The organism is Pseudomonadota bacterium, from assembly GCA_041395565.1.
Lineage (GTDB): Bacteria > Pseudomonadota > Gammaproteobacteria > UBA9214 > UBA9214 > UBA9214.
Map to the genome: position 1 here is coordinate 173,015 of JAWLAI010000006.1, position 55,993 is coordinate 229,007.

59 protein-coding genes and 1 pseudogene (2 of these 60 cut by a window edge) are annotated in these 55,993 nt (G+C 64.9%); 13 read left to right on the plus strand and 47 right to left on the minus strand.

Annotation, left to right across the window (positions count from 1 at the left end; genetic code table 11):
- On the minus strand, positions 1 to 701 hold the 5' portion of the coding sequence (locus tag R3F42_10555) for a polysaccharide biosynthesis C-terminal domain-containing protein (protein MEZ5542474.1). The gene continues 688 nt to the left of window position 1, outside the view; the window shows 701 of its 1,389 coding nt (coding positions 1–701); its start codon is at positions 699 to 701; its stop codon lies off the left edge, out of view.
- A gap of 156 nt (positions 702 to 857) precedes the next feature.
- A complete protein-coding gene (locus R3F42_10560; protein MEZ5542475.1) occupies positions 858 to 1,943 on the minus strand; it encodes a glycosyltransferase family 4 protein in 1,086 nt (361 codons plus the stop codon).
- Between the two features lie 209 nt (positions 1,944 to 2,152).
- Here R3F42_10560 and R3F42_10565 point away from each other — a divergent pair, with 209 nt between their 5' ends.
- From R3F42_10565 to R3F42_10600, 8 genes are all read left to right on the plus strand, one after another.
- Positions 2,153 to 2,866, plus strand: coding sequence for a class I SAM-dependent methyltransferase (locus R3F42_10565; protein MEZ5542476.1), 714 nt, complete (start codon positions 2,153 to 2,155; stop codon positions 2,864 to 2,866).
- Positions 2,867 to 2,959: 93 nt separating this feature from the next.
- Positions 2,960 to 4,159 (plus strand): glycosyltransferase, encoded by a 1,200-nt coding sequence (locus R3F42_10570; protein MEZ5542477.1) that lies wholly within the window; start codon positions 2,960 to 2,962, stop codon positions 4,157 to 4,159.
- Between the two features lie 331 nt (positions 4,160 to 4,490).
- On the plus strand, positions 4,491 to 6,206 hold the full coding sequence (pilB, locus tag R3F42_10575) for a type IV-A pilus assembly ATPase PilB (protein MEZ5542478.1): 1,716 nt from the start codon (positions 4,491 to 4,493) through the stop codon (positions 6,204 to 6,206).
- A 3-nt stretch (positions 6,207 to 6,209) separates the two neighbouring features.
- Positions 6,210 to 7,433, plus strand: coding sequence for a type II secretion system F family protein (locus R3F42_10580; GenBank protein ID MEZ5542479.1), 1,224 nt, complete (start codon positions 6,210 to 6,212; stop codon positions 7,431 to 7,433).
- Positions 7,434 to 7,481: 48 nt separating this feature from the next.
- A complete protein-coding gene (locus tag R3F42_10585; GenBank protein MEZ5542480.1) occupies positions 7,482 to 8,345 on the plus strand; it encodes an A24 family peptidase in 864 nt (287 codons plus the stop codon).
- A gap of 64 nt (positions 8,346 to 8,409) precedes the next feature.
- Positions 8,410 to 9,003, plus strand: coding sequence for a dephospho-CoA kinase (coaE, locus tag R3F42_10590; protein ID MEZ5542481.1), 594 nt, complete (start codon positions 8,410 to 8,412; stop codon positions 9,001 to 9,003).
- Entirely contained in the window at positions 8,993 to 9,859 is an 867-nt protein-coding gene (gene zapD / locus R3F42_10595) for a cell division protein ZapD (GenBank protein MEZ5542482.1), read from the plus strand. Before coaE ends, zapD begins: the two co-directional genes overlap by 11 nt.
- 8 nt (positions 9,860 to 9,867) lie before the next feature.
- Entirely contained in the window at positions 9,868 to 10,065 is a 198-nt protein-coding gene (locus R3F42_10600; GenBank protein MEZ5542483.1) for a DNA gyrase inhibitor YacG, read from the plus strand.
- Position 10,066: 1 nt separating this feature from the next.
- Here R3F42_10600 and argJ read toward each other — a convergent pair whose 3' ends face one another.
- From argJ to R3F42_10615, 3 genes are all read right to left on the minus strand, one after another.
- Positions 10,067 to 11,278, minus strand: coding sequence for a bifunctional glutamate N-acetyltransferase/amino-acid acetyltransferase ArgJ (argJ, locus tag R3F42_10605; protein MEZ5542484.1), 1,212 nt, complete (start codon positions 11,276 to 11,278; stop codon positions 10,067 to 10,069).
- 51 nt (positions 11,279 to 11,329) lie between these two features.
- Positions 11,330 to 14,041 carry a preprotein translocase subunit SecA gene (gene secA, locus R3F42_10610; GenBank protein MEZ5542485.1) on the minus strand — a complete coding sequence of 904 codons (2,712 nt, stop codon included), beginning with the start codon at positions 14,039 to 14,041 and terminating at the stop codon, positions 11,330 to 11,332.
- A 134-nt stretch (positions 14,042 to 14,175) separates the two neighbouring features.
- The gene (locus tag R3F42_10615; GenBank protein MEZ5542486.1) at positions 14,176 to 15,084 is read right to left on the minus strand and encodes a M23 family metallopeptidase; all 909 of its coding nucleotides are present in this window, start codon (positions 15,082 to 15,084) and stop codon (positions 14,176 to 14,178) included.
- A gap of 24 nt (positions 15,085 to 15,108) precedes the next feature.
- On the opposite strand from R3F42_10615, the gene R3F42_10620 reads away from it, so the two are divergent.
- Positions 15,109 to 15,432, plus strand: a complete 324-nt coding sequence (locus R3F42_10620; protein ID MEZ5542487.1) for a DUF721 domain-containing protein — start codon at positions 15,109 to 15,111, stop codon at positions 15,430 to 15,432.
- A gap of 131 nt (positions 15,433 to 15,563) precedes the next feature.
- Here R3F42_10620 and lpxC read toward each other — a convergent pair whose 3' ends face one another.
- The 19 genes from lpxC to R3F42_10715 form a co-directional block, all read right to left on the minus strand.
- On the minus strand, positions 15,564 to 16,475 hold the full coding sequence (gene lpxC, locus R3F42_10625) for a UDP-3-O-acyl-N-acetylglucosamine deacetylase (GenBank protein MEZ5542488.1): 912 nt from the start codon (positions 16,473 to 16,475) through the stop codon (positions 15,564 to 15,566).
- A gap of 225 nt (positions 16,476 to 16,700) precedes the next feature.
- Positions 16,701 to 17,870, minus strand: a complete 1,170-nt coding sequence (gene ftsZ / locus R3F42_10630; GenBank protein ID MEZ5542489.1) for a cell division protein FtsZ — start codon at positions 17,868 to 17,870, stop codon at positions 16,701 to 16,703.
- 92 nt (positions 17,871 to 17,962) lie between these two features.
- On the minus strand, positions 17,963 to 19,198 hold the full coding sequence (ftsA, locus tag R3F42_10635; GenBank protein ID MEZ5542490.1) for a cell division protein FtsA: 1,236 nt from the start codon (positions 19,196 to 19,198) through the stop codon (positions 17,963 to 17,965).
- A 16-nt stretch (positions 19,199 to 19,214) separates the two neighbouring features.
- Positions 19,215 to 19,988: a cell division protein FtsQ/DivIB gene (locus tag R3F42_10640; protein ID MEZ5542491.1), complete on the minus strand. Its 774-nt coding sequence runs from the start codon at positions 19,986 to 19,988 to the stop codon at positions 19,215 to 19,217.
- The gene (locus R3F42_10645; GenBank protein MEZ5542492.1) at positions 19,975 to 20,946 is read right to left on the minus strand and encodes a D-alanine--D-alanine ligase; all 972 of its coding nucleotides are present in this window, start codon (positions 20,944 to 20,946) and stop codon (positions 19,975 to 19,977) included. The genes R3F42_10640 and R3F42_10645 overlap by 14 nt, the downstream gene beginning before the upstream one ends.
- Positions 20,943 to 21,839, minus strand: coding sequence for a UDP-N-acetylmuramate dehydrogenase (gene murB / locus R3F42_10650; protein ID MEZ5542493.1), 897 nt, complete (start codon positions 21,837 to 21,839; stop codon positions 20,943 to 20,945). Before murB ends, R3F42_10645 begins: the two co-directional genes overlap by 4 nt.
- A 10-nt stretch (positions 21,840 to 21,849) precedes the next feature.
- On the minus strand, positions 21,850 to 23,289 hold the full coding sequence (gene murC, locus R3F42_10655; protein ID MEZ5542494.1) for a UDP-N-acetylmuramate--L-alanine ligase: 1,440 nt from the start codon (positions 23,287 to 23,289) through the stop codon (positions 21,850 to 21,852).
- Positions 23,286 to 24,407, minus strand: coding sequence for an undecaprenyldiphospho-muramoylpentapeptide beta-N-acetylglucosaminyltransferase (murG, locus tag R3F42_10660; GenBank protein MEZ5542495.1), 1,122 nt, complete (start codon positions 24,405 to 24,407; stop codon positions 23,286 to 23,288). The genes murC and murG overlap by 4 nt, the downstream gene beginning before the upstream one ends.
- Positions 24,404 to 25,615 carry a putative lipid II flippase FtsW gene (ftsW, locus tag R3F42_10665; protein MEZ5542496.1) on the minus strand — a complete coding sequence of 404 codons (1,212 nt, stop codon included), beginning with the start codon at positions 25,613 to 25,615 and terminating at the stop codon, positions 24,404 to 24,406. Before ftsW ends, murG begins: the two co-directional genes overlap by 4 nt.
- Positions 25,615 to 26,961 carry a UDP-N-acetylmuramoyl-L-alanine--D-glutamate ligase gene (gene murD / locus R3F42_10670; protein ID MEZ5542497.1) on the minus strand — a complete coding sequence of 449 codons (1,347 nt, stop codon included), beginning with the start codon at positions 26,959 to 26,961 and terminating at the stop codon, positions 25,615 to 25,617. The genes ftsW and murD overlap by 1 nt, the downstream gene beginning before the upstream one ends.
- A gap of 95 nt (positions 26,962 to 27,056) precedes the next feature.
- On the minus strand, positions 27,057 to 28,139 hold the full coding sequence (gene mraY, locus R3F42_10675; GenBank protein MEZ5542498.1) for a phospho-N-acetylmuramoyl-pentapeptide-transferase: 1,083 nt from the start codon (positions 28,137 to 28,139) through the stop codon (positions 27,057 to 27,059).
- Positions 28,139 to 29,515: a UDP-N-acetylmuramoyl-tripeptide--D-alanyl-D-alanine ligase gene (murF, locus tag R3F42_10680; protein MEZ5542499.1), complete on the minus strand. Its 1,377-nt coding sequence runs from the start codon at positions 29,513 to 29,515 to the stop codon at positions 28,139 to 28,141. The genes mraY and murF overlap by 1 nt, the downstream gene beginning before the upstream one ends.
- Entirely contained in the window at positions 29,512 to 31,047 is a 1,536-nt protein-coding gene (locus R3F42_10685; GenBank protein ID MEZ5542500.1) for a UDP-N-acetylmuramoyl-L-alanyl-D-glutamate--2,6-diaminopimelate ligase, read from the minus strand. The genes murF and R3F42_10685 overlap by 4 nt, the downstream gene beginning before the upstream one ends.
- Entirely contained in the window at positions 31,044 to 32,756 is a 1,713-nt protein-coding gene (locus R3F42_10690) for a penicillin-binding protein 2 (protein MEZ5542501.1), read from the minus strand. Before R3F42_10690 ends, R3F42_10685 begins: the two co-directional genes overlap by 4 nt.
- The gene (ftsL, locus tag R3F42_10695) at positions 32,753 to 33,022 is read right to left on the minus strand and encodes a cell division protein FtsL (protein MEZ5542502.1); all 270 of its coding nucleotides are present in this window, start codon (positions 33,020 to 33,022) and stop codon (positions 32,753 to 32,755) included. Before ftsL ends, R3F42_10690 begins: the two co-directional genes overlap by 4 nt.
- Entirely contained in the window at positions 33,019 to 33,954 is a 936-nt protein-coding gene (gene rsmH / locus R3F42_10700; protein MEZ5542503.1) for a 16S rRNA (cytosine(1402)-N(4))-methyltransferase RsmH, read from the minus strand. Before rsmH ends, ftsL begins: the two co-directional genes overlap by 4 nt.
- Before the next feature lie 6 nt (positions 33,955 to 33,960).
- Positions 33,961 to 34,413 (minus strand): division/cell wall cluster transcriptional repressor MraZ, encoded by a 453-nt coding sequence (gene mraZ / locus R3F42_10705; GenBank protein MEZ5542504.1) that lies wholly within the window; start codon positions 34,411 to 34,413, stop codon positions 33,961 to 33,963.
- Positions 34,414 to 34,853: 440 nt separating this feature from the next.
- Positions 34,854 to 35,294 (minus strand): single-stranded DNA-binding protein, encoded by a 441-nt coding sequence (gene ssb / locus R3F42_10710; GenBank protein ID MEZ5542505.1) that lies wholly within the window; start codon positions 35,292 to 35,294, stop codon positions 34,854 to 34,856.
- Between the two features lie 168 nt (positions 35,295 to 35,462).
- Positions 35,463 to 36,806, minus strand: coding sequence for an MFS transporter (locus tag R3F42_10715; protein MEZ5542506.1), 1,344 nt, complete (start codon positions 36,804 to 36,806; stop codon positions 35,463 to 35,465).
- Between the two features lie 348 nt (positions 36,807 to 37,154).
- Here R3F42_10715 and uvrA point away from each other — a divergent pair.
- Positions 37,155 to 40,088: pseudogene (gene uvrA, locus R3F42_10720) on the plus strand (excinuclease ABC subunit UvrA).
- On the opposite strand, the gene R3F42_10725 reads toward uvrA, so the two are convergent.
- The 4 genes from R3F42_10725 to R3F42_10740 form a co-directional block, all read right to left on the minus strand.
- Positions 40,078 to 40,797, minus strand: coding sequence for an SAM-dependent chlorinase/fluorinase (locus R3F42_10725; GenBank protein MEZ5542507.1), 720 nt, complete (start codon positions 40,795 to 40,797; stop codon positions 40,078 to 40,080). The pseudogene uvrA and the gene R3F42_10725 sit on opposite strands and share 11 nt — an antisense overlap.
- Before the next feature lie 123 nt (positions 40,798 to 40,920).
- On the minus strand, positions 40,921 to 41,130 hold the full coding sequence (locus tag R3F42_10730; GenBank protein MEZ5542508.1) for a hypothetical protein: 210 nt from the start codon (positions 41,128 to 41,130) through the stop codon (positions 40,921 to 40,923).
- A 76-nt stretch (positions 41,131 to 41,206) separates the two neighbouring features.
- On the minus strand, positions 41,207 to 42,052 hold the full coding sequence (locus R3F42_10735) for a hypothetical protein (GenBank protein ID MEZ5542509.1): 846 nt from the start codon (positions 42,050 to 42,052) through the stop codon (positions 41,207 to 41,209).
- 117 nt (positions 42,053 to 42,169) lie between these two features.
- The gene (locus R3F42_10740; protein ID MEZ5542510.1) at positions 42,170 to 42,952 is read right to left on the minus strand and encodes a DUF1223 domain-containing protein; all 783 of its coding nucleotides are present in this window, start codon (positions 42,950 to 42,952) and stop codon (positions 42,170 to 42,172) included.
- A gap of 57 nt (positions 42,953 to 43,009) precedes the next feature.
- Here R3F42_10740 and R3F42_10745 point away from each other — a divergent pair, with 57 nt between their 5' ends.
- Together R3F42_10745 and R3F42_10750 are read left to right on the plus strand one after the other, a co-directional pair.
- Positions 43,010 to 43,288: an MTH1187 family thiamine-binding protein gene (locus R3F42_10745; protein MEZ5542511.1), complete on the plus strand. Its 279-nt coding sequence runs from the start codon at positions 43,010 to 43,012 to the stop codon at positions 43,286 to 43,288.
- 210 nt (positions 43,289 to 43,498) lie between these two features.
- Entirely contained in the window at positions 43,499 to 45,196 is a 1,698-nt protein-coding gene (locus tag R3F42_10750) for a L,D-transpeptidase family protein (GenBank protein MEZ5542512.1), read from the plus strand.
- An 82-nt stretch (positions 45,197 to 45,278) separates the two neighbouring features.
- Here the strand turns inward: R3F42_10750 and R3F42_10755 are convergent, their stop codons facing one another.
- On the minus strand, positions 45,279 to 45,932 hold the full coding sequence (locus R3F42_10755; GenBank protein ID MEZ5542513.1) for a cytochrome b/b6 domain-containing protein: 654 nt from the start codon (positions 45,930 to 45,932) through the stop codon (positions 45,279 to 45,281).
- Between the two features lie 149 nt (positions 45,933 to 46,081).
- On the opposite strand from R3F42_10755, the gene R3F42_10760 reads away from it, so the two are divergent.
- Positions 46,082 to 46,573, plus strand: coding sequence for a LuxR C-terminal-related transcriptional regulator (locus R3F42_10760; protein ID MEZ5542514.1), 492 nt, complete (start codon positions 46,082 to 46,084; stop codon positions 46,571 to 46,573).
- A 30-nt stretch (positions 46,574 to 46,603) separates the two neighbouring features.
- Here the strand turns inward: R3F42_10760 and R3F42_10765 are convergent, their stop codons facing one another.
- From R3F42_10765 to rplN, 18 genes are all read right to left on the minus strand, one after another.
- Positions 46,604 to 47,323: a hypothetical protein gene (locus tag R3F42_10765; GenBank protein ID MEZ5542515.1), complete on the minus strand. Its 720-nt coding sequence runs from the start codon at positions 47,321 to 47,323 to the stop codon at positions 46,604 to 46,606.
- 125 nt (positions 47,324 to 47,448) lie between these two features.
- Positions 47,449 to 47,829, minus strand: a complete 381-nt coding sequence (gene rplQ, locus R3F42_10770; protein MEZ5542516.1) for a 50S ribosomal protein L17 — start codon at positions 47,827 to 47,829, stop codon at positions 47,449 to 47,451.
- Between the two features lie 20 nt (positions 47,830 to 47,849).
- Positions 47,850 to 48,857 (minus strand): DNA-directed RNA polymerase subunit alpha, encoded by a 1,008-nt coding sequence (gene rpoA / locus R3F42_10775; protein MEZ5542517.1) that lies wholly within the window; start codon positions 48,855 to 48,857, stop codon positions 47,850 to 47,852.
- 18 nt (positions 48,858 to 48,875) lie between these two features.
- Positions 48,876 to 49,502: a 30S ribosomal protein S4 gene (gene rpsD / locus R3F42_10780; GenBank protein MEZ5542518.1), complete on the minus strand. Its 627-nt coding sequence runs from the start codon at positions 49,500 to 49,502 to the stop codon at positions 48,876 to 48,878.
- Between the two features lie 17 nt (positions 49,503 to 49,519).
- Entirely contained in the window at positions 49,520 to 49,903 is a 384-nt protein-coding gene (rpsK, locus tag R3F42_10785; GenBank protein ID MEZ5542519.1) for a 30S ribosomal protein S11, read from the minus strand.
- Positions 49,904 to 49,942: 39 nt separating this feature from the next.
- Positions 49,943 to 50,299 carry a 30S ribosomal protein S13 gene (gene rpsM / locus R3F42_10790; protein MEZ5542520.1) on the minus strand — a complete coding sequence of 119 codons (357 nt, stop codon included), beginning with the start codon at positions 50,297 to 50,299 and terminating at the stop codon, positions 49,943 to 49,945.
- A gap of 166 nt (positions 50,300 to 50,465) precedes the next feature.
- On the minus strand, positions 50,466 to 50,579 hold the full coding sequence (gene rpmJ, locus R3F42_10795; protein MEZ5542521.1) for a 50S ribosomal protein L36: 114 nt from the start codon (positions 50,577 to 50,579) through the stop codon (positions 50,466 to 50,468).
- Positions 50,580 to 50,606: 27 nt separating this feature from the next.
- The gene (secY, locus tag R3F42_10800; GenBank protein MEZ5542522.1) at positions 50,607 to 51,962 is read right to left on the minus strand and encodes a preprotein translocase subunit SecY; all 1,356 of its coding nucleotides are present in this window, start codon (positions 51,960 to 51,962) and stop codon (positions 50,607 to 50,609) included.
- Positions 51,963 to 52,397, minus strand: a complete 435-nt coding sequence (rplO, locus tag R3F42_10805; GenBank protein MEZ5542523.1) for a 50S ribosomal protein L15 — start codon at positions 52,395 to 52,397, stop codon at positions 51,963 to 51,965.
- Between the two features lie 3 nt (positions 52,398 to 52,400).
- Positions 52,401 to 52,586 carry a 50S ribosomal protein L30 gene (gene rpmD / locus R3F42_10810; GenBank protein MEZ5542524.1) on the minus strand — a complete coding sequence of 62 codons (186 nt, stop codon included), beginning with the start codon at positions 52,584 to 52,586 and terminating at the stop codon, positions 52,401 to 52,403.
- A gap of 6 nt (positions 52,587 to 52,592) precedes the next feature.
- Positions 52,593 to 53,099: a 30S ribosomal protein S5 gene (gene rpsE, locus R3F42_10815; GenBank protein MEZ5542525.1), complete on the minus strand. Its 507-nt coding sequence runs from the start codon at positions 53,097 to 53,099 to the stop codon at positions 52,593 to 52,595.
- A 14-nt stretch (positions 53,100 to 53,113) separates the two neighbouring features.
- On the minus strand, positions 53,114 to 53,467 hold the full coding sequence (rplR, locus tag R3F42_10820; GenBank protein ID MEZ5542526.1) for a 50S ribosomal protein L18: 354 nt from the start codon (positions 53,465 to 53,467) through the stop codon (positions 53,114 to 53,116).
- 24 nt (positions 53,468 to 53,491) lie between these two features.
- Positions 53,492 to 54,025: a 50S ribosomal protein L6 gene (gene rplF / locus R3F42_10825; protein ID MEZ5542527.1), complete on the minus strand. Its 534-nt coding sequence runs from the start codon at positions 54,023 to 54,025 to the stop codon at positions 53,492 to 53,494.
- 18 nt (positions 54,026 to 54,043) lie between these two features.
- On the minus strand, positions 54,044 to 54,439 hold the full coding sequence (gene rpsH, locus R3F42_10830; protein MEZ5542528.1) for a 30S ribosomal protein S8: 396 nt from the start codon (positions 54,437 to 54,439) through the stop codon (positions 54,044 to 54,046).
- A gap of 3 nt (positions 54,440 to 54,442) precedes the next feature.
- Entirely contained in the window at positions 54,443 to 54,748 is a 306-nt protein-coding gene (rpsN, locus tag R3F42_10835; protein MEZ5542529.1) for a 30S ribosomal protein S14, read from the minus strand.
- Positions 54,749 to 54,757: 9 nt separating this feature from the next.
- A complete protein-coding gene (rplE, locus tag R3F42_10840) occupies positions 54,758 to 55,297 on the minus strand; it encodes a 50S ribosomal protein L5 (protein MEZ5542530.1) in 540 nt (179 codons plus the stop codon).
- A 17-nt stretch (positions 55,298 to 55,314) separates the two neighbouring features.
- Entirely contained in the window at positions 55,315 to 55,632 is a 318-nt protein-coding gene (gene rplX, locus R3F42_10845; protein ID MEZ5542531.1) for a 50S ribosomal protein L24, read from the minus strand.
- An 8-nt stretch (positions 55,633 to 55,640) separates the two neighbouring features.
- Positions 55,641 to 55,993 carry the 3' portion of a 50S ribosomal protein L14 gene (gene rplN / locus R3F42_10850; protein MEZ5542532.1) on the minus strand. The gene runs 16 nt beyond the window's last position, so only the last 353 of its 369 coding nucleotides appear in the window; the start codon falls outside the window, past its right edge; its stop codon occupies positions 55,641 to 55,643.

A 55,993-nucleotide genomic window follows, 5' to 3' on the forward strand; every position in this document is an offset into this window, starting at 1 on the left:
AGACCGACCATGATGATGTCGATGTTGTCGATACCGGAACGGACCAGGCCGATGAGTGCCATGTGTCCGGCGTAGCGCCTGCCGGCAGCGTCGATTCCGCCCGCCTGTCCGCGCAGGGCGCCGCTGTCGATACGGTACAGCAGCATCGGGACCCAGGCACTGATGACGATCACCAGCAGGTAGAGATCGACGTCCGGGATGAACAAGCCGAGCGGCAGGAAACACAGGAGGCGGATGGCGTCGCTGGCGCGCGGTATCAACAGCGCCTTCCTGAAATCCTGCCGGCCCTGGTGCCAGGCAGCGAACACATTCGCGGCTGCCAGCGCCGGTATCGTGGCCGCCAGCGCCGCGTAGACGGGCAGGTTCGCGCTGTGCGCCACGTAGCGGGTGTTGATGAAACCGTAGGCCAGGAAAGCGGCGGCGACAGCGAGCGAGATCCTGGTTGCGCGGCCGCTCGCGGCGGCCAGCAGCGGCAGCTGCGGTTCCGCGCTGCGCTGTGAACTGCGATAGAGCAGCAGCTGGTCGAGCCCGAAGCTGCCGATCACCACTGCGATCGCAGCCAGACTCCCGGCATACGCATAGACACCGTACACCTCGCGCCCAGCGAGATTGAATGCCCAGATCACGACGAAGCTCGTGCCGAGCGCAAGCAGGCGCGCTGCCAGACCTATGAACAAACCGCTGTAGTAATTATCGGCCATGGCTCTGCCCGGCGCCGCCGAGATGCACTGCTGCCCTCGCGTCGCGCGCGCTGACCGACAGCGACATGCCCCGCCGCGCCGGAATCGGTAACCTGTTGTTTATGTGTAAATAAGAGACACGCACGCCCCAGTGTATCGGCCACGGTCCAGGCACGTTTATGCACCGCGAGACAGGGTTTCCAGCAGGGCCTGCTCCAGGCGCCGGCCGGAACTGTCCCAGTCCGGCAGCACGCCGTAGTCGACGGCATCCTGCTGCAGCGCCCATTCCAGCGCCGCGCACAGGGCCTGCGGATCGGCCGGCGGTACCAGGTGCGGCGACGCGTCGCCCAGGATCCATGCGGTCGCGGGCGTACGGGTAGCGACCACCGGAACCCGGCAGCTCATGGCCTCGTACAGCTTCACCGGATAACTGTAATCACCGAATGCCGAGCGCCGGTTGGTCACTACCAGGACATCCATGCAGTTCAACAGCACGGGCATGAGCGCATCCTCGATGTAGCCCAGCGAGTGCACCTCGTCGGGTAGCGGCACGTTTCGCCAGGTGCGCCCGGAATGCACGAGCATGGCATCGGGACAACCGGCCTGCAGGCACGCGAATGCATCGAACAACACCTCGACACCGCGGCTGCGATGCATGGAGCCGCAGTAACCGACCAGTTTCCGCTGCAACGGCAGGCCCATACGCTGCCGGCATGCAGCGCGATCCAGCGGCACGAATCCGATGGGATCGGGCGCCATCGGCACGACCACCGCGGCACGGCCGGGCCGTCCGGAGGACATCAGCGCCGCCAGCCCCGGACCGGCGGCGGTCAGCAGGTCGGCACGCCGCAGCGCGCGACGCCAGCGCCAGTGCAGGGGTTTGCACCAGGGCAGGTAGCTCTCGTAGTTGTCGTAGGCGTCGATCGCGCTGCAGCACCCGTGGCGCCGGCTGAAATGCACCGCGAGCATACCGTAGTAGGTATCGGACAGTCCGACGATGCAGTCGGGGCGTCCACCACGTATGGTACGCTCGATCTCATGCAGATAACGCAGGGGATGACGCGGGCTGAACGGCACCGACAGCCAGTCAAAGCCGTGGGCCTGGTGCGCCACCGGCGCGCCGTGCCGGTAGTCGAGCAGCAGCAGTTGCACCTGGTGACCCTGCGCTGCCAGATGGCGCGGGAGGTGGAAGAAACGCCCGTAGGGACTCGAGACGAGATCGCGTCCCATGGGATGCCGCTTGCAGAGGAACAATAGTTTCAAGGGCCAGAGTCACACGGTTGTGATAGCGGCAGGATCCGCACCTGCCCTATTGACAAGATACTCAATGGCAATAATATCCGGCCGATTATACTCGCATTCGATCCCCACCATATGATCCGTGCAGCAGGCAGTCGCACCAGTCCGGACGGATACGGGCCAGGAAATTGAGCAGAGATTATCAATATGGCTTCTCGGCAAGCAGCCCGTCCATGTTCGAGACCGGCATCAGGGAACGCAAGGCCCGCACCATGGTGGCGGTGCTCGAGGATTGCCTGCCCGGCCCGTTGGCAGACTACAGGCTGCTGAACGTCGGCGGCTCGGCCGGCATCATCGACGACCATCTCGCTCGGCATCTCGGCCAGGTCGTCGGTATCGACATCGACGCGCCAGCCATCGACCATGCACGACGCCATTTCAGCCGCGCCAATCTCGAGTTCCTCGTCGGCGACGCCCTCAATCTGCCCTTCCCTGCCGCGAGCTTCGATGTGGTGATCTGTTCGCAGGTATATGAACATGTCACCGACCCGCAGCAGATGTTCCGGGAAATCCACCGGGTGCTGAAGCACGGCGGCGTCTGTTATTTCGCCGCCGGCAATCGGCTGATGTGGAATGAGCCGCACTACAACCTGCCGCTGCTGTCCGTGCTGCCGCGCCCGCTGGCGCATGTGTATATCCGTCTGGCCGGCAAGGCACGCCACTACCATGAAAAGCACCTCAGCTACTGGGGCCTCAGGAAACTGGTACGCAACTTTTCCTGCCAGGACTACACCAGGCGTCTGGTAACCGAACCGGACAAGTATCATACCGCTTACCTGATCAGGCCGGGTTCGCTCAAGGCCGCACTCGCCCGCTTGCTGCTGCGGCTCGCCTATTGGGCCTTTCCCGGGTATATCTGGGTCCTCAGGAAGGACTCCCATTCCTGACATGCGCCGCGCCGACCCCGGTTTCCGCTGCTACCGGCCTCCGGCAGCAGCCACCCGCACCCCGCCAAGGGTGGTCGTGCGCGAGACACCACCGTGACACCGATACTGGTACTCACCTCGACCTACCCCCGCTGGCAGGACGATACCGAGCCTGCATTCGTGCGCCACCTCTGCCTGCAACTGGCCAGGGCCTACCGGCCCATCGTCCTGGCGCCGCACTATCCCGGCGCCAGCAGACACGAGGTGCTCGATGGAATCGAGGTATACCGCTTCCGCTACTTCCTGCCATTCGCACAACGGCTGGCCTACGATGGCGGCATCATGACGAATCTGGAGCGGCATCCGGCCAGGCTGCTGCTGGTTCCGTTCTTCCTGCTCAGCCAGTTCTACTGGATCCTGCGTCTGTGCAGGGCCAGGCAAATCCGCCTGATTCACGCGCACTGGCTGATACCGCAGGGCCTGCTGGCCGTACTGGCCCGCACGCTGGGCTGCAGGCGGGCGAAGATCCTCTGCACGGCCCATGGCGGCGATCTCTGGTCCATGCAGGGCGGCCTGATGAACCGGCTGAAGGGCTATGTCCTGCGCCGCATCGATCATCTGACGGTCGTCAGCAGGGCCATGCGCGATCACCTGCGCGCGACGGGCCGCCTGCCGGCACACACCAGCGTACAGCCCATGGGTGTAGATCTGACCGGCACGTTCACGCCGGCCAGCGCCACGGCCGCACGCAGCGGACTGCTGTTTGTCGGACGACTGGTGGAGAAGAAGGGCGTGATCACGCTGCTCGAGGCCCTCGCGCTGCTCGCTCGGAACCATCCCGACCTGCAGCTGACCTGCATCGGCGACGGGCCGGAACGCGCCGGCCTCGAGCAGCGCGCAGCGGCGCTGCACATCGCGGACCGGGTGAAATTCCGCGGTGCGGTACCCAACCACCAGATCCCCGCCTACTTACGCGCGGCTCGCATCGCGGTCGTGCCCTCCCTGGTAGCCGGTAGCGGCGACCAGGAAGGCCTGGGGCTGGTGGCGGTCGAGGCACTCGGCTGCGGCTGCGCCACCGTGGTGTCCGACCTGCCGGCCCTGCGGGACGTGGTCGAGGATGGCAGCAACGGCCTGGTATTCAGGGCGGGTGATGCGGCGGATCTGGCTGCCAAGCTGGAACTGCTGCTGCAAGACCAGCCGTTGTATGACAGACTGACAGCCGCGGGCCGACAGTCGGTGACGGGGAAATTTGATTGGCAAGCGGTGGGTAACGGCTATATTGAAACCATCGCCGACTGCCTGGGGCGGCCTTGAGGCTACAGCGGCGCGGCGGCCTGGAACAGGGCGGGACGCGGACTCGTTCACCCGCCGCGGCCGATGCTAAAATTCAGACTAAATTGCTGTACCGCCATCTAAAGTTTTATTATGTCCAGACGAAACCATCTGGACAGATGTTGGTGTTGGCGTCGGTCGCGAGGGCAAAATATCACTCTGTTTTTGCTCGAATTTATAATCAACCCATGAGATGCGGGCTGACTCGGACGGGATGCAGGTACGGCACTGCGCGGGTACTGGGGTGCCAGTCCCTGAAAACCGGATCTACATCACAGTGAAAATCACCCACTACCAGAAAATGTTCTAGCCCATGGCCACACCGAATCCGACAGTCAATCTCAGTGGACTCGCACGCCGACTGGTCATGGATGGCCTTCTCGATGAGACCGAAGCCACCAAGGCTCACGAGATGGCGCTCAAGAAGCGCACCCATTTCGTCAGCTACCTCGTCGACAACAAGCTCGTCTCGAGCCGGGACATCGCCTGGTCGGGCGCGCAGGAATTCGGCGTCCCGCTGTTCGATATCGCGGCCATGGACATGGAAGTGGCACCGATCAAGCTGGTCAGTGAAAAACTGATCAGGCAGCACAACGCGCTACCGCTATTCAGACACGCCAACCGCCTCTACGTGGCGGTCTCCGACCCGACCAACCTCGGCGCCATCGACGAATTCAAGTTCCACACCGGCATCAACACCGAGGCCGTGCTGGTCGACGAGGTGCACCTGCGCAAGGCCATCGAGGACGCACTGGAAGCCCTGGACACCACCATGTCCGAGCTCATGGATGCCGACCTCGACAACCTGGACGTGGGCGGGGGCGACGACGACGCCGCGGGTTCCGATGTCTCGGAGTCCGATATCGACGATACCCCGGTGGTGCGGTTCGTCAACAAGGTGCTGCTCGATGCAATCAATTCGGGCGCTTCCGACATCCACCTCGAGCCATACGAGAAGGAATTCCGCGTCCGCTTCCGCAACGACGGCGTGCTGCACGAGATCACCTCGCCGCCGCGTTCACTGGCGATGCGCATCATCGCGCGCCTCAAGGTCATGAGCCGGATGAATATCGCCGAGCGTCGCATCCCGCAGGACGGCCGCATCAAGATGAACCTGTCGCGCAACCGTTCCATTGATTTCCGTGTCAATACCCTGCCGACCCTGTACGGCGAAAAGGTCGTGCTGCGTATTCTCGACAGCAGCGCGGCACAGCTGGGCGTCGACGTGCTCGGTTTCGAGCCGGATCAGAAAGAGCTGTTCATCACTGCCATCAACAAGCCCTACGGCATGGTGCTGGTCACCGGCCCGACCGGTAGCGGCAAGACCGTGTCGCTCTACACCGCGCTGAACATGCTCAATACCCCCGACCGGAATATCTCGACCTGTGAGGATCCGGTCGAAATCAACGTGCTCGGCATCAACCAGGTCAACGTCAACCCGAAGGCGGGCCTGGACTTCTCGACCGCCCTGCGCGCCTTCCTGCGACAGGACCCGGACATCATCATGGTGGGTGAGATTCGCGACCTGGAAACCGCGGAAATCGCCGTGAAGGCGGCCCAGACCGGCCACCTGGTGCTCTCGACCCTGCACACCAATGATGCCCCGCAAACCCTGACGCGTCTGGCAAACATGGGGGTACCGCCCTATAACATCGCCTCGGCGGTGCACCTGATCATGGCACAGCGTCTCGCACGCCGGCTGTGCAACAACTGCAAGAAGGAGCGCGACATACCCGAAGAGTCCCTGCTCAAGGCCGGCTTCCGCCCGGACCAGATCAAGGACCTGAAGATCTACGGCCCGGTCGGCTGCGAAACCTGCACGGGCGGATACAAGGGACGCGTGGGCATTTACCAGGTCATGCCGGTGTCCGAGGAAATGGGCCGCATTATCATGGAAGGCGGTAATTCCATGGAACTCGCCAACCAGGCGGCAGCCGAAGGTATCGCCGACCTCAGAGAGTCCGGGCTGAAGAAGGTGGCAGCCGGAGTTACCAGTTTGGAAGAAATCGACCGCGTCACGAAGGAATAAGCCATGGCGGAGAAAGCACTCAAGCAACCCGATCTGTTTATCTGGACCGGCACCGACAAGCGCGGCGTCAAGGTCAAGGGACAAACCCGCGGGTCCAACCCGTCACTGATCCGGGCCGACCTGCGCAAACAGGGCATCAAGCCGCTGAAGGTCCGCAAGCAGAGCACGCTGTTCCAGAAGACCGACAAGAAAAAGATCATCCCCAAGGACATCGCTGTCTTCTTCCGCCAGCTTTCCACCATGATGGCTGCGGGCGTACCGTTGGTGCAGTCCTTCGAGATCATCGGCCGCGGCCACGACAATGCCGGCATGCGCGACCTGATCCTCAAGATCAAGGCCGACGTGGAATCCGGCACGAGCCTATCGGAATCACTCGCCAAGCACCCGCTCTACTTCGACGCCCTGGTGGTGAGCCTGGTCAACGCCGGCGAACAGGCGGGCGTGCTCGAATCGCTGCTCGACAACATCGCCACCTACAAGGAAAAGACCGAATACCTGAAGGCCAAGATCAAAAAGGCGATGTTCTACCCGACCGCGGTCATCATCGTGGCGTGTATCGTGACCGCCATCTTGCTCATTTTCGTCGTACCGCAGTTCGAGGAACTCTTCACCAGTTTCGGCGCCGACCTGCCTGCGTTCACCCGCGTGGTGGTCAACCTCTCGGAATTCATGCAGTCGTACTGGTGGCTGATCTTCGGCATCCTGGCGGGCTCGGGCGTGGGATTCTTCCAGGCCAAGAAACGCTCGCGCAATTTCAGCCGCACGCTCGACCGGCTCATCCTCAAGATGCCCATCGTCGGCCCGATCATGCACAAGGCCGCCGTAGCACGCTATGCGCGCACCCTCTCCACCATGTTCGCAGCGGGCGTACCGCTGGTCGAGGCGCTGGAATCCGTTGCCGGCGCGACCGGTAACGTGGTCTATTCGGACGCGGTTATGATGATCCGCGACAGCGTGGCCACCGGTCAGCAGCTGCAGTTTGCCATGAGCCAGACCGGCCTGTTTCCCAACATGGTCGAGCAGATGGTCGCCATCGGCGAGGAGTCCGGCTCGCTCGATGCGATGCTGGCCAAGGTGGCGGACTTCTTCGAACAGGAAGTCGATGATGCCGTGGACGCCCTCAGCAGCCTGCTCGAGCCGCTGATCATGTCGATTCTGGGTATCCTCATCGGCGGACTCGTGGTCGCCATGTACCTGCCCATCTTCAAGATGGGCGCCGCCATCTGATCGCAGCCTGCGCTGCACCGCTGCGACCACCCGGGGGTGGCCTGACCCATGGAACTGTTGCGCCTGCTCGAGGGATCGCCGGCCCTATTCGGTGTCTGCTGCGGTGTTCTCGGCCTGCTGGTCGGCAGTTTCCTCAACGTGGTCATCTACCGGCTGCCGATCATGATCAACCGCGCCTGGGCGAACGAATGCCGGGAACTGCAGGGCAGCGCGGAGTCTGCAGCCGCGGCGCCGGCTGCCTTCAACCTGGTCGTGCCCCCTTCCAGCTGCCCCCACTGCCAGCGCCCGATCCGGGCGCTTGAGAATATCCCGATATTGAGCTACCTGCTGCTGCAGGGGCGCTGTGCCGGCTGCGGCACGCCGATACCGCGCCGCTACCCGCTGATCGAACTCGCCACGGCGCTGCTGTCCGCTGCGGTGGCAGCGCACTACGGCTTTGGCCTCCAGGCAGCGGCGGCGCTGCTGTTCACCTGGGCTCTGATCCCGCTGTTCATGATCGATTTCGATCACCAGATCCTGCCCGACGCCATCACCCTGCCCCTGCTTTGGGCCGGCCTGCTGCTGAGCCTGTACGACGTCTTCGTGAACAGTTCGACGAGCATCGTCGGCGCCGCGGCTGGCTATCTGTCGCTGTGGACGATCTATCATGCGTTCAGGCTACTCACCGGCAAGGAAGGGATGGGTTATGGTGATTTCAAGCTGCTCGGCGCGATCGGTGCCTGGGTGGGCTGGCAGCAGCTGCCGGTGGTCATCCTGTTTTCTTCCGTGGTCGGCGCGGCGCTCGGCATCGGCCTGATACTGCTGCGCGGGCGCGACCACAACCAACCCATGCCGTTCGGACCATTCCTTGCAGCTGCCGGCTGGTTGACACTCCTCTGGGGACGGGACATTATCGGCCTTTATTTGCGTTGAGCCGTACGTGATCGTCCCGGACACCCCTCCGCATGCACGTCCCAAAACCGGCGGCAAGCCGCTTGTGATCGGCCTCACCGGCGGCATCGGCAGCGGCAAATCCACGGTCGCCGCGGAATTCATCCGGCTCGGCGTCCCCGTTATCGATACCGACGAGCTGGCACGCGAACTGGTCGTTCCCGGCCAACCCGCCCTGCAGGAAATCGTAAACCGCTTCGGCTCCCGCGCCCTGCGGCAGGACGGTACGCTCGACCGGGCCTACCTGCGCACACGGATATTCGCCGATCCGGCTGACAAGCACGCACTCGAGGCCATCCTGCACCCCCGGATCAGACAGCGTGTGCGCACCTGGCTGGAAACCATTACCGAACCCTACTGCATCGTCGTCATCCCGCTGCTGCTGGAAGCGGGGCAAACCGACCTGGTGGACCGGATACTCGTGGTGGATGCACCGGAAAAAGAACAGCTCAAACGGGTTGCCGCACGCGATGGGCTGTCACACAATGTAGTGAGCGGTATCATGGCAGCGCAGGCAGATCGCAGTACGCGCCTTAGCGCTGCGGACGACATCATTCACAATGATGCGGACGTGGCGGCGCTGATCGAGCGGACACGAAAATTACACATGCACTTCATGGACATATCGAATGAGCACTAGCTCCACAACTCAATATGCCAGCCGCAGCAACAGTGATACGAAGAGCGCCGGCAACGGCGCTGCCCGGCAGGCCGGCAGTACGCCGGCGCCGGAGCGGATCTTTTACGAACAGCCGCTCAATGAACGCACGCGCATCTTCATGCGCCTCGAATACCTGTTCCGCCAGGCAAGTTTCCATCTGGAGCGAGCATCCGCCTGGGACAGCCGGGCAACGCTCAACTGCATCCTTGAAATCATGGATATCTTCGGGAACACCAATCTCAAGTCCGAAGTCCTCAAGGAGCTCGAACGGCATTCAAGCAATCTGAAGCGATTGGGACAGAATCCCGCGGTCGATGCCGAGCAGCTCAAGCGGTTGCTGCACAATATCAACGGCCAGATCGACCGGATGCACAGCATCAACGGCCAGATCGCCGGAGAGCTCAAGAGCAGTGAATTCCTGACCAGCATACGGCAGCGCAACGCCATTCCAGGCGGCACCTGCGACTTCGACCTGCCGGCCTTCCATTACTGGCTGCAACAACCGCCGGAGACCAGAAGGCGTGACCTGGCGGGCTGGCTGGATAATTTCGACGCCATCGGCCAGGCTATCCAGCTCATCCTGACCATGACCCGGGACAGCACGCCGCTGAAACATGCGGTGGCGAGACACGGCTTGTACCAGCGTACCCTGGATCCCAACCTGCCCTGCCAACTGGTCCGGATCGCACTGCCTGCCGGACTGCCCGTATTTGCCGAGCTCAGTGGCGGCCGGCACCGCTTCACCGCCCGCTTCCTCCAGTTTTCCGCGGCCGAAGAACGCGCCAGACAGACGGACAGGGACATCGAGTTCGAACTCGCCTGTTGTGTCATCTAGGGCATGCCGTGCAGCAGCAATCCCGCACCAGGCGCGTGAACTGCCCGACCTGCGGCGCATTGGTCGAATGGAGCACGGCGCAGCGCTGGCGTCCATTCTGCTCCGAGCGCTGCCGCCTGATCGACCTCGGCGGCTGGCTCGACGGCAGTCACCGCATCCCGACGGAAGAACCGGCCGACGCCGCAGACGACAGGGAAACGAACTGACTCAGGTGCGGTACTCAGCGTTGATCTTGACGTAGTCGTAGGACAGGTCGCAGGTCCAGACCTGCTCGCGGCTGTCACCGCGTCCCAGCGTCACCCGTATCTCGAACTCGCTGCGCGCCAACACCCGCTGTCCTGCCGCCTCGGTATAGTCGTCGGCCCGCCCCCCGCCACGCACGATACAGACGTCGTCGAGGAAGATATCCACACCGGCGATGTCGAGATTGCCGATGCCGGCGCGGCCGACCGCGGCAAGGATGCGGCCCCAATTGGGATCGCCGGCGAACAGCGCCGTCTTGACCAACGGTGAATGCGCTATGGTGTAGGCGACCTGCAGGCATTCATGACCGTCGCGGCCCTGTTCCACCGTAACCGTGACAAATCGCGTCGCCCCCTCGCCGTCGCGCACGATGGCCTGGGCCAGATCGATGCATACCTCGGTGACCGCTGCGCAGAAGCGCTCGTAGTTCGCCGTGCCGGCTACCAGGCGCGGGGCTGTCGAGCGGCCCGTCGCGACCAGCACACAGGCATCGTTGGTGGAGGTGTCGCCATCGACGGTGATCCGGTTGAAGGACCGCCCCACCGCATGCGCGAGACAGCGCTGCAGCATGTCACGATCAACCGCCGCATCGGTGGCAACGAAGGCCAGCATGGTCGCCATATCAGGCCGTATCATACCGGCGCCCTTGGCGATGCCGGTGATGGTCACGGCATGACCGTCGAGTTCGATACGCCGTGACGCGCCCTTCGGTACGGTATCGGTTGTCATGATACCGCCCGCCGCCTCGGCCCAACCGTCTTCCGTCAGCCGAGCGAAGGCTGCCGGCAAACCGGCAACCAGCCGCTCCACCGCCAGCGGCTCCCCGATCACGCCAGTCGAAAATGGCAGCACCGCGGACGGGCGCACATCGGCGAGCGCCGCAGCGGCCGCACAGCTTGCGCGCGCCGCCGCCAGGCCCGCCACTCCCGTGCCCGCATTGGCGTTGCCGGTGTTGATGACAAAACATGCGGGCGCGGCCGCAGTCAGGTGCTCGCGCGCCACCACCACCGGCGCTGCGCAGAATTCGTTGCGGGTAAAGACAGCGGCGCAGACGCTGCCATCGGCCAATCGCATAACCACGAGGTCCTGACGGCCCGGTTTCCTGATCCCCGCACTGGTGGTACCCAGCAGGAAGCCTGCTACCGGGTGCATGTCTGGGAGTGCCTTGCTATACATGGAACACGCTCTCAGGCGCCGCCCTGCCGGACGGCCATTATCCCGCTGCGCTCAGTTCAGCTTGCCGTGGCACTGCTTGTATTTCTTGCCGGAACCGCAGGGACAGGGTTCATTGCGGCCCACCTTGCGGCCGGCACGGACAAACGGCTGCTGGTGCTGTTCTTGCGACGGCTCATCGCCGCCCTCCGACGCCTCGGTCATCGCGCCGCCCTGGTCGTGCCTGAAATCCATCTCGGTATGGCTGCGCCGCTGTTCCTCGACGGCCTCGACGTCCGCCTCGGCGCGCACCTGGACCCGGGTGAGAACGCTGATAACCTCATGCTTGATGCGGTCGAGCATCGCCTCGAACATCGCAAATGCTTCTTTCTTGTATTCCTGCTTGGGATCCTTCTGGGCATAACCGCGCAGACCGATGCCCTGGCGCAGATAATCCATTGCGGCCAGGTGCTCCTTCCACGAGGTGTCGAGCACCTGCAGCATGACGGCCTTTTCGAAATGGCGCACAACGGGCGCACCGGCCTGGGCCTCCTTCTCGCGGTAGGCGGCAACCATCGCCTCCAGGATGCGCTCGCGCAGGGTTTCTTCATGCAACGCGTCATCCTCGTCGAGCCAGCGCCGCACCGGCAGGCTGAACGCGTATTCGCGCTGCAGCGCCTCTTCCAGCCCGGCCACGTCCCACTGGTCGTCCATACTGCCGGGCGGGATATACTCACTGATCAGATCGTTGACGACATCGCTGCGGATCGCATCGACGATGTCGGAGACATCGTCAGTCTCCATCAGCTCGTTACGCTGCTCGTAGACGACCTTGCGCTGATCGTTGGCGACGTCGTCGAATTCCAGCAGGGTCTTGCGGATGTTGTAGTTGTGGGCCTCCACCTTGCGCTGCGCGTTCTCGATCGCCTTGCTGACCCAGGGATGCTCGATTGCCTCGCCCTTCTGCATGCCGAGCTTCTGCATCAGGCCGGCAACCCGTTCCGAGGCGAAGATCCGCATCAGGTTGTCCTGCAGCGACAGATAGAAGCGGCTGGAGCCGGGGTCACCCTGGCGCCCGGAACGGCCACGCAGCTGGTTGTCCACGCGTCGTGACTCGTGACGCTCCGTGCCGATGATGTGCAGGCCGCCCGCAGCGATTACCTGCTCGTGGCGTTGCTTCCATTCCGCGGTCGCCTGCTCGATGGCTGCCTCGCTCGGATTCTCGAGTGCGCCCAGCTCCACCTGCAGGTTGCCGCCGAGCACGATGTCGGTACCGCGTCCCGCCATGTTGGTGGCGATGGTGATGGTGCCCGGCCGTCCCGCTTCGGCCACGATCTGCGCTTCCCTGGCGTGCTGTTTCGCGTTCAGCACCGAGTGCCTGATCTTCGCCTTGTCGAGCAGCTTCGACAGATATTCGGAGGTCTCCACCGACGCCGTGCCCACGAGTACGGGCTGACCGCGCTGCTGGCAGTCACGCACGTCCTCCATGATGGCATCGAATTTCTCCTCCATGCTCAGGAACACCAGATCCCCGAGATCCTGCCTGACCATGGGCCGGTGGGTGGGAATCACGACGACCTCGAGCCCGTAGATCTGCTGCAGCTCGTAGGCCTCGGTATCCGCGGTACCGGTCATGCCGGACAGCTTGGTGTAGGTGCGGAAATAGTTCTGGAAGGTGATCGATGCCAGGGTCTGGTTCTCGTTCTGGATCGGCACCCCTTCCTTGGCCTCGACCGCCTGGTGCAGACCTTCCGACCAGCGCCGTCCGGGCATGGTACGGCCGGTGAATTCGTCCACGATCACCACCTGGCCGTCCTGCACGATGTAATCGACATCCTTCTGGAACAGCAGGTTCGCACGCAGCGCTGCGTTCATGTGATGCATGATGTTCAGGTTGGCCGCGTCGTACAGGCTTTCCCCTTCCCGGAGGATGCCGTTGCGCACCAGGAGCTGTTCGATGCGTTCGTGCCCGGCCTCGGTCAGATATACCTGGCGGTGCTTCTCCTCCAGCGTGTAGTCACCCGCCCCGCCCTCTTCCTTCTGCGGCCGGAGTTCCGGCACCAGGGCGTTCATCTTCACGTACAGGTCGGAACGCTCGTCCACCGCACCGGAGATGATCAGCGGCGTGCGCGCCTCGTCGATGAGGATGGAATCGACCTCGTCGACGATGGCGAAACTGCGCCCGCGCTGTACCCGGTCGCGGATGGTGAAGGCCATGTTGTCGCGCAGGTAATCGAAGCCGAACTCGTTGTTGGTGCCGTAGGTGATATCTGCCTGGTAGGCTGCGCGTTTTTCCTCCCAGGGCTGGCCGGAAACGGTCACGCCGGTTGTCATGCCGAGGAATCCGAACACCTTGCCCATCCAGCCCGCGTCGCGCCGTGCCAGGTAATCGTTGACGGTGACGATGTGCACACCGTCACCGGAAAGTGCGTTCAGGTAGGCCGGCAGGGTCGCTACCAGCGTCTTGCCCTCGCCGGTGCGCATCTCCGCGATCTTGCCTTCGTGCAGGACCATGCCACCGATCAGCTGCACGTCGAAATGACGCATCTGCAGCGTGCGATAGGCCGCCTCGCGCACCACCGCGAAGGCCTCGGGCAGCAGGTCTTCCAGCGTCTTGCCGTCGGCCAGACGCTGGCGGAACTCGTCCGTCTTCGCGCGCAGGTCCGCGTCGGTAAGTGACTTCAGGTCGGGCTCGAGCGCGTTGATCCGGGCCACGACCCGCGACATGCGCTTCAGCTGACGTTCGTTACGACTGCCGAACAGCTTGCTGAGGATATTGATTGCCATGAATTCCAGGACAAGGGGGAATGTCGATGAAGGACGGCATCATACCGCATGTGTCTGCAAATTAGCAGGTTCCAGTGAAAAACCACCCGCCGGTGGCGGGTGTCTGGCGCCGCCCATGACCAGGGCGGGGGGGATCAGTCACCCAGGTACTTGGCCGGGTTGACCGCCTTGCCGTCGCGCAGGACCTCGAAGTGGACATGGGGGCCGGTCGAACGCCCCGTGGACCCCATGAGCGCGATCTGCTGACCCTTCTTCACGGTCTCGCCTACCTTCACGAGATTGCGTTCGTTGTGACCGTAGCGGGTCACGTAGCCGTTGCCGTGACTGATCTCGACCAGGTTGCCGTAGCCATAGCGCTTGCCCGACCAGCTGACGATGCCATCACCGACGGCGACGACCTCGGAACCCTTTTTCCCGGCGAAATCAAGTCCCTTGTGAAATTCCTTCTTGCCCGTGAAGGGGTCGGTGCGCTTGCCGAACCGGGATGACAGCCAGCCGTCGCTGATGGGTCGGCCGGCCGGCATCACACGCTCGCTGAGGCTGCGGTTCATGAGCAGGGTCTCGAGCACCGACAGCTTCTGGGTGCGGTCACTCAACTCGACATCCAACTCGTCCAGCATGGCCAGGATATCGTCCAGGACCACCGCACCGCCCTCACCCGCCGCACCCTCGGGCCCACCGACGGCCGGTATGGTATCGAAATCGAATTCGGCCCGGTCGAGATCACCCTGGCTGACCAGGCGCTCGCCGAGGGCATTGAGTCGCAGCATCTGGGCCTGCAGCTGGCCGATGCGCAGCGCCAGGGCATTGATATCGGCCTGTGCGGAACTGCGCAGCTCCTTGACATTCACATGCTGGGAATGCACCTGTTCCCGCAACTCGGAGACAAACTCGATACCGTCCTCGCCGATGTGCAGCCCGGTATAGAACGCCCCGCCGACCGTCGCAACGAGTGCGCTTACCACGATGACCAGCAACAGCAGCGGCTGAAACTCGAAATTCCAAACCTGTCCGCGACGGTTGCTAAACAGTATGATGTTCATGCTCGGTCCCGCGCCTGGTTCGCCATGAATAACCCCATAAAAATTCAAGATATTATCGGCAGCCGCGCCCAATCCAGGCTGGTACGACAGGCACGCCTGCTGCTCGACATCGACGCCCAGTTACAACAATTGCTGCCGGACTCGCTCCGCCCCCACTGCCGCCTGCTGTCCGTCAACGGCAACAAGCTGGTGCTGGCGGCGGACTCGCCTGCCTGGGCAGCGCGACTGAGATTCCAGACACATCAGCTACTTAGGCAGCTCAGGCTGCCTGGCAACGTCAGATTGCGCGGTATCCGTATCCGCGTGCGCCCGCCTGAGGCCGGTCACACGCACGGGTTACGCTCCTGAATCTCGGCCGCACGGTCAGGGCTGGCCTGCCAGCGGCGCCATGCTATGTATCGGACGGTGTGGGAAAAACTGCAGTGACGACGCGGCCGGATGGCCGCGACGCCGGGTCCCGCGGGACCGGGGGGAGGCAATCAGCCGGTGGGTAGCGGCTGCAGGAACGAAATCGGTGCCTTGTTCATATCCTCGAACGTGACTTCTTCCCAGGCGGATTCATCCGCAATCAGCGCACGCAGCAGCTTGTTGTTGAGCGCATGGCCCGACTTGTAGCCCTTGAAGGCGCCGATCAGGCTGTGGCCGAGCAGGTAGAGGTCGCCGATGGCATCGAGGATCTTGTGTTTCACAAACTCGTCCCGGTAGCGCAGACCGTCCTCGTTCAGTACCCGGTAGCTGTCCAGTACCACGGCGTTGTCCAGGCTGCCGCCCAGTGCCAGCTTGCGCTCGCGCAGCTGCTCGATTTCGTGCATGAATCCGAAGGTGCGCGCCCGGCTGACCTCCTTCACGAACGAGGTGGTGGAGAAATCGATCTCGGAGTGCTGGGTGTTTGACTTGAAGACCGGATGATCGAACTCGATGGTGAATCCGACCTTGAAACCGTCAAAGGGCTCGAAACGGGCGATCTTCTCGCCATCCTCGACTTGCACGGGGCGCTTGATGCGGATGAAACGCTTCGGCGCATCCTGTTCCTCGATACCAGCGGACTGGATCAGGAACACGAACGGCCCCGCACTGCCATCCATGATTGGCACCTCGGCCGCGCTCAGATCGACGAAGGCGTTATCGATACCCAGACCGGCCATCGCCGAAAGCAAGTGTTCCACCGTGGAGATGCGAACGCCATTGCTGACCAATGTCGTCGAGAGCCGGGTATCGCCAACATTCTCGGGCCGTGCGGCAATCTGGACGACCTCGTCCAGGTCCACGCGACAGAAGATGATCCCGGTATCCACCGGGGCGGGGCGCAGGGTGAGGTAGATCTTCTCGCCGGTGTGCAGACCCACACCGGTCGCACGAATCACGTTCTTGAGAGTACGTTGTCGAATCATGGCTATTCATTTCCTCGAAAAACGCGCCGAATTCTCAGACAAGTACCAGGAAAGCCGCGGGCATATTAGCACATGCTCATTAACCTGCCTAGAATACGGTCACACTCTGATGGCCCCTGAAGGAATTAGTTCATCCATTTATCCAGCTGATTCATCCATCTACCCGCATAACGACGGCTGCCAGCCGGCCCCTGTCCTCTGCCCGGGGACCGGCTGGCCGCGGGACTAATCCGCCTGGCGCCGCAGGAAAGCCGGGATATCCAGGTAATCCATATCCTCCGCCGAGTTGCCGCCGACCGCCTGGGCACGCTGGGCCGCGGTCCGACGCTTGACGGTAGGAATATCGTAGTTCTCGGGCTCCTTGCTGACCTCTACCGGCTCCTTGGTCACCGCCTTGAGGTGCATGGCACCGGCCGGCTTCTCCATCGGCTTCTTCGGCTGCATGCCCAGGCCCGTCGCAACCACGGTCACCCGCAACTCGTCGCGCATGTCCGGATCGATCACGGTGCCGACCACGACGGTGGCGTTCTCGGAGGCGAACTCCTTGACCGTGTTGCCGACCTCCTCGAACTCGCCGATCCCCAGGTCCAGGCCGGCGGTGACGTTGACGAGGATGCCGTTGGCGCCCATCAGGTCGATGTCCTCCAGCAGCGGGCTGGCCACGGCGGCCTCGGCGGCCTCGCGGGCGCGGTCGTCACCCTTGGCGGTGCCGGATCCCATCATGGCCATACCCATCTCGGACATGACGGTACGCACGTCGGCGAAGTCGACGTTGATCAGGCCCGGACGGGTGATCAGTTCCGCGATACCCTGCACCGCGCCGAGCAGCACGTCGTTGGCGGCCTTGAAGGCAGCGAGCAGGCTGATCTGCTTGCCGAGCACCAGCTGCAGCTTCTCGTTCGGGATCGTGATCAGCGAATCGCAGTACTGGCTCAGCTCCTTGATGCCGTTGTGCGCGACATGCAGGCGCCGGCTGCCCTCGAAGGTGAACGGCTTGGTCACCACCGCCACCGTCAGGATACCCAGCTCCTTGGCGATCTGCGCCACCACCGGCGCCGCGCCGGTTCCGGTACCACCGCCCATGCCGGCGGTGATGAAAAGCATGTCGGCACCCTCGATGACCTCGGCGATACGGTCACGGTCCTCGTGTGCGGCCTGACGGCCGACGTCCGGGTTGGCGCCCGCACCCAGACCCTTGGTGATCGACCCGCCGATCTGCAGCGTGGTGCGCGCACCCATGTTCTGCAGGGCCTGTGCGTCGGTGTTGGCGCAGATGAACTCGACGCCGTCGATGTTGGCATCGACCATGTGCTGCACGGCGTTACCGCCGCCGCCACCGACACCGATGACCTTGATGACCGCACTTTGCCCGCATGAATCCAGTAACTCAAACATATTGTCCCCTCCTGGCAGAAACGAATATTAGCCCGAAAACGTTTATCAATGCCGTGGCGGATTAGCCGCGCACAGCCCGCGATACCTGCAACTCAGAAATTTCCCTGAAACCAGCCCTTCATCCTGTCCCACACCCCGCGTATGCCCTTGCCCAGACCGATATCCATGGACCGCTGGTCACGATTGTGGTGACCGAACAGCAGCAACCCGACACCGGTCGCAAAGATCGGGTTGCGAACCACATCCACCAGACCGGTGACATACTGGGGCACACCCAGCCGCACCGGCATGTGAAATATTTCTTCCGCGAGGTCGACCAGACCCTCGATCTTGGCGCTGCCGCCGGTCAGCACGATGCCGGACGCCACCAGATCCTCGAACCCGCTGCGGCGCAGCTCGGCCTGGATCAGGGTGAGCAGTTCCTCGTAGCGCGGCTCGACCACCTCGGCCAGCGTGTGACGTGCCAGCTGCCGCGGCGGCCGGTCGCCGACGCTCGGCACCTCGATGCTCTCGTCGGCGCTGGCCATCTGGGTCAGCGCACAGGCGTACTTGATCTTGATCTCCTCGGCATGCTGCGTCGGGGTGCGCAGCGCCACGGCGATGTCATTGGTGACCTGATCGCCGGCGATCGGGATGACCGCGGTGTGACGGATCGCGCCTTCGGTGAATACCGCGATGTCTGTGGTGCCGCCGCCGATATCGACGATGCAGACCCCGAGTTCCTTCTCGTCCTCGGTCAGCACCGAGTAGCTGGAGGCCAGCTGCTCGAGAATGATGTCGTCCACCTCCAGGCCGCAGCGACGCACGCACTTGATGATGTTCTGCGCCGCGCTCACTGCCCCCGTCACCATGTGCACCTTGGCCTCCAGACGCACGCCGGACATGCCGACCGGCTCGCGGATGCCTTCCTGGTTGTCGATCACGAAATCCTGCGGCAGGATGTGCAGTATCTTCTGGTCGGCCGGGATCGCGACGGCGCGCGCGGCGTCGATCACGCGCTCGACATCGCCGGGCGTGACCTCCTTGTCGCGGATCGCGACGATGCCGTGCGAGTTCAGGCTGCGGATGTGACTGCCGGCGATCCCCGCATACACCGAGTGGATCTGGCACCCCGCCATCAGCTCCGCCTCCTCCACCGCGCGCTGGATCGAATGGACGGTGGATTCGATGTTGACCACCACGCCCTTCTTCAGTCCGCGCGAAGGATGTGAGCCGATACCGATCACCTCCAGCTCACCCCCGGGCAGCACCTCGCCGACGATCGCCACCACCTTCGAGGTGCCGATATCCAGACCGACTATCAGATTTTTTTCCGCCTTCTTCGCCATCCTGTTCCTGGTCCCGTTAACCCTTGTTACCCGAATCCCCGGCAGCGGCCGCCTGGTCCCAGACCACCGAGAAGCCGTTGCTGTAGCGCAGATCCACCGTCTGCAGTTCCGCCACGCGGCCGGCGAACACGCTCGGCCAGGCGTGCACGAACCGCTCCAGACGCTGCCAGGGCTGCATGCGCCCCAGCTTCAGCGTGATTCCGCCCGTCAGCTGCAGTTCCCAGGCGCGGCGCCCGTCGACCTGCAGCCGTTGTAGTTGCAGTCCCAGCGCCGCCAGCGTCGCACTCGCCTGCCGATACTGCTCGAGCACCTTCTGCTCCTGTCCGTCCGGACCGTCCAGCCATGGCAGCTCGATGTCCGGCTGCGTGTCTTGCGGGAAGAATGCCTCGCCAAAGCGGTTCAGGAATCCCTGCCCGTGCCAGTGGGCCACTGGCAGCTGCTCCTCGATCTGCACCCGTACGGTCTCCGGCCAGATCCGCTGCACCGAGGCCTTGTGGACCCAGGGCAAGGCCTCGGCGGCGGCGCGGATCGCCACGACATCGACCGTGAAGAAACCACCCGTCGCCAACGGCGCGACGGCAGCCTGCAACTGTGCCTTCTGCAGGTAGCGAAAATCGCCATTGACCTCGACCACACCGAGCGGAAAGCGGTAGGGGTCGGTGAACCAGCGCACTCCCATCAGCGTGGCCAGCGCGAGCATCCCGAGCAGCAACAGGCCCGAGAGCGTGCGCAGGTGCGCGCGCAGCAACCCGATGACCTGCGTGGCGCGACCGCTTTCAGCCTTTGGCATGCAGCCCTCCCACCGTTCCGGCCGCATCCCGTGCCAGGCTGGTATCGAGGATCTGCAGCACCAGGGCGCCGAAATCCACGCCGCTAGCGCGCGCCGCCATGGGCACCAGGCTGTGGTCCGTCAGCCCCGGCACAGTGTTGACCTCGATGAACCAGGGATTGCCGGCCGTGTCGAGCATGCAATCGACCCGGCCCCAGCCATGCGCCCCGACCGCGCGAAATGCCTGCAGGGACAGCTGCTGCAGCTGTTGTTCCTGTGCCGGCGCCAGTCCGCAGGGGATCAGATAGCGCGTGGAATCCGCCTGGTACTTGGCTGCGTAGTCGTAAAACGCATGCGGCGTCTCCAACCGGATGAGCGGCAGCGCCGTCGCACCCAGTATACCGGCGGTATATTCGCCGCCCGTGATCCATTGTTCGACCAGCACGCTGCTGTCGTAGCGCGCCGCCTCCTCCCAGGCCGACAGCAGTTCATCGGCGCGCTCCACCTTGCTGATACCGATGCTGGAGCCCTCGTGTGCCGGCTTGACGATAACCGGGTATGACAGGCTGTCGCGACAGGCGCTCACCTCGTCGGCGCTCGTCAACACGGTGAACGCGGGGGTGGGAATGCCCGCGCTCTGCCAGATCTGCTTGGTACGCAGCTTGTCCATACCCAGGGCCGAGCCCAGCACGCCGCTGCCGGTATAGGGCATCCCGAGCGCCTCCAGCAGGCCCTGCATGACACCATCCTCGCCACCGCGTCCGTGCAACGCGATGAAGGTACGCGCGAAGCCGCCGTCATGCAGGCGTTCGCAGAGCGCACCGTCCGCGGGATCCACGGCCGTGACGTCCACGCCGGCGGCGGCAAGCGCGGCGAGCACCGCGGCACCGCTCTTCAGGGATACCTCGCGCTCGGCCGAATTACCGCCGAGCAGGACGGCCACCCTGCCATAGTCGCGCGGATCGACCTGCATACTCATGCCGGTTCCCCCACAATGCGCACCTCGGCTTCCAGACGCACGCCCTGTTCGCGCTCGACCGTGTCCTGCACCTGCAGCAGCAGCGTCTCGATGTCCGTGGCGCTGGCATGGCCGGTGTTGAGGATGAAGTTCGCGTGTTTTTCCGACACCTGCGCCCCGCCCACGCGCCGGCCCTTGAGGCCGCAGGCCTCGATCAGGCGCGCGGCGTAATCACCCGGCGGGTTGCGGAACACCGAGCCGCAGCTGTACTGCTGCACCGGCTGGCTGGCACTGCGCCGCTCCAGCAACTCGCGGATGCGCAACTGTGCCTGTGTGGCATCACCCGGCTCCAGCGCCAGATGCGCAGCCACGAACCACTCGCCATCCGGGCCGCTGACCGACCGATAGGTCACGTGAAAATCGGCCGGCGTGCGCGTGCGCAGTTCGCCCTGACGGTCAACGGTTTCCACGGCCGCGACGTGCGTCCAGGTCTCGCCGCCGAAGGCGCCGGCATTCATCGCCAACGCGCCGCCCATGGTGCCGGGTATGCCGGCGAGAAACTCCACGCCGGTGAGCCCTGCGCGACCGGCGGTGCGCGCAACCTTGGCACAACTCACACCGGCTTCAGCACGCAACAGCCGGGTATCGAGCCATTCCAGTCCGGTCAGCGCGCCGAACAGCAGCAGCACCGTGCCGGGGAACCCGCCGTCACGCACCAGCAGGTTGCTGCCCAGGCCCAGCCACAGCAGCGGCTCGGCCGGGTCGAGCTGGCGCAGGAACTGGCACAGATCGTCGAGGTCGGCCGGCTGGTAGCAGCGCCGCGCCTTGCCGCCGGCACGCCAGCTGACATGCCGGTCCATCGGTTCGTCGAACCGCAGCTCCCCGCGCCAGGACTGTGTCTGCTGTGCCGCCATCATTCCCTAATCACCCCGCATCCCCGGCCAGTTCGCTGATCAGCCGCTGCGAAGCCGCCCCGATGTCACCCGCCCCCAGCGTGAGCAGCACATCGCCGGCCGCCAGTAGATCGGAGAGCACGGCCGGCAGTGCTTCGATGTCATCCACGAACACGGGATCGACCTGACCGCGCGCGCGGATGCCGCGGGCGAGCGCCCGGCCGTCGGCGCCGGCGATCGGGGCCTCGCCGGCGGGATAGACCTCGCACAGCACCAGCACGTCGACCTCGGAGAGCACCTGGGCAAAGTCATCGAACAGGTCCCGCGTACGCGTATAGCGGTGCGGCTGGAACACCACGACCAGCCGCCGTCCGGGCCAGCCGGCACGGGCCGCGGCGATGGTTGGCGCCAGCTCGCGCGGGTGATGACCGTAATCGTCGATCAGCAGTACCTGGCCCTTTGCTGTGGCGATCTCGCCGGCGATCTGGAAGCGGCGCCCGATGCCCTGGAACTGCGCCAGGGCCCGCTGGATATGCGCGTCGGACACGCCCAGCTCGGTCGCCACCGCGATTGCTGCCAGCGCGTTCTGTACATTGTGCCGGCCCGGCAGATTGAGCGTTATCGTCAGCGCCTCCGTCCGCTCGCGGCGATGGGCGGTGAAGTGCGTCTGCGCGCGCTCCTGGCGCACGTTGGTGGCGTGCACATCGGCGGCGGCGTCGAGCCCGTAGGTGATCACCGGGCGCGTGACCTCGGGCAGGATTTCCCGGATCACCGGATCGTCCAGGCACAGCACGGCGAGTCCGTAAAACGGCAGGTGGTGCAGGAACTCGATGAAGGTCTGGCGCAAGCGCTCGAAATCGCCTTCATAGGTCGAGAGATGGTCGGCATCGATATTGGTGACCACTGCCATCGAGGGCTGCAGGTAGAGGAACGAGGCATCGCTCTCGTCGGCCTCGGCCACCAGATAGTGACCGGCGCCGAGCTGGGCGTGACTGGCCGCGCTGTTGAGCAGACCGCCGATGACGAAGGTGGGATCGAGACCGCCCTCGGCGAGCAGGCTGGCGATCAGGCTGGTGGTCGTGGTCTTGCCATGGGTACCGGCGACACCGATGCCGAAGCGAAAGCGCATCAGCTCGGCCAGCATCTCGGCACGCGGCACCACCGGGATGCGGCGCTCACGCGCCGCCAGCAGTTCCGGATTGTCCTGCCTGATGGCGGTGGACACCACCACGGCGTCGCACTCAGCCACATGCGCCGCCGCGTGGCCGATGCTGACGGCAATACCGAGCGTTGCAAGGCGGCGCGTCACCGCGCTCTCGCGCTTGTCCGAGCCGCTGACCTCGTAACCCAGATTGTGCAGCACCTCGGCGATCCCGCTCATGCCGGCACCGCCGATTCCGATGAAGTGCACGCGCCGCACCCGGCCCATGCCCTGGGGGTGGACACCGCGATGCGCCGGCCGGGCACTCATGCTGCACCTCCGGCGGCTTCCCGGCCGCCGATGCCGGCTGCCTGCAGACACAATTCCGCGACGCGGCGCGCGGCATCCGGCATCGCCAGTGCGTGGGCGCGACATGCCATTTCCACCAGCACGTCACGCTGGCCGGCCAGATCGTTCAGGATCCCGGTGAGGCGGGCCGGGGTCAGCGTTTCCTGCGGCACCAGCACGGCAGCGCCGGCATCCGCGAGAAAACGGGCGTTACCGGTCTGGTGGTCGTCGGTGGCGTACGGGAAGGGGACCAGGATCGCCGGTACGCCCACCACGGCGAGTTCCGCGACGGTCAGGGCGCCGGCGCGGCAGATGACGAGATCGGCCCAGGCGTAGGCCGCCGCCATGTCTTCGATGAAAGGCTCGACCCTTGCATCGATGCCGGCTGCGGCGTAGGCGTTGCGCACCTGTTCGAAGTCATGGCTGCCGGTCTGATGGTACAGCGCCGGACACGATGCCAGCTGGGCAATCGCCGCCGGTACCACGCTGTTGAGCGCGGATGCCCCCAGGCTGCCGCCGATCACCAGGATACGCAAAGGACCGCCGCGTCCGGCAAGGCGCTCGGTCGGCGCTGCGAGGCGCGTGATCGCACCGCGGATCGGGTTGCCGGTGTGCACGGGCCGGTATCTGCCGGCGAGGCTGCCGGGAAACGCAACCATCACGGTGCGGGCAAGCGGCGCCAGCCAGCGATTGGTGGTCCCGGCAACGGAGTTCTGCTCGTGGATCAGCAGCGGCCGACGCAGCAGCCAGGCGATCACACCGCCCGGGCCGGAAGCGAATCCGCCCATGCCGAGCACGGCCAGCGGGCGCAAGCGCAACTCGATGCGCAGCGCCTGGTACAGCGCCCCCGCGAGCATGAGCGGCGCCGCCAGCAACCGCCACAGGCCACGACCGCGCAGCCCGGATACCCGCACCGTCTCCAGCGGATAACCCGCAGCCGGCACGACGCGCGCCTCCAGTCCGCGCCGGGTACCCAGCCAGGATACCGCCACGCCGCGCGCCGACAGTTCCTCCGCCACGGCCAGTGCCGGAAAGACGTGCCCGCCGGTGCCGCCCGCCATGATCAGGACCGGCCGATTTGCCCGTCGCGACAGCATCATCCGTCCCTCCGGCGATTGCGCTTCGCAGCCGCGGTGCCGCTGGCGGGCAGGCCCGCGCAGGTGCAGCGGGTCTCGTAATCGATGCGCAGCAGCAGAGCCACCGTCGCACACATCACGATCATGCTGGAGCCGCCGTAACTCATCAGCGGCAGCGTCAGCCCCTTGGTCGGCAACAACCCCATGTTCACGCCGATATTGATGAAGCTTTGCAGACCGAACCAGATGCCGATGCCGTAGGCGAGGCTGGCGGCGAACGGGTTGCCGGCCTGAGTGGCCTGGGCCGCGATCCGGAATGCGCGCCATACCAGCGTGCTGTAGAGGGCTATGATGATGCATACCCCCAGCAGACCCAGTTCCTCGGCCAGCACCGCAAATACGAAATCGGTGTGCGCCTCCGGCAGATAGAACAGCTTCTGCACGCTCGCGCCGAGCCCGACGCCGAGCCATTCACCGCGCCCGATGGCCATCAGCGACTGGGTCAGCTGAAAGCCGGAATCGAACGGATCGGCCCATGGATTGAGAAAGGTCTTCAGGCGTTCCAGGCGGTAGCTCGACGATACCGCCACCCCGCCGAGCAGAAGTCCGGCGGCGCCCATGACCCCCGCGAAATGCGCCAGCCTGACACCGGCCATGAAGATCATGCCCATGACCGTGGCACCGAGCACCACGGTGGCACCGAAGTCAGGCTCCAGCAGCAGCAGCAGGGCCAGCGCGCCGACCAGCCCGACCGGCTTGAGGAAACCGGTGATGTGCGTGCGGACGCTGTCACCGTGGCGGGCGAGGTAACTGGCCAGATAGATGATGAAGAACAACTTGGCCGGCTCCGACACCTGCAGGCGGAACAGGCCGGCGTTGATCCAGCGCACCGCGCCGTTCACCTTGACGCCGATACCGGGAACCAGCACCAACAGCAGAATCAGGAACGCGCAGAGCAACAGCGTCATGCCCAGGCGCTCGAGTATGGCCAGCCGCACACGGAACATTGCCAGCCCGGCCAGCAGACCGAGACTGATGAACACGGTCTGGCGCAGCGCGAAATAGAACGGATGCCCCAGCTCGCGGTCGGCTGTGGTGATGGACGCCGAAGCCACCATCACCAGACCGAACAGGACCAGCGTCAGGGCACTGCCGAGCAGGACGTAGTCGAGCCGTGGCAGACGCACGTCACCCGTACCCACCAGCCGTGCCTGCAGACTCACGCTCACCATCAGCCGATGTACTCCTGTACGGCGCGCATGAACAGTTCACCACGCTCGCTGTAGTTGCGGAACATGTCGGTACTGGCACAGGCGGGTGACAGCAGCACCGTATCGCCGGATACGGCCAGTGCCGCTGCAGCGCGCACGACACCGGCCATGTCGGTGGCGTGACGGATCGGCAGCACACCGGCCAGCAGCGCCTCCAGCCGGGGCGCATCGCGTCCTATCAGCACCACGCCGCGTCCCTTCGCGCGCAGTGCGGCAACCAGCGGCGCGAAGTCGGCACCCTTACCGTCGCCGCCGGCGACGAGCACCAGCGGCCCCTCGAGGCCGTCGATGGCGGCCAGCGTGGCGCCGACATTGGTGCCCTTGGAATCGTTGTACCAGCGCACGCCTGCATGCTCACCGACAAATTGCATGCGGTGCGGCAACCCCTGGAACTCCGCCAGCGTTTCCAGCATGGCATCCAGCGACAGGCCCGCCGCCTCGCCCAGCGCCAGCGCTGCCAGGGCATTGACCAGATTGTGCCGACCGGCCAGGCGCATGGCCGTCGCGGGCAGCAGGCGTTCGCTGCCTCGTGCCAGCCAGGTCACGCCATCCAGCTGCACCAGTCCGTATTCCCCGGCGGCGGGGGCGTTGCGGGTGAACCGGAGTTGCGGACGGGACGGGTCCGCGAGCGCCAGCACCACGGGATCGTCGGCGTTCACCACCTGCAGGTCCGCGCAGCGGTAGACCACCTGCTTCGCCGCGGCGTAGTCGGCCAGGCTGGTGTAGCGATCCATGTGATCCTCGCTGATGTTCAGTATGGCCGCCGCCTGCAGGTGCAGGCTGTGTACCGTCTCCAGCTGAAAACTCGAAAGTTCCAGCACGTAGAGTGCGGGCTCGGTTTCCTCGAGCAGGTCCAGCGCCGGTGTTCCGAGGTTGCCGCCGGTACGAACCTCGATGCCCGCGCGGCGGGCCATGGCCCCCAGCAGGGTCACCACCGTACTCTTGCCGTTGGAGCCGGTAACCGCGATCACGGGCGCCTGCGCCGCCTGCGCGAACAACTCGATGTCACCGATCACCGGGACGCCACGCGCCTGCGCGGCGGCGACATGCGGCTCGCTCAGCGGCACCCCGGGACTGAGCACGATCTGTTCGGCCCGGTCGAAGGCCTCGTCGCTGAAGCCGCCGAGAAACAGCGCGACATCGGCCAGCTCGCCGCTGCGCATCCGCGCCAGGCCCGGCGGCTGGTCGCGACTGTCGACCACCGCGACCGGTACGCCCTGCCGCGACAGGTAGCGCGCGACCGACACCCCGGTTTCGCCGAGACCGACCACCAGCGTTCTGCCCGACCTGTCAAACATTTCCGCCATGACTGTTACCGGAACCGCCATCAAATCCGACTCGTCACCAATCCAAATCCGTCGTGCACCTGCCCCACTCCAGCCCCCTGCGGGGCAACGCCGTATCAGCGAATCTTCAGCGTGGCCAGACCGACCAGCACCAGAATCACGGTGATGATCCAGAACCGCACGATCACGCGCGGCTCGGGCCAGCCCTTGAGTTCAAAATGATGATGCAGTGGCGCCATATGAAAGATGCGCCGGCCGGTCAGCTTGAAGGAGGCGACCTGCAGAATCACCGAGACCGTCTCCATGACGAAGACACCGGCCATCACCATGAATACCAGTTCCTGGCGCACCAGGATCGCGACGATGCCGAGTGCCGCACCGAGCGCCAGCGCCCCCACGTCTCCCATGAACACCATGGCGGGATAGGCATTGAACCAGAGGAACCCGAGCCCGGCCCCGACCAGCGCACCGCAGAAGATGACGATTTCGGCGGCATCGCGCACGTAGGGAATGCCCAGGTAGACGGCGAACTTGACGTTGCCGGTGGCGTAGGCGAACACGGCCAGCGCCCCGGCGATGAGCACGGTGGGCAGGATGGCCAGGCCGTCGAGCCCGTCGGTGAGATTGACCGCATTGCTGGAACCCACGATCACGAACCAGGCCAGCACCACATAGAACCAGCCGAGGTTGACGGCGATATCCTTGAAGAACGGCACGATCAGCGAGGTCTCCGCGGGCGCGGTGGAGCTCAGGTAGAGGAATACCGCCACGACCAGGGCGATGGCGCTCTGCCACAGCAGCTTGGTGCGTGCGGAAATGCCCGCCGAATTCTTCAGCACCAGCTTGCGGTAGTCGTCCACCCAGCCGATTGCGCCGAACGACAGCGTCACCAGCATCACCACCCAGACATACCGGTTGGTCAGATCCGCCCACAGCAGGGTGGCAACCGCCACCGCGACCAGGATCAGTGCGCCGCCCATGGTCGGCGTACCAGCCTTGACCAGGTGCGTTTGCGGGCCGTCGTCGCGCACCGGCTGCCCGATCTGGTAGCGGCCCAGCCGCCTGATCATCTCCGGGCCGACCAGGAATGAGATCGCCAGCGCGGTCAGCACCCCGAGGATGGCGCGCAGGGTCAGGTACTGGAAGACGTTGAATCCGCTGTGGTACTGACTCAGGTATTCGGCCAGGTAGAGCAGCATCAGTGCGTTCCCCGTGAAATCGGTGCTCCGGCTTGCAGCACGGCGCACAGGGCATCAACCACCCGCTCCATGCGCATGCGTCGCGAACCCTTGACCAGGATATGCAGCGGTCCATGCAGGTCGTCACGCAACCCGTCCAGCAGCTGCTCGAGTGAATCGAAGGCGGCGCCACCCGCACCAAAACCGGCCACTGCGGCCTGCGCCAGCTCACCCAGTCCGAACAGGCGCGTGATGCCGGCAGCACGCGCCTGCACACCGGCAGCGCGATGGAGCGCGGCGGCGCCGGCGCCGAGTTCGCCCATGTCGCCAAGCACCAGCCAGGTCCTGCCGCCGGCCCGCGCGAGCACGTCCACGGCCACGGCGAGCGATCCGGGGTTGGCATTGTAGGTATCGTCGATCAACGTGATGTCGCCAGGCAGGCGGTGTAGGTTGAAACGGCCCGGCGCCGGCGCGAGTGTCTCCAGGCCGGCCCGGATGGCATCCGCGCCGACGCCTGCCTGCCAGCAGGCCGCGGTGGCGGCCAGCGCGTTCATCACGTTGTGACGTCCCGGCAAGGGCAGGTGCAGCGTGATGCCGCCTGCCGGTGTCGTCAGTTCGATATCGCTGCCGGCGGCATCGCCATCCCAGCGCGCGCCGAACTCGCACTCATGGTCCAGCCCGAACTCGACCCGCCGGCAGTGTGCGGCGAGCTCACGCCACAGCGGCGCATAGGTGTCGTCGGCGTTGATCACGGCGCAGCCGGCGGGAGCCAGGCCGGCGAACAGTTCGCCCTTGGCATGCGCCACCCCTTCCAGGTCACCGAAACCCTCGAGGTGCGCGGGTCCGGCATTGGTCACCACCCCGATCGTCGGTTGTGCGGTAGCGGTGAGATAGGCGATTTCACCGGGATGGTTGGCGCCCATCTCGATCACCGCGAACGCATCGGCCGGGTCGAGCCGCGCCAGCGTCAGGGGCAGACCGATGTCATTGTTCAGGTTGCCCTGGGTGGCAAGCACGCGACCGCTGCGTGCGAGTATCGCGGCTGTCATGGTTCGCACAGTGGTTTTGCCGTTGCTGCCGGTAATACCGATGACTGGGATGTCGAAGCGTTCGCGCCAGTGCGCCGCCAGGCGGCCGAGTGCGAGCCGGGTGTCCGGCACGCGCAACTGCGGCAGGTCGGATGCACACGGCCTGCTGACGGCCGCGGCAGCCGCGCCCTGCGCCCGCGCGGCATCGACAAACGCATGTCCATCGAAATTGGGCCCCTGCAGCGCAAAGAACAGCGCACCCGGCATCGGCTTGCGGCTGTCGGTGCTGATGCCGTGAAACGTCACGTCGGCACCGGTCCGGTCGGCGCACAGCGCCTGCGCGGCTTCGGAAAGCGGCATCGCCATCATCGCGCCCAGTCCCGCGCCACGGCCAGCACACGCTCGCGATCGCTGAACGGCAGGGTCCGGCGTCCCACCTGCTGCACGGTTTCATGCCCCTTGCCGGCGATGAGCACGATGTCGCCGGGGCCGGCTGCACGCATTGCCCAGGTGATTGCCTGCGCGCGGTCGTGCTCCACGTGCACCCTGCCCGGCTGCCTGATGCCTGCACAGATATCCTCGACGATCTGGCGCGGATCCTCGGTGCGCGGATTGTCATCCGTCAGCACCAAGTGATCGGCATTGCGTTCCGCAATCGCCCCCATTTCCGGGCGCTTGCCGCGGTCGCGGTCACCGCCGGCGCCGAACACGCACCACAGCGCGCCCTGGCAATGCGCCCGCAGCGATTGCAGCACGGCCCGGAGCGCGGCCGGTGTGTGCGCATAATCGACCACCACCAGCGGATGACCGGCGCCGGTTGCGAACGGTTCCATGCGGCCCGCGACGGTGCGCGTCCGCGCCAGACGCCGCAGCGCCTCCTCGAACGGCAGGCCCGTGACGCACAGGCTGGCAAGCGCGGCCAGCAGGTTGCTGGCATTGAAGCGACCGAGCAGACTGCTGCGCAGCACACCGCTGCCCCACGGCGTGGCGACATCCAGCTGCATGCCGTGCATGTCGGTCTGCAGGTTGCGTCCGATCACCCACTGCGCGGGAAAGCGCGTGCGAAATGGCTCGCTCTCGAGCCGGTAGGCGACCGGCGCCACGCCCGGCGGGATATCGTCGAGCAATGCGCTGCCGAAAGCGTCATCGGCGTTGATCACGGCGTAGCGCAAGCCGTCCGCATGGAACAGCTTGCGCTTGGCCGCGGCGTAGGCCTCGACACTGCCATGGTAGTCGAGATGGTCGCGCGACAGATTGGTCAGCACGGCCAGATCGAAAGACACGCCGCGGACACGTCCCTGGTCCATGGCGTGCGAGGAAACCTCCGACACCACACAGCGCGCACCGCGCCGCTGCATGGAATACAGCAACTGCTGCATGGTGAGCGCATCCGGCGTGGTATGCGTTGCGCTCCCCAGCTCGCCGTACAGGCCGTATCCCAAGGTGCCGATCAGGCCACAGCGCCGGTCCGTACTGTCCAGCGCCTGGGCGATGAAGTGGCTGCACGAGGTCTTGCCGTCGGTACCGGTGACGCCGATCATGAACATGCCGCGCGAGGGGTGTCCGTAGAAGCGGTCGGCGATCAGGCCGATCACCTGACCCAGGCGCGGTATCGCCACCACCGGCGCAGGCAGCAGCGCCGCCATCTCGGCGAGCCCGCTCCTGCCCTCGACCGGCTCCCACGCCACCGCCACCGCGCCCAGCGCGATGGCCTGGCGTGCGTGCTGCAGTCCGTGGGTCTGCGTGCCCGCCAGCGCCAGGAACAGGTCGCCTGCCTGTACCTTGCGGCTGTCCAGCGCCAGCCCGCTCACCCGGATATCGCTGCGCACCGCTGGCCCGCAGAAGTCCTGCAGCAGGGCGGCGAGCGTATGCGCCACCTGCAGTTTCTCCGCCGCCATCATGCAGGCTCCTCCGCAGCGCCGCTGCGGGTCTGCAGCAGCGGCACGTCATCCGGCGGCACGGCAAGCAGGCGCAGCGCACCGGCCATCACGCGCGCGAACACCGGCGCCGCCACCTGGCCGCCGTAGTACTTGCCGGTACCCGGCTCGTCCACCATGACCACCATCACCAGGCGCGGCGCGCTGGCGGGTGCCATGCCGGCAAAGACCGACATGTACTTGCTGTCCGAGTAACCGCCGGGCTCGGATTTGTGCACCGTGCCGGTCTTGCCGGCGACGCGATAGCCCGGCACGCGCGCGTCCGGCGCGGTGCCATCGGGACCGACCGCCTCCTCCAGCATGGCACGCACCTCGCGCGCGATCGCGGCCGGCATGATGCGGCGCTCCTCGGCGGCACGCACGTCGTGCAGGAAGGTGATCGACCGGCGCATGCCGTCACTGGCCAGCACACCGTAGGCCTGCGCCAGTTGCAGCGCGGTGACCGACACGCCGTAGCCGAATGCCAGCGTCGCGGTTTCGATGGCGTTCCAGCCGGAAAAGTGCGGCAGCAGGCCGGAGGCCTCGCCGGGAAAGCCGCTGAAACTCTGCACCCCGAAACCGAGGTCGGACAGGCCGGTCCAGATATCCTCGGCGACCAGGGACAGCGCGATCTTGGCGATGCCGACGTTGCTGGATTTGCGGATGACCCCGGTCACATCCAGATCACCGTAGTCATGCACGTCGCGCACGGTGTTCACCCCCACGCGCATCCAGCCCGGCGAGGTGCTGACAGGCGTATGCGGCTGGTAACGCCCGCTGGCGAGCGCGGTCGCTATGATGAACGGCTTCATGGTCGAACCGGGCTCGAACACATCGGTGACCGCACGATTGCGCATATCGCTGCTGCGCAGGTTCTGGCGGTTGTTCGGGTTGTACGAGGGCTGGTTGACCATGGCCAGCACCTCGCCGCTCTGCACGTCCAGCACGACGGCGGTGGCGGACTTTGCCTTGTGCTCCTGCATCGCGGCAAGCAGTTCCCGGTAGGCGAGATACTGGATCCGCCGATCGATGCTGAGCTGCAGATCCTTGCCCGGACGGGGACGGCTGATGCTCTCGACGTCCTCGACGATATGGCTCTTGCCATCCTTGATCACGCGCTTGGCACCGGGCTCGCCGGCGAGCCAGTCCTGGTAGGCCAGCTCGAGACCTTCCTGACCGGCATCGTCGACGTTGGTGAAGCCGACCACATGCGCGGTCACCTCGCCGTCCGGGTAATAGCGGCGGTATTCGCGCTGCAGGTAGACCCCGGGGATGTCCAGCGCCTCGACCTGCGCCGCCGTTGCCGGATCGATATGCCGGCGCAGGTAGAGGAACTCGCGGTCCGCGCGGCTGGCCAGCTGGCGCTGCACACTGGACTTGTTCAGCTCCAGCAGCCGGGCCAGCTCGGGTATGCGCTCCTGCTCGTTGCCCAGCTCCTGCGGATTCACCCATACCGACTCCACCGGCGTGCTGATCGCAAGGGGCTCGCCGTTGCGGTCCTGGATCATGCCGCGATGCGCCGGCAGCGTCACCACGCGCAGATGCCGCGCCTGCCCCTGGGAGAGCAGGAACTCCTTGTCCAGCACCTGCAGGCACACGGCGCGCCATACCAGCGTGCCGGCTGCCAGACCCAGGCAGAGCAACACGAATACCCGTCGGCCGGGGTAACCGGAATTCACGCGCGCGTGTCTCATGGCTTCACGATCACCATCGCAGCGGCATCCAGGCTGGCCATGCCAAGCCGTTCACGCGCCACTTTCTCGATTTTCCCCTGCGTGGTCAGCGTGCCCTGTTCGAGCTGCAGCTGACCCCACTCGATATCCATGTTGTCGCGCTCCTTGCCGAGCGCCTGCAGCTCGATGAACAGCTTGCGCCCCTCGTGCTTGGCATGCACCACGGCAATCGCCGATACGATCACCAGCGCCAGCAGGAACAGCATGCCACCCGGCCGCCCGCTCACTGCACACGCTCCGCAATGCGCAGCACGGCACTGCGCGCACGCGGATTGCGTTGCACCTCGTCCGCGCCGGCCCGAATCGCCTTGCCCACGGGCCGCAGGCGCGGCGTATGCTCCGAGCCGGCCAGCGGAAATGCGCGCGGCGGCGGCGCACCGCGGTACTCGTCACGGATAAAGCGCTTGACGATGCGGTCCTCCAGCGAATGGAAACCGATCACCGCCAGGCGTCCGCCCGGTGCCAGCACATCGGACACCTGCGCCAGCACGGCACGAAGATCATCCAGTTCGTGGTTGATGTGCAGACGGAGCGCCAGGAGCTGCGCGTGGCGGGATGCTTGTGCTGCTCGCGCGTGGGCACCGCGGCTGCGACGCTCGGCCAGCTGGCGCGTGGTACGCAACGGCGCAGTGGTCCGGCTGTTGACGATGGCACGGGTTATCCGGCCGGCGAAACGTTCCTCGCCGAGTGTCCGCAGCACCGTGGCGATCTCGTGCTCGCCCGCCTGCGCCAGCCATTGTGCCGCGCTGACGCCCGTTGTCGGATCCATCCGCATGTCGAGCGGACCGTCGTCGGAAAAACTGAAACCGCGCGCGGCATCGTCGAGCTGCGGCGAGGAAACACCCAGATCCAGCAGCAGTCCGTTCACCTTTCCTGTCAGCTCCCGCCGCGCCACCAGCTCGCTCAGCATCGTGAATGCACCCTGCACAATTTCAAATCGAGGATCATTGCCAAACTGCATCCTTGCCGACTGCACCGCCTCGGGATCCTTGTCCATGGCGAGCAGCCGTCCCGCCGGTCCGAGCCCTGCAAGTATGGCCGCGGCGTGACCGCCGCGACCGAACGTTCCGTCCACGTACACGCCATCCCGCTTCAGCGCCAGCCCTTCCAGAACTTCGTCAAGCAGTACCGGCTGGTGTGTGTACGTCCCCTGTGCCACCGATGCTCAGATCGACAGTTCACGCAGGGCATCCGGCAGTTCGGCACCATCGCCACTGCCGGACAGATAGTCATTGCACTTCTGCTCCCACACCTCGGCATTCCAGATCTCGAACTTGTTGCCGTTGCCGAGGAACATCACACGCTTGTCCAGGCCGGCCAACGCGCGCAGGTGCGGCGGTATCAGCACGCGGCCGTTCTTGTCCATCTCGAGCTCGGCAGCGTTGCCGAACAGCATCAGCTGCAGCTCGCGGGTCACTCGGTTGGTGTTGGGCAGACGCGCCAGCTTGCGCTCGACGTCTTCCCAGTCGGGTCGGGGATAGAGCAGCAGGGCACGGTCGCTGTGCACGGTCATCACGACCTGGCCGTTACAACGTTCCGTCAGTTCACCACGGTAGCGGGTAGGCAGCGCCAGGCGGCCTTTCGCATCCAGGTTGACCGTGCTGCCACCGATGAACAAACCCGCCCCCTTTGGCTCCCTCGGGACCCAAAAAATACCACTGGGCCCCACTTTTCGACACTATAGGGAGGGAGGGTGACCTCGTCAAGCAAAATCAAAAGAAAATATCTACTTGGACAGTAACTTAGGCCTGATTTTGGGAACCCTCCGGACCGCAAAAAAACTTATAAAATTACAAATCAAAAGGTTGCCTTCCCTACCTTGAGTAGATTGATAGCTTTGACCATCGGGACGACGCCATTATCCCGGTTTGGCCCATGACGACGCCTTCGGATCGGGATTATAACGCCGCTTGAAACCCAATATCTTGGGCTTGAGTAGATTTAATTCGGCTATATCGGCGAATGTCAGCAGGCGGATCTGCTGACACGGATCAAGCGGCGTGCAATAAAAAAGCCTGCAGGGCAGGCTTTTTTGGGTGGGGCGACAGCGGACGCGGTCTAGAACGGGATGTCGTCATCAAAATCCGCTGGCCCCTCCGCTACCGCCGGCGCGCGGCTTTCACTGCTGTCCGACGCGGAGAAGCCGGTGCTGCCGCCACCGCCCCGGCCGCCCAGCATCTGCATTTCATTGGCGATGATCTCGGTGGTGTAGCGGTCGTTTCCGGAACTGTCCTGCCACTTGCGGGTCTGCAGCTTACCCTCGATGTAGACCTGCGATCCCTTCTTAAGATACTCGCCGGCGATCTCGCCCAATCGCCGGAACAGCACCACACGATGCCATTCCGTCTTTTCCTGGTTTTCGCCGGTCTGCTTGTCCTTCCAGGATTCGGTCGTCGCGAGGGTGATATTGGCGACCGCATTGCCATTGGGCATGTAGCGTACTTCCGGATCCTTGCCCAGATTGCCGACCAGAATCACCTTGTTGATGCCTCGCGCCATGATGTTCTCCTGTCGTCCGAATTATGGATTCGTCGCCCCGGTGCAGGACGTTTGCCCGGGAGCGGTGCGGGTATTCTATGCGAAAGCCGCAGCCCGGCATACCGGATCAGTACGCGGATCGCGGCAAGCCATACCGGACAAGCTGTAGGGAATCGCCGCAAATTCCCGTCATGCCGGGGGCAGGGATGCCGGGTCGAACAGGCGCCGGTCCACCTTGAGATAGGCCACGCCCTCCTCGGCCACCACCACGGCCTCGGCAACGCCGGGCAGGCCGGCCAGGCGGCGGGTCAGCTCCGCCGCCGCCGCGGGTGTCAATACACCCACCGCATGGATGTAACTGGAGAGCTTCGGTGGCGGCACCATGGAGGCCGCCAGCCCGAGCCAGACCAGCGAGCCCGCAGCCGCACACATGAAAATGCTGTGCAGGCCGAAGCGGCCGTGCAGCCAGCCGCCCAGCGCGCCACCGACGAAGGCACCGAAAAACTGCGTACTCGAATAGATCCCCATCGCGGTGCCGCGGCAGTCGGCCGGTGCGGCACGCGACACCAGTGACGGCAACATCGCCTCGAGCAGGTTGAATGCGGCGAAAAACAGCAGCAGCAGCGTCACGCTGCTGACCATGGTCACCGGGATGCTGTAGAGCCCGAACTCGACCAGCGCCAGCAGGGTGATGGCGCCGAGAAACACCGGTTTGATATAGCCCTTGCGCTCCGCCAGGATGATGAAAGGCACCATCGCGGCAACCGAACAGACCAGCACCGGCAGGTAGATCTTCCAGTGGCCGGACGCGGCGACACCGGCCTCGTCGCGCAACACCAGGGGCATGACCACGAAGGTCGCGGTCATGATGGCGTGCAGCATGAGAATCCCGAAATCGAGCCGCAACAGTTGGCCGTTACGCAGCACGCGCCCGAACTGCGCGGGTACCGCCTCGGATTCGCGGTGGATACGCTGCGCCTGCGGCCGCGGCACGACGAAGGCCACCACGAGCACCCCGCCGAGGGCCAGGACGGCGGTGAGCGCGAAGATGCCGGGAACCCCGATCCAGTGATTCAGCACCGGGCCGAGCACGAGCGCGGCGGCGAACGACACGCCGATGCTCATACCGATCAGAGCCATGGCCTTGATGCGGTGCTCCTCGCGGGTCAGGTCGGCGGTCAGCGCCATGATGGCCGCCGCGATCGCGCCGGATCCCTGCAGCGCGCGACCGAGAATGATGATATGAATGGAATCCGCCAGCGCCGCCACCACACTGCCGGCGGCAAACACGCACAGGCCGCCGATGATCACCGGCTTGCGGCCGATCCGGTCCGACAGCAGCCCGGCCGGGATCTGCAGCAGCGCCTGGGTGACGCCGTAGATGCCGATGGCCAGGCCGGTCAGCGCCGGCGTCACCCCCGCCAGCCCCTCGGCGTAGAGCGCGAACACCGGCAGGATCATGAAAAACCCCAGCATACGCAGGGCATAGACACCCGAGAGTGACAGCGCCGCACGCCATTCGGTAGCGCTCATGGCAGCCCCGCCTGCCCTGTCCTGCATCACCATCCGTTATTCCTTTTGGCCGTCATCTGAAAACACCGTATATTAACTGATTGGCCGGCCAGCCCGCATGCTGCACCAGCAACCGGGCAACCGACGCCGGCCAGGTGCGGCTGGAACCGCGCCGGAACGAAAGCCATGGCCGCGGCCAAGACTTGAGTGCAGCGCAAGTCCGGGCGCACCCGGACCAGCGGGAACCCGGACCGGGCGCCCTCCGGCGACCAACGCTGCGAACGGAGATCGTGGTATTGCCCGTTCTGGATTAATTACCTGCAGGTCCGCGACTGACTGGCGCAAGAGGCGGGCCAAACGTAGCACATCATGGACACCATACGCATCCGCGGCGCACGCACCCACAACCTGAAAAACATCGATCTGGACCTGCCACGGGACCGGCTGATCATCGTCACCGGCCTGTCCGGGTCCGGCAAGAGCTCGCTGGCATTCGACACCATCTATGCCGAGGGTCAGCGTCGCTACGTCGAGTCGCTGTCCGCCTACGCGCGCCAGTTCCTCTCGATGATGGAAAAACCGGACGTCGACCACATCGAGGGGCTGTCGCCGGCCATTTCCATCGAGCAGAAATCGACCTCGCACAACCCCCGCTCCACGGTCGGCACCATCACGGAGATCTACGACTACCTGCGCCTGCTCTATGCCAGGGTGGGCACACCCCACTGCCCCGAGCACGGCACGGTACTGGAGGCGCAGACCGTGAGCCAGATGGTCGACCAGGTGCTGGCATTGCCCGAGGGCAGCCGCCTGCTGCTGCTGGCACCGGTGGTGGTGGAGGCACGCAAGGGTGAGCACACATGCCCAGGTGCTGGAGGCCCTGCGCGCGCAGGGCTACATCCGTGCGGTACAGCGCGCATCGACGGCGAGACCGCATCGAACTCGATCAGCCACCGAAGCTCGACCTGCGCCGCAAACACGTCATCGAGGCGGCTGTCGAGCTTCAAGGTGCGCCCGGACCTGCAGCAGCGCCTGGCCGTGAACTGTTCGAAACCGCGCTCGGCCTCCGTCCGACGGCCTGGCGCGCGTCGCCTGGATGGACGACCCGCAGGCGGACGAACTGCTGTTTTCCGCCAAGTTCGCCTGCCCGAATGCGGTTACCCATCACCGAAACTGGAACCACGCCCGGGTTCTCGTTCAACAATCCGGCCGGCGCCTGCCCGGCCTGCGACGGACTCGGCGTACGCCAGTTCTTCGATCCGGAACGCGTGGTGGGGCATCCGGAACTGAGCCTGGCCGGCGGCGCGGTGCGCGGCTGGGACCGCCGCAACGCCTACTATTTCCAGCTGATCAGCGCCCTGGCCACGCATTACGATTTCGACATCGAGACACCGTTCGAGGAACTGCCGGACCGCATCCGCAACATCATCCTGCATGGCAGCAAGGGCGAGGTGATCCGTTTCCGCTACCTGAACGAGCGCCGCGGCATGGTGGAACGCAGCCACCCGTTCGAGGGCATCATCCCGAACATGAAGCGGCGTTATCACGAAACCGAGTCCAACACGGTGCGCGAGGAGCTGGCGCGTTCATTTCAGTCACCAGGCCTGCTCGGGTCGCAGCGGCACCCGCCTGAACCAGGCCGCACGTCATGTCACCGTGGCCGGCCGCAGCCTGCCTGCGGTCACCGCGCTGCCGGTCGGCGACTGCCGCGAACTCTTCGACAGCGGCTTTCGCCGCGCCTCACGCTCGCCGGCTGGCGCGGCGAGATCGCCGGCAAGATACTCAAGGAGATCAACCAGCGCCTGGAATTTCTCGTCAACGTCGGACTCGACTACCTGTCGCTGGAGCGCAGAACCCTATCCGGCGGCGAGGCGCAGCGCATCCGGCTGGCGAGCCAGATCGGGGCCGGGTTGGTCGGGGTGATGTACGTACTCGACGAACCGTCCATCGGCCTGCACCAGCGCGACAATCAGCGCCTGCTCGCCACCCTGACCCATTTGCGCGACTCGGCAACACCGTCATCGTGATCGAGCACGACGAGGAGGCGATCCGCGCCGGCGACTACGTGGTGGACGTCAGGCCGGGCGCCGGTGCACGGCAAGCGGACGCATCGTGGCGCAGGGTACACCGGCCGAGATCATGGCGGACCCGCAGTCGCTCACCGGCCGCTACCTGTCCGGGGCGGCCAGCATCGACATGCCGGCACACCTGTCCGTCTACGACCCGAACCGGGTCGTGACCGTTCGCGGCGCCAGCGGCAACAACCTGAAGGCGGTGACCGTGGAAATACCGGTGGGTCTGATGACCTGCGTCACCGGGGTATCGGGTTCCGGCAAGTCCACGCTGATCAACGACACCTTGTTCCGGCGCGCGGCACAGGCACTGAACCGCGCCGCCGAAGCGGCCGCGCCCTGCGCCGCCATCGAGGGACTGGAGCATTTCGACAAGGTCGTCGACATCGACCAGAGCCCGATCGGTCGCACCCCCCGTTCCAACCCGGCCACCTACACCGGCCTGTTCACACCGATCCGCGAGTTGTTCGCCGCCACCCAGGAGGCGCGCTCGCGCGGCTACCAGCCCGGGCGCTTCAGCTTCAACGTCAAGGGCGGCCGTTGCGAGGCCTGCCAGGGCGACGGTGTCATCAAGGTGGAGATGCATTTCCTGCCCGATATCTACGTACCGTGCGACGTCTGCAAGGGCAAACGTTACAACCGCGAGACCCTCGATGTGCGCTACAAGGGCAAGACCATCCACGAGGTGCTGGAACTGACCGTGGAGGATGCGGTGCCGTTCTTCAGCGCCATCCCGGCAGTGGCGCGCAAACTGCAGACGCTGATGGACGTCGGCCTGTCCTACCTGACGCTCGGCCAGAATGCCACCACGCTATCCGGCGGCGAGGCGCAGCGCATCAAGCTGGCACGCGAACTGTCCAAGCGCGATACCGGCAAGACGCTGTACATCCTCGACGAACCGACCACCGGCCTGCATTTCCATGACATCGCCCAGCTGCTGGACGTCCTGCACCGGCTGCGCGATCACGGCAACACCATCATCGTCATCGAGCATAACCTCGATGTCATCAAGACCGCCGACTGGATCGTCGACATGGGCCCGGAAGGCGGCATCGGCGGCGGTACCGTGGTGACCACCGGCACCCCCGCGGAGGTCGCTGCGCACCCGACCTCCCATACCGGCCGCTATCTCAGACAGACGCTGGAACAGCAGCAGCAACAGCGCATCGGCGCGAACAGCGGAACCCGGCAGCCCCGCCGGCGCAAACAGCCGGAAAAGCTCACTTCCTGAACGGCGTGCCCACCCGCAGCCCGAGCTCGTGCGCGGCGCTGCCGCGGTTGACCGCAATCTCGACCAGGCCGTTGGCGTTGCAGTACCAGAACGGCGTCCCCGGCGCGACATCGGCAAAGGTCCGCGCCCGCGCCAACAGCCGGTCGCCGAGGCGCAGCTGCGCGTCGTCCGGCACGTGCGCGGCGCGCACCCCGGTGATCGCATTGCCGTAGCGGTCGATATACAGCACGCGATACAGCTCGTCCGGCCAATCCGGTTGCGCAAGCGTCTCCACCGCCACCGCCGTGCCGGTCACGCCGCCGCCGCGGGCGATCCTGGCAGCCGCCGGCGCGAACACATCACGCGCATGGAAACTGGCGGACGCGTCCGCCACGTCCGCCAGCTGCCAGCAGTCGACCTGGCCGGCCCGCCGCGCCAGGATCGCGAACAAACCCTCGTTGGGCCCGACGAACCAGCGCCCGTCGGCGCTTAGCACCACCCCTGGACGCGGACTCCCGACCCCCGGATCGACCACGCACAGGAACACCGTTCCCGGCGCGAAGTCCCGGGTATATGCCGGCAGCAGGTAGGCGGCGCCCTGGATGTCGAAGGCGGCGAGGTCGGCGAACAGGCTGATCACCGGGATACCCGGTGCCAGCCGCTGCAGCACGGCCTGCACCTGGCCGGTGTAGGGACCGTCAAGACCGAAATCAGTTGCCAGCACAATCATCGGGGACTCCGGAAAAATGGTGCGTACCGAAACAGGCAGCCGGTGGCTGCCGTACGCAGGTGCCCGCAGAACGTACCCGTCATGAGATGCAGCAGCGTCGCGCCCAATGCCGCGAACCGGCGGCTACCTGGACTGTTCCTGCGCCAGCGTCCGGCGGTATTCCTCGTAGGACAGCGCGGTGGACTGCAGACAGCGGCGCTGCTCGCCGCGGTCCGGGATCTTGTAGCATTCCCGCTGTTTCCAGCTACGCCCGGAATCGTAGACCAGGCTGGCCGCACATCCCCCGAGCAGGAGTATGGCGGTCGTGGCGGCCAGCGTTAACGCAGCTTTCATGGACGGCTCCCGGAGACTTGGCTGCGCCTATCTTAAGAAAAAACCGGCGCGGGTGACAGCGCCAGCTGCCGTACGGTCAGGCGTTCGCCGCAGGCGGCAGCCGGCCCGGCCGCACCGTACGCCGGCAGGCAAGCAATACCGCCAGACCGGCGCCGAACAGCGCCCCGCCTGCCGGCACCGGGACGACCAGCGCCGGCGGCTGCTGCCCGAAGCGGATGTTGTCCATGCCGATGTTGTCCTGGCTGCTTGCCGCCAGGTTGCTGAAATCGATTTCGATCAGGAGTTCCGCCGCAGCGAGCGGACTGGAAAAATCGAATGCCGTGTGCCGCGGCCCGTTCAGAGCGCCTGCGACCAGCACGTCGGATTGACTGAACAGCACGCCGCCGTCGCCCAGGATATTGACCCCATTGATGGTGTAATCGGCATTCGGCCAGCCGGCCAGGTCGAAGTGATAGAGCGCGACCAGAAAGCCGGGATCCGCCGTCAGGCGCACGTTCAGGGATCCCGCCACCGCGCCGGACAGCGGCGCCCTGGCCAGCAGCACGTTGTCGAGATCACCATACTGGATGGTCCACAGGCTGACAGCGGTGGCGGCAAAATATTCGACCGCGACATTGGGCGTGTAACCTTCCCCGCCGTCGCCGTAGGTAAACAGGCCACCGTCGACTGCCATGGACGCGCCGGTGACATTGTCGCCGTAGTCCTGCTGGACGCTGCTGCCGGCCGCCGTTGGCACGACGCTGGAACCGGTGGCGTTGCGCGACTGGTCGAAGGTGAGGATCGTCGCCCTGCCCTCGCCCGCGTACCAGCCGGCGAGCAGCAACAGCGGTAACGCCATGCGGAATGAATGGCGACGCGGCGGCTGCGGCCAGGCACGCCCGCGCACGTCGCACGATCTCAGGGCTGGAAACATGTCGGTCATGGCTGCCTCCCGTGGCCGGCCAGGAGCCGGAATCGCCGCGGGGAATAAGAGATGGTTGCTGAACGATAGCGCGGAGACGGCGGGCACGCGTGGACGCAGCGCACAATCTGCCGGGTATCAGTCTGCAGGCAGCCAGCCACCGGTCGCCTGCAGCGGCCGCAACTCACCCGCGTGACTGACCCACAAGGCGATGCCGAACCGGTCCGCCGCCGTGGCGGCGCTGGCGGGCAACTCGATATCCCAGTGACCGTCCGGCGCGGCATGTTTGCCGTGCTGCAGCACCACGAAATCCTGCCGCAGCGTGCGGTTGCGGTTCTCGCCCTGGCGCACGGGAGTCTCGATCCCGCAACCCAGCACGGCAAAATGGAGCTCCAGCGGCATGCCGTCCGACGGAAACGCAGCCGTGAGCCGCCTGCCATCGATGCGTGCCACGAGCCGGCCGGGTTCGCTGCCGGAAGCGCGCGGCGGCAGCCGCAGCGTCCAGCCGCGCCATTCGCGGCCATTGAGAAAGAAGCCCGGCGTGTAGACGCCACGCGCCCGTCCGGCGCTGGCATAGGCGCGCTGACGCGCGCCGTACTCGGCACTGGCAAACGGATCCCGCCAGCCGAGATAGTCCCAGTAATCGACATGCAGCGCGAGCGGCACGAGATCGCGCCACAGCCGCGCATCGTCGACCCATGCATTCAGCCAGCGCTCGGCCGGCGGGCAGCTGCTGCAGCCCTGAGAGGTGTAGAGTTCCAGCAGGCTGACCTGAGCGGGACCACTGTCGAGCAGCAGCGGCGCAGCCTGGACCTGCGCCGCCAGCACGGGGATCAGCCATAGCCAGCGGCAGCGGTCCGCCCTGCGTCCCGCAGCGAAGCCACGCCTGCGCATCGCGCCGGTCGCCACCACGTAGTACACCCCCTGCTTTACCGCTACACTGTGTTGACCCTGTCCACCAATGCGAGTTCAAGCACCATGCAAGCCACCGCCGAATTACAGGTCATCCCGCTGGGCGCGGGCGTCTCAGTGCGCAAGGAAGTGCAGCGCATCGTCAGCCTGCTGGCGCAGTACGATTTCATCCTGGAAACCCACGCCGCCGGTACCGACATCGAGGGCGAGCTGGCCGATATCCTGGCCGCCGTGCAGCAGATTCACGAAACCCTGCACGCCGAAGGCAGCGTCCGTCTGCTCAGCTACCTCAAGCTCGAGACCCGCACCGACAAGACCCCGACCCTGGCCGGCAAACGCCTCTAGCGGCATCGCGGCGCGCTCATGGTCAGGCCATATAATTAAATTATTTCAATAAGATATATAGTATCCGGCGGGGCAATTTTTGCATCTCGCCCTGTACATCCGGACCTGGCTCGGGTAAAACAAAGACCACAACCATTAATAACAAGCAAGGCTGTTCCCCCTGGCAGTGCATCCATAACAAGCGCCGGGTGAACAGCGTGGTAATCCGGTATGACGACCTGCCTGCTCCCGCCCGTAACCGGCCGCCCCGGTTGCCTGCTGCTCCTCCTGCTGGCGCTGCTGACACCGGCCGCGGCACTGCCCGACAGCGGACTCAGCGCGACCATCCATGCACGCCTGGCGGCATTGCGCGACGACCACGAGGTGACCGTCGATCGGAGCACCGGCGTACTGCCGGCCCTGTATGCGCAACGCGACTACACGCCGGTATGGTCCAACCCGGCCGCCGTGCATCAGCTGATCAGCGCCATCGAACGCATCGACGCGGATGGCCTGGATCCGGCTGATTACAACCTCGCGGCCCTGAAACTGCTGCTGGAACGCAACAACGAGACCGGCAATGCCAACCCCGAGCGCACGGCCAATCTCGACCTGCTGCTCACCGACAGCCTGATCCGGCTCTGCTACCACCTCGCCTTCGGCAAGGTCGACCCGGAGGAAATCGACAGCAGCTGGAACACGACCCGCCAGCGCGAAGACCTCGCCGGCCTGCTGCAGCACAGCGACGCCATCGAGCGGGGGCAGATCGATGGCCTGCTGGAATCGCTGCGGCCGCAATCGCACATCTACCGGCAGCTCAGGGAAGCGCTCGCCACCTACCGCCGCTACCGCCAGCTGGGCGGCTGGCAACCGGTGCCAGACGGACCGGCACTGAAACCCGGGATGACGGACACGCGCGTGCTGGCGTTGCGCGCCCGACTGGTGGCCACGGACGATCTCTCCACCCAGGACATGTATCTGCCGACCTTCGACGATGCGGTCGAGGCCGGCGTCAGGCATTTCCAGCAGCGCCACGGACTCGCAGCGGATGGTGTCGTGGGTGAGAAAACGCTGACCGAACTGAACGTGCCGGTGGCGGTACGCATCGCGCAGATTCGCGCCAATCTCGAGCGGGCACGCTGGTTGCTGCGCGGCCTCCCGGATACCTTTGTCATGGTCGACATCGCCGGCTTCAACGTCCGCCTGTACCGCGATGACGCCGTCGTCTGGGAATCACGCGCGGTCGTCGGCCAGCAGGAGCGGATGTCCCCGGTCATCCGTTCGACCCTGACCTATCTCGACCTCAACCCGACCTGGACCGTGCCGCCGACCGTGCTGGACGAGGACCTGCTGCCGGAGCTGCGCCGCGATCCCCAGCGTCTGGCCGAGAAGGGCATGCAGGTGATCGACTACCAGGGCAGACCGGTCGATGCGGCCGGCATCGACTGGAACCGCTATAGCGGCCACAGCTTTCCCTGGCTGATTCGGCAGCGGCCCGGACCGAAGAACGCGCTCGGCCGGATCAAGTTCATGTTTCCCAATCCATACTCGGTCTACCTGCACGACACGCCCAGCAAGGCGCTGTTCGCGCGCGCCGAACGCGCCTTCAGCTCGGGCTGCATCCGCATCGAGCATCCCTACGAACTCGCCGAGCTGCTGCTCGAGGGCAATCCGGGTTGGGATCACGGCCGGCTCATGGCTGCCGTCGATTCGCTGCAGACCCGCAGCGTGACCTTGCAGGAGCCGGTGACCATACTGCTGAGCTACTGGACTGCGGCGGTTGCCGACGACGGCACGGTGCAGTTCAACCGCGACATCTACCGACGCGACCCCGCCGTCATCAGCGGCCTGGATGCAGCACCGCGCATCCGTGAGCGCGGCATCACCCGACCGCCGCCGGAGATGACCGCGTCGCTGCAGTCACCCTGACCACGCACAGCCGCAGGGCGCGGACCGGTCGTACTGTCGCGTCCCGTTCCGCGCGCACTACGCGGAACGGGACGCAGTCCGCTCAGGGTGCGTTCTTCTTGCCGGTGATCATGGCGCGGACCAGGTTCTCGCCATGCATCCGGCTCGATACCACCACGCCTGCCACGTGGATCACGATCAGCAGCACGGTCAGATTGGCGAAGACCTCGTGCAGCTCCTCCCAGAACTCTTCTTCCGGCGAGTGCTCGCCTTCCGCCGCGCCGTAGTCGTCATCGTCATGACCTGCATGGACCTCGTGCCGCTCATCATCGGCCCGGGCCGGCGCAACCAGCACGATCTCCGCGCCCCCGGCAGCCAGCGGTCCGTGCCCGTCCAGGCCATAATACTTCAGGCCCGAATAGGTGGTCAGCGCCAACGACACCAGCAGCATGACGATCATCCAGCCGCCCGCGGGATTGTGGCCGAGATAGTGCGCCGGCCTGCCGGCGAACAGCTCCTTCAGGTACTGCACGGTACGCCGCGGCGAGTAGATGAAATCGCTGAAGCGCGCATAGCGGGTGCCCACGAAGCCCCAGAGCAGCCGGAACACCAACAATCCGAGGATGTAGTAGCCGGCATAGATGTGGACCATGTTGTCCTCTTCACCGGTGACATAGGCGATGATGAATGCGGCCACCAGCGTCCAGTGAAACAGGCGCACCAGCGGATCCCAGACCCGAACCTGACTATCAGTCATGTGACAACTCCGTATAATTGATGGGTGAATCTGCCGGGCAGTATCGGTCAGAGACCGCCCTTAGTCATCCGGCGAACGCCGTATTCCGAGCGGTACAGGGCATATGCCGCACGATGCCAGGCAGTGTAAATCAATGACGTAGCAATTCCATGGCCTATCTCAAGGAAATTCTGCTCATCGCCGTGCTGTTGCTCGCCATCCTGGGCAACCTGTCCGATTTCGTCACCGACTACGGCCAGGGGGCCCCGGCCCTGCACCTGCTGGTCGAGGCTGGCGTGATTGCACTGTCGACCACGCTCATCCTCTGGCTCCTGCTCGATCTGCGCCGCCAGCGGCAGGCACTGGAAAAGCTCCGTCAGGAAATTGCCGGCCAGGCGGCGCCGGCCGCGCCGCCGGCGCTGGCAGCGGCGCGCCGCCAGCTCGGCGGGCTGATCCGGTCGCAGTTCCAGGACTGGGGCCTGACCGACAGCGAACAGGAAGTCGGCCTGTTGCTGCTAAAGGGCCTGAGCTTCAAGGAGATCGCGGCGTTGCGCCAGACCCAGGAGAAAACCGTGCGGGCCCAGGCCTCCGGCATCTACCGCAAGGCCGGCGTCAACGGCCGCCATGCCTTCGCGGCGTGGTTCATCGAGGATTTCCTGTAGCGTCAGCCGGCTACAGGCCGCACGCGCGGATCAGAAGCTCCACTCCAGGCCGAGCTTGCCGTGGAAAAAGTCGACCAGGCCGGCATCGCCGGCCAGGGTCGCATCGCGCGCGAGCGCCCAGCTGTAGGCGGCATGCGCGGTCACGGCGAGCGCATCGGTCAGCGCGTACTCAACACCCAGCTGCAGGGCGAAGTGGTTCGCGCCATCGTGGCCATCCGGCACGTAGCCCCGATTCACACCGAGCGTGCCGGCGGCGCTCAGTACACAGGCAGGCGCGATAGCGAAGCCGCGCCGCAGCGCGAACTCGGCGAACTGGCCGGCGGCGGCGAACGAGTGATAGATGTCCGTCGTGAATTCGAGTGCCAGGGGCAGGCCGCGCCAGAGCAAACCGGCGCCGACCTCGTTGTCGCTGTCATCGGCCAGCGGAAATTCCAGGCGGGTGTAGGCGACATACCACTCGAACGCGCGCAGACTCCGAGTCAGTGCGACGGTTAGCTGCAGTTCGTCGTACGCCTGCCCGGGAGCGCGCCCGTACAGGATCCCGGCGGCGACTGGCTGCCAGTCGAATTCGGCGCTGGAAGACCACCACGCATCCCCGTCCAGGACATCCCTGCCCTCGGAGAAATAGCGGCTCTCCCAGCCCGCGTGGATGTGTGCCCTGGGCGTCGCGCCTTCCCGCTGAAACTCGAACGGCTGCGTCGCCTCCGGTTCATGCGCGCACACCCTGAGGGCGGCGCAGGCCAGTGCCACGGCGACGGGGGGCGCGCTGCGGCGGCATGGCGGGCGGCCCGGAACAACGCGGGTAAGCTGCGCTGCGGACAGAAAAAAGCCGAGCAGTGCCCGGCTTGTTTTCGTTGCGGTCGCGCCCCGCACGCCTATTCGGCAGCGGCTTCCTGCTGCGGACGGTCGACGAGTTCGACGTAGGCCATCGGTGCGCTGTCGCCCGGGCGGTAGCCCATCTTCAGGATGCGCAGATAGCCGCCGGGGCGATCCTTGTAGCGCGGCCCCAGCTCGTTGAACAGCTTGCTGACCACCTCGCGGTCGCGCAGACGGCTGAACGCGATACGGCGCTTGTGCACGGAATCGCTCTTCGCCATGGTGATGAACGGCTCGGCGACCCGGCGCAGCTCCTTGGCCTTGGGCAGGGTGGTCTTGATGGCCTCGTGACGCAGCAGGGACACGGCCATGTTCTGCAGCATGGCCTTGCGGTGGGAACTGTTGCGGCTGAGCTGCCGCCCGATGTTACGGTGACGCATGGTTCAGATCCTGTGAGTACTCAGCCGCTCGCGGCTTCGGTTTTCTTGCTGGCGAGCCTGGCCGGCGGCCAGTTCTCCAGACGCATGCCCAGTGACAGGCCCTTGGTGGCCAGCACGTCCTTGATTTCGGTCAGCGACTTCTTGCCCAGGTTCGGGGTTTTCAGCAGCTCCACCTCGGTGCGCTGGATCAGATCGCCAATGTAGTAGATGCTCTCCGCCTTCAGGCAGTTGGCGGAACGCACGGTCAGCTCCAGGTCGTCGACCGGGCGCAGCAGGATCGGATCGATATCCGCCTCCGGCGCGCTCGCGGCTTCCTGGGTGCTGGCCTGCAGGTCGACGAACGCGGACAGCTGATCCTGCAGGATGGTCGCGGCGTGACGGATGGCCTCTTCCGGGTCGACGGTGCCGTTGGTCTCGATATCGATGATCAGCTTGTCCAGGTCGGTGCGCTGCTCGACGCGGGCACGATCGACGTTGTAGGCGACCCGGCTCACCGGGCTGAACGAGGCATCCAGCTGCAGGCTGCCGATCGGGCGGCTCTCGCCTTCCTCTTCCTCGCGGCGCGTGGCCGGCTGATAGCCGCGCCCCTTGGCGAGCCGCAGGGTCATGTTCAGCTCGCCGGCCTTGGTAAGGTTGGCGATCACGAAATCCGGATTGATGATCTCGATGTCGTGGTCAAGCTTGATGTCACCCGCGGTGACGGGACCGGGGCCCTTCTTGCTGAGCGTCAGGGTCGCCTCGTCACGATTGTGCATGCGCAGGGCGACCTTCTTCAGGTTGAGCAGGATGTCGATCACGTCTTCCTGCACCCCCTCGATGGTGGAGTACTCGTGCAGCACACCCTCGATCTCCGCATTGACCACGGCGGTACCCGGCATGGAAGACAGCAGGATGCGGCGCAATGCGTTGCCGAGCGTATGCCCGAACCCGCGCTCCAGCGGCTCCAGCGTGACCCGGGCGTGGTTGTTGCTGATCGTCTGTACATCCACGATACGGGGTTTCAGGAATTCATTGACGTTACCCAGCATGTACAGGTCCCTCAAGTGTTACTTGGAATACAATTCAACGATCAGGTGCTCGTTGATGTCGGCCGGCAGTTCGCCACGCTCCGGACGTGCCTTGTACACGCCCTGCATCTTCTTGCTGTCCACGTCGATCCAGTCGGCGATACCGCGCTGCTGGGCCAGGTCGATGGCGGACTGGATGCGCAGCTGGTTGCGGCACTTCTCGTTCACGCTGATGACATCGTTCGGCTGTACCTGGTAGGACGGGATGTTCACCTTCGCGCCGTTCACGCTGATGGCGTTGTGGCGCACCAGCTGGCGTGACTCGCTGCGCGACGAGGAGAAGCCCATGCGATAGACCACGTTGTCGAGACGGCCTTCCAGCAGCTGCAGCAGGTTCTCGCCGGTCGAGCCCTTGGTGCCGGCGGCCTTCTTGTAGTAGTTGCGGAACTGGCGCTCGAGGATGCCGTAGATGCGGCGCACCTTCTGCTTCTCGCGCAGCTGACTGGCGTAGTCGGACAGACGCGCGCGGCGCTGGCCGTGCTGGCCGGGCGGGAACGGGCGGTTCTCGACGGCGCACTTGGCAGTGAAGCATTTCTCGCCTTTCAGGAACAGCTTGCCGCCTTCACGACGGCACTGGCGACACTTGGATCCGATGTACTTGGCCATGGCTCTCTATCCTTATCCTACACGCGGCGCTTCTTCGGTGGCCGGCAACCGTTATGCGGTATCGGCGTCACGTCGGTGATATTGGTGATCTGGAAGCCGCAGTTGTTCAGCGCACGCACGGCGGACTCGCGCCCCGGGCCCGGTCCCTTGACCTCGACCTCGAGGTTCTTCATGCCGTATTCCTTCACCTTCTCACCGGCCTTCTCGGCGGCGACCTGGGCCGCGAACGGCGTGCTCTTGCGCGAACCGCGGAAGCCGGAACCGCCGGAGGTCGCCCATGCCAGCGCATTGCCCTGGCGGTCGGTGATCATGATGATGGTGTTGTTGAACGAAGCGTGAATATGCGCGATGCCGTCGGCGACATCCTTCTTCACTTTCTTGCGTACCGGTGCCTTTGCCATACCTGGATTCCAGTCGTATCTGTTGAATGCGTTGTGGTGTTACTTGCGGATCGGACGCCGCGGTCCCTTGCGGGTACGGCCGTTGGTGCGCGTGCGCTGACCGTGTACCGGCAGACCACGGCGATGGCGAATGCCGCGGTAGCAGCCCAGATCCATGAGCCGCTTGATGTTCATGGACACAGTGCGGCGCAGGTCGCCCTCGACGGTGTAGCGGCCGACCTCGGTGCGGAGATTCTCCAGTTCCGCCTCGCTCAGGTCCTTGATCTTCATTTCCGGACGGACGCCGGTGGCCGCGCAGATCTTGTGCGCGGTTACCCGACCGATTCCGTAGATCCCGGTCAGCGCGATCACCGTATGCTTGTGATCCGCAATGTTGATTCCGGCTATACGAGCCATCTAGATCTTCTCCAACTGGATAGTTTTAGCGTGGCGCTAAAAAGCGCGTAAGAATAACCCTGAAACGTCCATAAATCAAATGCGAACGACCGCTCCCGGCACCCAGCACCGGCCGGCCATGCATCCGATTTTTACTTCAAAATCAAAATACTGCATACAATACCGCTCAGCCCTGACGCTGCTTGTGGCGGCCATCCTTGCAGATGACCCGGACCACGCCGTTGCGCCGTACGACCTTGCAGTTGCGGCAGATACGCTTCACCGAAGCACGCACTTTCATGTCTTTACACCCTTGTTGAGACTGCCACTAACGCAGCATGCCGGTTCCGCCGTGGCTCTTGAGGTTCGCCTTCTTCATCAACCCGCTGTACTGGTGCGAAACCAGGTGGGTCTGAACCTGCGCCATGAAATCCATGGTCACCACGACAATGATCAACAGCGACGTACCGCCGAAGTAGAACGGCACGTTCCAGTACAGAATCAGGAACTCCGGCATCAAACATACCAGCGTGATGTACACGGCACCGGCTGTGGTCAGTCGGGTCATCACGCGGTCGATGTACTGCGCGGTCTGCTCGCCGGGACGGATACCCGGGATGAACGCCCCCGACTTTTTCAGGTTGTCCGCGGTGTCCTTGGCATTGAACACCAGCGCGGTATAGAAGAAGCAGAAGAACACGATCGCCAGCGCGTACAGGATCACGTACAGCGGTTGACCCGGCGACAGGGTCGCGGCCACGTCACGCAGCCAGTCCATGCCCTCGTTCTGCCCGACCCAGCTGCCGATGGTCGCGGGAAACAGGATGATGCTGGAGGCGAAGATCGGCGGGATCACGCCGGCCATGTTGAGCTTGAGCGGCAGATGCGTGCTCTGCGCGGCATACACCTTGCGTCCCTGCTGGCGCTTCGCGTAATTGACGGTGATGCGGCGCTGGCCGCGCTCGACGAACACCACGAAGCCGGTCACCACCAGCGCCAGCGAGAACAGCAGCAGGATGGTCATGATGTTCATCTCGCCGGTACGCACCAGTTCCAGCGTGCTGCCGATGGCCGAGGGCAGACCGGCGACGATACCGGAGAAGATGATGATCGAGATGCCGTTGCCGACACCACGCTCGGTCACCTGTTCGCCGAGCCACATCAGGAACACGGTTCCGGTCACCAGCGTCACCACCGCGGTGAGCACGAAGGCCGGCCCGGGATTGAGCACCAGGTTGCTGCCGGCAACCTGCTGCGCCTGCAGCGCGCTGGAGATGCCGAAGGCCTGCATGGTGGCGAGCGCGACCGTGCCGTAGCGGGTGTACTGGGTGATCTTGCGCCGTCCGGCCTCGCCGCCTTCCTTCTTGAGCTGCTCCAGCGAGGGTATGGTCACGGTCAGCAGGTTCATGATGATGGAAGCCGAGATGTAGGGCATGACGCCGAGCGCAAACAGCGACAGGCGCTTGAGCGAGCCACCCGAGAACATGTTGAACATCTCCAGGATGGTGCCACGCTGCTGCTCGGCCAGGGCGGCGAGCACATGCGGATCGATACCCGGCAACGGAATGAAGGAACCGATGCGGAACACGATGATGGCGCCAATGACGAAAAAGAGCCGCGCTCGCAGCTCTTTCAGCTGCCCGAGACCTGCGGCAGCGCCGGAGATGGGGGACCCGATAGCCATTTAGTCCTCGATCCTGCCCCCGGCGGCCTCGATGGCGGCGCGCGCACCCTGCGTCACCTGGATACCCTTGAGCGTGACGGCACGGTCGAGCTGTCCCGAGGCGAACACCTTGACGCGGGTGATATTGCGCGACACCAGATTGGCTTGCTTCAGCGCATCCAGATCGATCACGTCGGCAGTGACGAGCGCCAGTTCGTGCAGGCGGATCTCGCCGGTCGTGCGCGACTTGGCTGTGGTAAAGCCGAACTTCGGCAGGCGCCGCTGCAGCGGCATCTGACCGCCCTCGAACCCGACCTTGTGGAAGCCGCCCGCACGTTCCTTCTGGCCCTTGTGACCGCGTCCGCAGGTCTTGCCCAGCCCGCAGCCGATGCCGCGACCGACGCGCTTGCGTGCCGTCCTGCTGCCGGGACCCGGTTTCAAAGTATTCAGTTTCATGTCCTACTCCTCGACCTTGAGCATGTACTGGATCTTGTTGATCATGCCACGCACTTCCGGCGTGTCTTCCAGCTCAACGGTGTGATGCATGCGGCGCAGACCCAGGCCACGCACGGTATCGCGGTGGCTGCGCAGGCGCCCGAAGGCGCTGCGGGTCTGCGTCACCCTGATTTTCTTGGTGGCAGCCATGTCTCTTTACTCCAGGATTTCCTTGACGGTCTTGCCGCGTTTGCTGGCAACCTCTTCCGGGGAACGCATCTGCTCAAGGCCGCGGATGGTGGCGCGCAGCACGTTGTTCGGATTGCTGGAGCCGATGCACTTGGCCAGGACGTTGTGCACCCCGACCACCTCGAACACGGCGCGCATGGCGCCACCGGCGATGATGCCGGTACCCTCGGAGGCAGGCTGCATGTAGACCTTGGCGGCGCCGTGACGCGCGGTCAGCGGATATTGCAGGGTGCCGTCCTTGATCGCGACGGTGATCATGTTCTTGCGCGCGGCTTCCATCGCTTTCTGGATCGCGGCCGGCACCTCGCGCGCCTTGCCGTAGCCATAGCCGACCCGGCCCTCGCCGTCGCCCACCACAGTCAGCGCGGTGAAACCGAACTGGCGGCCACCCTTGACCACCTTCGCGACGCGATTGACCGTGACCAGCTTCTCCAGCAGCCCGTCGCCCTGTACCTGTGTTTCTACCCTTGCCATAGTTCAGCCCTTGATCAGAATTCGAGGCCGCCTTCACGCGCGGCATCGGCCAGCGCCTTCACGCGGCCATGGTATTTGAAGCCGGAGCGATCGAACGCCACCCGGGTGATGCCGGCGGCCTTTGCCCGCGCAGCGATCGCCTTGCCGACGACGCTGGCGGCACTGGTGCCCCCGGTCTGCTGCAGGTCCTTGCGCACCTCCTTGTCGAGGGTCGATGCGCTGGCCACGACGCGGTCGCCGTCCGGCGTGATGATCTGTGCATAAATGTGCCGTGGCGTGCGATGGACGCACAGCCGGTTCGTGCCCAGCCGCTTGATCTGGGAACGGGAGCGCCGTGCGCGGCGCAAGCGAGTCTGCTTCTTGTCCATGACCTGTGCCTGTAATCTGTAAGACTATTTCTTCTTCGCTTCTTTGCGGACGACCACTTCGTCCGAGTAGCGAACACCCTTGCCCTTGTACGGCTCCGGCGGACGGTATGCCCGGATCTCCGCCGCGACCTGGCCTACCTTCTGCTTGTCACAGCCCTTGATCAGGATCTCGGTCTGGCTCGGCGTCTCCGCGGTAATGCCTTCAGGCAGCTCGTAGTCCACCGGGTGCGAAAAACCCAGCGTCAGGTTCAGGACCTTGCCCTTGGCCTGCGCGCGATAGCCGACACCCACCAGTTCGAGCTTGCGCTCGAAGCCGTCGCTGACGCCCCGGACCAGGTTGCTGAGCAGGGCGCGCGTGGTGCCGGCCAGGGCATTGGCCTGCTGCGACTCGTCGCGCGGACTGAACGTGAGCTCGGCATCCTCGCGCGACATTTCGACCAGGTCGTGGATGGTATGCGTCAGCGTACCCTTGGGGCCCTTGACGGTCACCTGTTGGCCGTTCGCGGTAATCTCCACCGCCTTGGGCAGCGGTACCGGCATTTTTGCAACTCTCGACATGTTCTTTACCTGCCTGGCTTAACTCACGATGCAGAGCACTTCGCCGCCCTGGCCCGCTGCACGGGCCTGGCGGTCGCTCATGACGCCCTTGGACGTCGACACGATCGCCACACCCAGGCCGTTCTGGATGCTCGGAATCTCGTTCTTGCTCTTGTACAGCCGCAGTCCCGGGCGGCTGGCGCGCCGGATATGCTCGATCACGGGCCTGCCGTTGTGGTACTTCAGCTCGATCGACAGCACGGACTTGCCGTCAGCCTGAGCGACAGCAAAGCCCTTGATATAGCCTTCGTCCTGCAACACCTGCGCAATGGCGCACTTCAAACGCGAGGACGGCATGCTCACCTGGACCTTGCTCGCTGCCTGCCCGTTACGGATGCGGGTCAAAAAATCTGCAATCGGATCTGTCATCATAATCGTTTACCAGCTTGCTTTGACCAGGCCGGGGACATCACCGCGCATGGCCGCCTCGCGCAGCTTGTTGCGGCAGAGCCCGAACTTGCGATAGTAGCCATGCGGACGGCCGGTCATCCGGCAACGGTTGCGCCCGCGCACCGGGCTGGCATCACGCGGCAGCTCCTGCAGCTTCATCTGTGCCTGATAGCGCTCGTCATAGGACGCCGTGGTGCTCTTGATAATCGCCTTCAGCTCCGCGCGCTTGGCGGCAAAACGCTTGACCGCACGTATGCGCTTGCTCTCGCGGGCGACCATTGAAGTCTTCGCCATGTCTCTACCTCAGTGCCTGAACGGGAAGTTGAAAGCCGCCAGCAGTGCACGCCCCTCTTCGTCCGTCTTTGCCGTTGTCGTGAATGTAATGTCCAAGCCGCGCAGGGCGTCGATCTTGTCGTAGTCGATCTCCGGGAAGATGATCTGTTCCTTCACGCCCATGTTGTAATTGCCGTTGCCGTCGAAGCCCTTGGGATTCATGCCGCGGAAGTCGCGGATACGCGGGATGGCGATATTGATCAGGCGATCGAGGAACTCGTACATGCGCTCGCGGCGCAGGGTCACCTTGCAGCCCACCGGCCAGCCCTCGCGCACCTTGAAACCGGCGACGGACTTGCGCGCCTTGGTGACAACCGGCTTCTGACCGGCGATCTTGGTCATGTCCTCGACGGCATGCTCCATGACCTTGCGGTCGGCCACGGCCTCGCCCACACCCATGTTCAGCGTGATCTTGACGATCCGCGGAATCGCCATCGGGTTGGTGTATCCGAACTGCTGCTTCAGCTCGGGAATCACGGAATCTGTATAAAACTGTTTAAGCCTGGCCATGTCTCTGTACCGTTGTATCAGACGTCCACCACTTCATTGGTGGACTTGAAAAACCGCACCTTGCGCCCGTCCTCCAGCGTCCTGAAGCCGACGCGGTCGCCCTTGCTCGTCTGCGGATTGAACAGCATGACATTGGAGCCATCGATCGGCATTTCCTTCTCGATGATGCCGCCCGGCATGCCGCGATTCGGATTCGGCCGGGTGTGGCGCTTGACCATGTTGACGTCCGCGACCACGACACTGCCGTCCTGCATCACGCGCAGCACGCTGCCGCGTTTGCCCTTGTCCTTGCCCGCGATGATGATGACTTCATCGCCTTTTCTGATCCTGTTCATGTCGGTTCCTACAGCACTTCCGGTGCCAGCGAAATGATTTTCATGAAGCGCTCGCTGCGCAGCTCGCGCGTCACCGGTCCGAAGATACGCGTACCGATCGGCTGCAGCTGGTTGTTGAGCAGCACTGCCGCGTTGCCATCGAAACGGATGAGCGAACCGTCCGGGCGGCGCACACCCTTGCGCGTCCGCACGACCACGGCATTGTAGACGTCGCCCTTCTTGACCTTGCCGCGCGGAATCGCCTCTTTCACACTGACCTTGATAATGTCGCCAATGCGCGCGTAGCGGCGGTGGGAACCGCCCAGCACCTTGATGCACATCAGCCGGCGCGCGCCGCTGTTGTCCGCCACATCAAGGATTG

Bases quoted from the DNA above. Each gene is read 5' to 3' on its own strand.
- R3F42_10745 (MEZ5542511.1), top strand. From the start codon at position 43,010: ATGCAAGCCACCGCCGAATTACAGGTCATCCCGCTGGGCGCGGGCGTC.
- zapD (MEZ5542482.1), top strand. From the start codon at position 8,993: ATGAGCACTAGCTCCACAACTCAATATGCCAGCCGCAGCAACAGTGAT.
- R3F42_10645 (MEZ5542492.1), bottom strand. From the start codon at position 20,946: ATGAGTATGCAGGTCGATCCGCGCGACTATGGCAGGGTGGCCGTCCTG.
- rpsE (MEZ5542525.1), bottom strand. From the start codon at position 53,099: ATGGCAAGGGTAGAAACACAGGTACAGGGCGACGGGCTGCTGGAGAAG.
- rplO (MEZ5542523.1), bottom strand. From the start codon at position 52,397: ATGAAACTGAATACTTTGAAACCGGGTCCCGGCAGCAGGACGGCACGC.
- rplE (MEZ5542530.1), bottom strand. From the start codon at position 55,297: ATGGCCAGGCTTAAACAGTTTTATACAGATTCCGTGATTCCCGAGCTG.
- murB (MEZ5542493.1), bottom strand. From the start codon at position 21,839: ATGGCGGCACAGCAGACACAGTCCTGGCGCGGGGAGCTGCGGTTCGAC.
- R3F42_10725 (MEZ5542507.1), bottom strand. From the start codon at position 40,797: ATGATTGTGCTGGCAACTGATTTCGGTCTTGACGGTCCCTACACCGGC.
- murC (MEZ5542494.1), bottom strand. From the start codon at position 23,289: ATGAGTGCCCGGCCGGCGCATCGCGGTGTCCACCCCCAGGGCATGGGC.
- rplR (MEZ5542526.1), bottom strand. From the start codon at position 53,467: ATGGACAAGAAGCAGACTCGCTTGCGCCGCGCACGGCGCTCCCGTTCC.
- murF (MEZ5542499.1), bottom strand. From the start codon at position 29,515: ATGATGGCGATGCCGCTTTCCGAAGCCGCGCAGGCGCTGTGCGCCGAC.
- secA (MEZ5542485.1), bottom strand. From the start codon at position 14,041: ATGGCAATCAATATCCTCAGCAAGCTGTTCGGCAGTCGTAACGAACGT.
- ftsA (MEZ5542490.1), bottom strand. From the start codon at position 19,198: ATGGCGAAGAAGGCGGAAAAAAATCTGATAGTCGGTCTGGATATCGGC.
- rpsD (MEZ5542518.1), bottom strand. From the start codon at position 49,502: ATGGCCAAGTACATCGGATCCAAGTGTCGCCAGTGCCGTCGTGAAGGC.
- pilB (MEZ5542478.1), top strand. From the start codon at position 4,491: ATGGCCACACCGAATCCGACAGTCAATCTCAGTGGACTCGCACGCCGA.
- rpmJ (MEZ5542521.1), bottom strand. From the start codon at position 50,579: ATGAAAGTGCGTGCTTCGGTGAAGCGTATCTGCCGCAACTGCAAGGTC.
- rpsM (MEZ5542520.1), bottom strand. From the start codon at position 50,299: ATGGCTCGTATAGCCGGAATCAACATTGCGGATCACAAGCATACGGTG.
- R3F42_10585 (MEZ5542480.1), top strand. From the start codon at position 7,482: ATGGAACTGTTGCGCCTGCTCGAGGGATCGCCGGCCCTATTCGGTGTC.
- R3F42_10750 (MEZ5542512.1), top strand. From the start codon at position 43,499: ATGACGACCTGCCTGCTCCCGCCCGTAACCGGCCGCCCCGGTTGCCTG.
- secY (MEZ5542522.1), bottom strand. From the start codon at position 51,962: ATGGCTATCGGGTCCCCCATCTCCGGCGCTGCCGCAGGTCTCGGGCAG.
- rplQ (MEZ5542516.1), bottom strand. From the start codon at position 47,829: ATGCGTCACCGTAACATCGGGCGGCAGCTCAGCCGCAACAGTTCCCAC.
- murG (MEZ5542495.1), bottom strand. From the start codon at position 24,407: ATGATGCTGTCGCGACGGGCAAATCGGCCGGTCCTGATCATGGCGGGC.
- R3F42_10565 (MEZ5542476.1), top strand. From the start codon at position 2,153: ATGTTCGAGACCGGCATCAGGGAACGCAAGGCCCGCACCATGGTGGCG.
- R3F42_10640 (MEZ5542491.1), bottom strand. From the start codon at position 19,988: ATGCCAAAGGCTGAAAGCGGTCGCGCCACGCAGGTCATCGGGTTGCTG.
- lpxC (MEZ5542488.1), bottom strand. From the start codon at position 16,475: ATGATTCGACAACGTACTCTCAAGAACGTGATTCGTGCGACCGGTGTG.
- R3F42_10580 (MEZ5542479.1), top strand. From the start codon at position 6,210: ATGGCGGAGAAAGCACTCAAGCAACCCGATCTGTTTATCTGGACCGGC.
- R3F42_10735 (MEZ5542509.1), bottom strand. From the start codon at position 42,052: ATGACCGACATGTTTCCAGCCCTGAGATCGTGCGACGTGCGCGGGCGT.
- rpoA (MEZ5542517.1), bottom strand. From the start codon at position 48,857: ATGCTGGGTAACGTCAATGAATTCCTGAAACCCCGTATCGTGGATGTA.
- argJ (MEZ5542484.1), bottom strand. From the start codon at position 11,278: ATGTATAGCAAGGCACTCCCAGACATGCACCCGGTAGCAGGCTTCCTG.
- rpsK (MEZ5542519.1), bottom strand. From the start codon at position 49,903: ATGGCAAAGGCACCGGTACGCAAGAAAGTGAAGAAGGATGTCGCCGAC.
- ftsW (MEZ5542496.1), bottom strand. From the start codon at position 25,615: ATGGTGAGCGTGAGTCTGCAGGCACGGCTGGTGGGTACGGGTGACGTG.
- R3F42_10755 (MEZ5542513.1), bottom strand. From the start codon at position 45,932: ATGACTGATAGTCAGGTTCGGGTCTGGGATCCGCTGGTGCGCCTGTTT.
- R3F42_10730 (MEZ5542508.1), bottom strand. From the start codon at position 41,130: ATGAAAGCTGCGTTAACGCTGGCCGCCACGACCGCCATACTCCTGCTC.
- murD (MEZ5542497.1), bottom strand. From the start codon at position 26,961: ATGGCGGAAATGTTTGACAGGTCGGGCAGAACGCTGGTGGTCGGTCTC.
- R3F42_10685 (MEZ5542500.1), bottom strand. From the start codon at position 31,047: ATGATGGCGGCGGAGAAACTGCAGGTGGCGCATACGCTCGCCGCCCTG.
- R3F42_10760 (MEZ5542514.1), top strand. From the start codon at position 46,082: ATGGCCTATCTCAAGGAAATTCTGCTCATCGCCGTGCTGTTGCTCGCC.
- ftsZ (MEZ5542489.1), bottom strand. From the start codon at position 17,870: ATGTTTGAGTTACTGGATTCATGCGGGCAAAGTGCGGTCATCAAGGTC.
- R3F42_10715 (MEZ5542506.1), bottom strand. From the start codon at position 36,806: ATGAGCGCTACCGAATGGCGTGCGGCGCTGTCACTCTCGGGTGTCTAT.
- R3F42_10620 (MEZ5542487.1), top strand. From the start codon at position 15,109: ATGAATAACCCCATAAAAATTCAAGATATTATCGGCAGCCGCGCCCAA.
- mraY (MEZ5542498.1), bottom strand. From the start codon at position 28,139: ATGCTGCTCTACCTGGCCGAATACCTGAGTCAGTACCACAGCGGATTC.
- R3F42_10615 (MEZ5542486.1), bottom strand. From the start codon at position 15,084: ATGAACATCATACTGTTTAGCAACCGTCGCGGACAGGTTTGGAATTTC.
- rpmD (MEZ5542524.1), bottom strand. From the start codon at position 52,586: ATGGCTGCCACCAAGAAAATCAGGGTGACGCAGACCCGCAGCGCCTTC.
- ssb (MEZ5542505.1), bottom strand. From the start codon at position 35,294: ATGGCGCGAGGCATCAACAAGGTGATTCTGGTCGGCAATCTGGGCAAG.
- rplF (MEZ5542527.1), bottom strand. From the start codon at position 54,025: ATGTCGAGAGTTGCAAAAATGCCGGTACCGCTGCCCAAGGCGGTGGAG.
- rpsN (MEZ5542529.1), bottom strand. From the start codon at position 54,748: ATGGCGAAGACTTCAATGGTCGCCCGCGAGAGCAAGCGCATACGTGCG.
- rplX (MEZ5542531.1), bottom strand. From the start codon at position 55,632: ATGAACAGGATCAGAAAAGGCGATGAAGTCATCATCATCGCGGGCAAG.
- R3F42_10690 (MEZ5542501.1), bottom strand. From the start codon at position 32,756: ATGAGACACGCGCGCGTGAATTCCGGTTACCCCGGCCGACGGGTATTC.